At 40.2% G+C, this 57671-nt stretch carries 53 protein-coding genes (1 of these 53 running past the window's edge); 17 read left to right on the top strand and 36 right to left on the bottom strand.

The features are described 5' to 3' along the window. The 4 genes from PR809_RS13305 to PR809_RS13290 form a co-directional block, all read right to left on the bottom strand. Positions 1-1666 carry the 5' portion of a CS1-pili formation C-terminal domain-containing protein gene (locus PR809_RS13305; RefSeq protein ID WP_206277056.1) on the bottom strand. 830 nt of this gene lie to the left of the window's left edge, so 1666 of the gene's 2496 nt are visible here — the first part of the coding sequence; the start codon lies at positions 1664-1666; its stop codon lies beyond the left edge, outside the window. Positions 1667-1685: 19 nt separating this feature from the next. Next, complete coding sequence (locus PR809_RS13300) at positions 1686-2369, bottom strand: hypothetical protein (RefSeq protein WP_102139063.1); 684 nt, start codon at positions 2367-2369, stop codon at positions 1686-1688. A gap of 94 nt (positions 2370-2463) precedes the next feature. Beyond that, positions 2464-3072: a common pilus major fimbrillin subunit EcpA gene (gene ecpA / locus PR809_RS13295; RefSeq protein WP_004905392.1), complete on the bottom strand. Its 609-nt coding sequence runs from the start codon at positions 3070-3072 to the stop codon at positions 2464-2466. Positions 3073-3169: 97 nt separating this feature from the next. Continuing rightward, complete coding sequence (locus tag PR809_RS13290) at positions 3170-3475, bottom strand: helix-turn-helix domain-containing protein (RefSeq protein WP_102139064.1); 306 nt, start codon at positions 3473-3475, stop codon at positions 3170-3172. A 1534-nt stretch (positions 3476-5009) separates the two neighbouring features. Here PR809_RS13290 and tkt point away from each other — a divergent pair. From tkt to fbaA, 4 genes are all read left to right on the top strand, one after another. Further along, positions 5010-7004: a transketolase gene (gene tkt / locus PR809_RS13285; RefSeq protein ID WP_206277042.1), complete on the top strand. Its 1995-nt coding sequence runs from the start codon at positions 5010-5012 to the stop codon at positions 7002-7004. 315 nt (positions 7005-7319) lie between these two features. After that, positions 7320-8339 carry an erythrose-4-phosphate dehydrogenase gene (epd, locus tag PR809_RS13280; protein ID WP_102139531.1) on the top strand — a complete coding sequence of 340 codons (1020 nt, stop codon included), beginning with the start codon at positions 7320-7322 and terminating at the stop codon, positions 8337-8339. Between the two features lie 92 nt (positions 8340-8431). Then, complete coding sequence (gene pgk / locus PR809_RS13275) at positions 8432-9595, top strand: phosphoglycerate kinase (protein WP_102139530.1); 1164 nt, start codon at positions 8432-8434, stop codon at positions 9593-9595. A 59-nt stretch (positions 9596-9654) separates the two neighbouring features. Further along, positions 9655-10731 (top strand): class II fructose-bisphosphate aldolase, encoded by a 1077-nt coding sequence (fbaA, locus tag PR809_RS13270; RefSeq protein WP_102139529.1) that lies wholly within the window; start codon positions 9655-9657, stop codon positions 10729-10731. A 66-nt stretch (positions 10732-10797) separates the two neighbouring features. Here the strand turns inward: fbaA and PR809_RS13265 are convergent, their stop codons facing one another. Continuing rightward, positions 10798-11679 carry a LysR family transcriptional regulator gene (locus tag PR809_RS13265; protein ID WP_166266747.1) on the bottom strand — a complete coding sequence of 294 codons (882 nt, stop codon included), beginning with the start codon at positions 11677-11679 and terminating at the stop codon, positions 10798-10800. A gap of 281 nt (positions 11680-11960) precedes the next feature. Here PR809_RS13265 and PR809_RS13260 point away from each other — a divergent pair, with 281 nt between their 5' ends. Together PR809_RS13260 and PR809_RS13255 are read left to right on the top strand one after the other, a co-directional pair. Further along, complete coding sequence (locus PR809_RS13260) at positions 11961-13181, top strand: sodium/glutamate symporter (RefSeq protein ID WP_272524542.1); 1221 nt, start codon at positions 11961-11963, stop codon at positions 13179-13181. A 50-nt stretch (positions 13182-13231) separates the two neighbouring features. Further along, positions 13232-14197 carry an agmatinase gene (locus PR809_RS13255; protein ID WP_206276939.1) on the top strand — a complete coding sequence of 322 codons (966 nt, stop codon included), beginning with the start codon at positions 13232-13234 and terminating at the stop codon, positions 14195-14197. Between the two features lie 65 nt (positions 14198-14262). Here the strand turns inward: PR809_RS13255 and PR809_RS13250 are convergent, their stop codons facing one another. Further along, positions 14263-14613: a nuclear transport factor 2 family protein gene (locus PR809_RS13250; protein WP_165879170.1), complete on the bottom strand. Its 351-nt coding sequence runs from the start codon at positions 14611-14613 to the stop codon at positions 14263-14265. Continuing rightward, positions 14613-15470, bottom strand: a complete 858-nt coding sequence (locus PR809_RS13245; RefSeq protein WP_241098789.1) for a LysR substrate-binding domain-containing protein — start codon at positions 15468-15470, stop codon at positions 14613-14615. Before PR809_RS13245 ends, PR809_RS13250 begins: the two co-directional genes overlap by 1 nt. 84 nt (positions 15471-15554) lie before the next feature. Here PR809_RS13245 and PR809_RS13240 point away from each other — a divergent pair, with 84 nt between their 5' ends. The 8 genes from PR809_RS13240 (at position 15555) to PR809_RS13205 (ending at position 23989) form a co-directional block, all read left to right on the top strand. Beyond that, complete coding sequence (locus PR809_RS13240; protein WP_206276941.1) at positions 15555-16241, top strand: ankyrin repeat domain-containing protein; 687 nt, start codon at positions 15555-15557, stop codon at positions 16239-16241. Beyond that, entirely contained in the window at positions 16241-16708 is a 468-nt protein-coding gene (locus tag PR809_RS13235) for a nucleoside deaminase (RefSeq protein WP_206276942.1), read from the top strand. The genes PR809_RS13240 and PR809_RS13235 overlap by 1 nt, the downstream gene beginning before the upstream one ends. Then, complete coding sequence (locus PR809_RS13230) at positions 16705-17886, top strand: cyanate transporter (RefSeq protein WP_206276943.1); 1182 nt, start codon at positions 16705-16707, stop codon at positions 17884-17886. The genes PR809_RS13235 and PR809_RS13230 overlap by 4 nt, the downstream gene beginning before the upstream one ends. Positions 17887-17984: 98 nt before the next feature. Beyond that, positions 17985-18854, top strand: coding sequence for a helix-turn-helix transcriptional regulator (locus PR809_RS13225; RefSeq protein ID WP_102139521.1), 870 nt, complete (start codon positions 17985-17987; stop codon positions 18852-18854). A gap of 108 nt (positions 18855-18962) precedes the next feature. Beyond that, positions 18963-21101, top strand: a complete 2139-nt coding sequence (locus tag PR809_RS13220; protein ID WP_206276944.1) for a TonB-dependent siderophore receptor — start codon at positions 18963-18965, stop codon at positions 21099-21101. Continuing rightward, on the top strand, positions 21101-21352 hold the full coding sequence (locus PR809_RS13215) for a hypothetical protein (RefSeq protein WP_102139519.1): 252 nt from the start codon (positions 21101-21103) through the stop codon (positions 21350-21352). The genes PR809_RS13220 and PR809_RS13215 overlap by 1 nt, the downstream gene beginning before the upstream one ends. After that, entirely contained in the window at positions 21349-22788 is a 1440-nt protein-coding gene (locus PR809_RS13210) for a PepSY-associated TM helix domain-containing protein (RefSeq protein ID WP_206276945.1), read from the top strand. The genes PR809_RS13215 and PR809_RS13210 overlap by 4 nt, the downstream gene beginning before the upstream one ends. After that, a complete protein-coding gene (locus PR809_RS13205; protein WP_206276946.1) occupies positions 22766-23989 on the top strand; it encodes a RhtX/FptX family siderophore transporter in 1224 nt (407 codons plus the stop codon). The genes PR809_RS13210 and PR809_RS13205 overlap by 23 nt, the downstream gene beginning before the upstream one ends. Positions 23990-24006: 17 nt before the next feature. Here PR809_RS13205 and PR809_RS13200 read toward each other — a convergent pair whose 3' ends face one another. The 29 genes from PR809_RS13200 to PR809_RS13060 form a co-directional block, all read right to left on the bottom strand. Next, on the bottom strand, positions 24007-24399 hold the full coding sequence (locus tag PR809_RS13200) for a hypothetical protein (RefSeq protein WP_166266764.1): 393 nt from the start codon (positions 24397-24399) through the stop codon (positions 24007-24009). Next, complete coding sequence (locus PR809_RS13195) at positions 24393-24938, bottom strand: LemA family protein (protein ID WP_168222823.1); 546 nt, start codon at positions 24936-24938, stop codon at positions 24393-24395. The genes PR809_RS13200 and PR809_RS13195 overlap by 7 nt, the downstream gene beginning before the upstream one ends. A 1-nt stretch (position 24939) precedes the next feature. Further along, on the bottom strand, positions 24940-25980 hold the full coding sequence (locus PR809_RS13190) for a hypothetical protein (RefSeq protein WP_181490145.1): 1041 nt from the start codon (positions 25978-25980) through the stop codon (positions 24940-24942). 29 nt (positions 25981-26009) lie between these two features. Next, positions 26010-26621, bottom strand: coding sequence for a LemA family protein (locus PR809_RS13185; RefSeq protein WP_241098790.1), 612 nt, complete (start codon positions 26619-26621; stop codon positions 26010-26012). Positions 26622-26719: 98 nt separating this feature from the next. After that, positions 26720-26983 (bottom strand): helix-turn-helix domain-containing protein, encoded by a 264-nt coding sequence (locus PR809_RS13180; protein WP_195698235.1) that lies wholly within the window; start codon positions 26981-26983, stop codon positions 26720-26722. A 59-nt stretch (positions 26984-27042) separates the two neighbouring features. Then, positions 27043-28488, bottom strand: coding sequence for an O-antigen ligase domain-containing protein (locus tag PR809_RS13175; RefSeq protein WP_272524541.1), 1446 nt, complete (start codon positions 28486-28488; stop codon positions 27043-27045). Between the two features lie 18 nt (positions 28489-28506). Then, positions 28507-29559, bottom strand: a complete 1053-nt coding sequence (locus PR809_RS13170) for an adhesin (protein WP_206277007.1) — start codon at positions 29557-29559, stop codon at positions 28507-28509. A 15-nt stretch (positions 29560-29574) separates the two neighbouring features. After that, entirely contained in the window at positions 29575-30084 is a 510-nt protein-coding gene (locus tag PR809_RS13165) for a fimbrial protein (protein WP_004905345.1), read from the bottom strand. Positions 30085-30095: 11 nt separating this feature from the next. Beyond that, positions 30096-30623, bottom strand: coding sequence for a fimbrial protein (locus tag PR809_RS13160; RefSeq protein WP_206277008.1), 528 nt, complete (start codon positions 30621-30623; stop codon positions 30096-30098). After that, on the bottom strand, positions 30616-30966 hold the full coding sequence (locus tag PR809_RS13155) for a hypothetical protein (protein ID WP_206277009.1): 351 nt from the start codon (positions 30964-30966) through the stop codon (positions 30616-30618). Before PR809_RS13155 ends, PR809_RS13160 begins: the two co-directional genes overlap by 8 nt. A 28-nt stretch (positions 30967-30994) precedes the next feature. Beyond that, entirely contained in the window at positions 30995-31723 is a 729-nt protein-coding gene (locus tag PR809_RS13150; protein WP_102139509.1) for a fimbria/pilus periplasmic chaperone, read from the bottom strand. Between the two features lie 13 nt (positions 31724-31736). Beyond that, on the bottom strand, positions 31737-34226 hold the full coding sequence (locus PR809_RS13145) for a fimbria/pilus outer membrane usher protein (RefSeq protein ID WP_206277010.1): 2490 nt from the start codon (positions 34224-34226) through the stop codon (positions 31737-31739). A gap of 34 nt (positions 34227-34260) precedes the next feature. Further along, complete coding sequence (locus PR809_RS13140) at positions 34261-34830, bottom strand: fimbrial protein (protein ID WP_102139507.1); 570 nt, start codon at positions 34828-34830, stop codon at positions 34261-34263. A 42-nt stretch (positions 34831-34872) separates the two neighbouring features. Beyond that, entirely contained in the window at positions 34873-35424 is a 552-nt protein-coding gene (locus PR809_RS13135; protein ID WP_102139506.1) for a fimbrial protein, read from the bottom strand. 401 nt (positions 35425-35825) lie between these two features. Further along, the gene (locus PR809_RS13130; RefSeq protein WP_102139505.1) at positions 35826-36308 is read right to left on the bottom strand and encodes a FidL-like protein; all 483 of its coding nucleotides are present in this window, start codon (positions 36306-36308) and stop codon (positions 35826-35828) included. Beyond that, a complete protein-coding gene (locus PR809_RS13125) occupies positions 36298-37116 on the bottom strand; it encodes a winged helix-turn-helix domain-containing protein (RefSeq protein WP_206277011.1) in 819 nt (272 codons plus the stop codon). The genes PR809_RS13130 and PR809_RS13125 overlap by 11 nt, the downstream gene beginning before the upstream one ends. Positions 37117-37469: 353 nt before the next feature. Then, positions 37470-37988 carry a 4-hydroxyphenylacetate 3-monooxygenase, reductase component gene (gene hpaC / locus PR809_RS13120; RefSeq protein ID WP_102139503.1) on the bottom strand — a complete coding sequence of 173 codons (519 nt, stop codon included), beginning with the start codon at positions 37986-37988 and terminating at the stop codon, positions 37470-37472. A gap of 19 nt (positions 37989-38007) precedes the next feature. Continuing rightward, positions 38008-39570: a 4-hydroxyphenylacetate 3-monooxygenase, oxygenase component gene (hpaB, locus tag PR809_RS13115; RefSeq protein ID WP_004905326.1), complete on the bottom strand. Its 1563-nt coding sequence runs from the start codon at positions 39568-39570 to the stop codon at positions 38008-38010. Positions 39571-40092: 522 nt separating this feature from the next. Next, positions 40093-40983, bottom strand: coding sequence for a 4-hydroxyphenylacetate catabolism regulatory protein HpaA (hpaA, locus tag PR809_RS13110; protein ID WP_102139502.1), 891 nt, complete (start codon positions 40981-40983; stop codon positions 40093-40095). Positions 40984-41259: 276 nt separating this feature from the next. Continuing rightward, positions 41260-42627, bottom strand: coding sequence for a 4-hydroxyphenylacetate permease (gene hpaX, locus PR809_RS13105; RefSeq protein ID WP_102139501.1), 1368 nt, complete (start codon positions 42625-42627; stop codon positions 41260-41262). Positions 42628-42790: 163 nt separating this feature from the next. Then, a complete protein-coding gene (gene hpaI, locus PR809_RS13100) occupies positions 42791-43597 on the bottom strand; it encodes a 4-hydroxy-2-oxoheptanedioate aldolase (RefSeq protein ID WP_102139500.1) in 807 nt (268 codons plus the stop codon). Positions 43598-43607: 10 nt separating this feature from the next. Then, a complete protein-coding gene (gene hpaH, locus PR809_RS13095) occupies positions 43608-44411 on the bottom strand; it encodes a 2-oxo-hept-4-ene-1,7-dioate hydratase (protein WP_102139499.1) in 804 nt (267 codons plus the stop codon). Positions 44412-44531: 120 nt separating this feature from the next. Then, positions 44532-45995, bottom strand: coding sequence for an NAD-dependent succinate-semialdehyde dehydrogenase (locus PR809_RS13090; protein WP_102139498.1), 1464 nt, complete (start codon positions 45993-45995; stop codon positions 44532-44534). Further along, positions 45992-47218 carry a Bcr/CflA family multidrug efflux MFS transporter gene (locus tag PR809_RS13085; RefSeq protein ID WP_102139497.1) on the bottom strand — a complete coding sequence of 409 codons (1227 nt, stop codon included), beginning with the start codon at positions 47216-47218 and terminating at the stop codon, positions 45992-45994. Before PR809_RS13085 ends, PR809_RS13090 begins: the two co-directional genes overlap by 4 nt. A gap of 55 nt (positions 47219-47273) precedes the next feature. Continuing rightward, the gene (locus PR809_RS13080; protein ID WP_166266782.1) at positions 47274-47657 is read right to left on the bottom strand and encodes a 5-carboxymethyl-2-hydroxymuconate Delta-isomerase; all 384 of its coding nucleotides are present in this window, start codon (positions 47655-47657) and stop codon (positions 47274-47276) included. Positions 47658-47666: 9 nt separating this feature from the next. Continuing rightward, the gene (gene hpaD, locus PR809_RS13075; protein ID WP_102139495.1) at positions 47667-48548 is read right to left on the bottom strand and encodes a 3,4-dihydroxyphenylacetate 2,3-dioxygenase; all 882 of its coding nucleotides are present in this window, start codon (positions 48546-48548) and stop codon (positions 47667-47669) included. A 274-nt stretch (positions 48549-48822) separates the two neighbouring features. After that, complete coding sequence (hpaE, locus tag PR809_RS13070) at positions 48823-50289, bottom strand: 5-carboxymethyl-2-hydroxymuconate semialdehyde dehydrogenase (protein WP_206276751.1); 1467 nt, start codon at positions 50287-50289, stop codon at positions 48823-48825. Next, a complete protein-coding gene (locus tag PR809_RS13065; RefSeq protein WP_166266804.1) occupies positions 50289-51056 on the bottom strand; it encodes a fumarylacetoacetate hydrolase family protein in 768 nt (255 codons plus the stop codon). Before PR809_RS13065 ends, hpaE begins: the two co-directional genes overlap by 1 nt. 11 nt (positions 51057-51067) lie before the next feature. Continuing rightward, entirely contained in the window at positions 51068-51697 is a 630-nt protein-coding gene (locus PR809_RS13060; protein ID WP_206276752.1) for a fumarylacetoacetate hydrolase family protein, read from the bottom strand. Positions 51698-52127: 430 nt separating this feature from the next. On the opposite strand from PR809_RS13060, the gene hpaR reads away from it, so the two are divergent. From hpaR to PR809_RS13045, 3 genes are all read left to right on the top strand, one after another. Then, the gene (hpaR, locus tag PR809_RS13055) at positions 52128-52583 is read left to right on the top strand and encodes a homoprotocatechuate degradation operon regulator HpaR (protein ID WP_102139493.1); all 456 of its coding nucleotides are present in this window, start codon (positions 52128-52130) and stop codon (positions 52581-52583) included. A gap of 705 nt (positions 52584-53288) precedes the next feature. After that, on the top strand, positions 53289-54962 hold the full coding sequence (locus tag PR809_RS13050; RefSeq protein WP_272524540.1) for a ShlB/FhaC/HecB family hemolysin secretion/activation protein: 1674 nt from the start codon (positions 53289-53291) through the stop codon (positions 54960-54962). Positions 54963-54986: 24 nt separating this feature from the next. Continuing rightward, a partial coding sequence (locus PR809_RS13045) for a filamentous hemagglutinin N-terminal domain-containing protein (RefSeq protein WP_272524539.1) occupies positions 54987-57671 on the top strand: 2685 nt, incomplete at its 3' end.

Here is a 57671-nt window from a genome sequence, read left to right as displayed (position 1 = left end):
AATCGAGGTTAATATATTTCTCGTTGGTGCTATTTTGATTATCATAATGATAACGCTGTACACCCGCCCTTAACCCAACCGTTCCATAACGGCCAGAGAATAATGTATTCGCATATTCATAGTTAATTGAATCACTGCCAATACGGCGATCTTTAGTATTACTAATAGTCAGTGACCCTGTTCTATCAACTATTTTGTCAAAATTAATGGTCCCGCCATAAGAATAACTGTCAGCATCATAAAGTGGTAAGTCACCGCTCACTACAGTTTTTTCTTTAGATGCCCACAAAGAACCGTAACCTTCAGGTATATTGACCGAAAGAGTCGCAATGTTCCGATAACTACCATGGTTTTCTAGCATCCCTTGCCAGTTAACTGAGATATAGTTATTTAAAGCCGCATTGATACTTGTTTCTTGTACAACAAATTTATCAAATCCATAATTTGACATTTGAAAACGCACGCCAGACAACACTGGGAAGTTATAAGCGAAAGAGGCTCCGATTAAATGGCTTTTACCAGGAGTTTGACTCGTTGAGCCTTCATCTCTTACATAATGACGCTTATCAAAGTCAATATAACCACCATAAACTTCCCAATTGAGTTTACCAAAACCGCCTGTTATCGCACCGAAGGATTTATTAATTGTTTGGTGCTGTGTTGTGACAATTTTGCCATCGATAACCGTCTCAATAGTGACGTCGTAAATGCCATAGGGCAGTATACTTGTATCAATTTCAAAATTACCCATGGGAAAATTTTGAATATTTAATAATTTACCTTGTCGATAAATACGTACTTCACCAGGACTATTTAAAAAAGCATAAATCGGCGTGAGTGATTGCTGCTTATTTGTCACCATACTTGAGGAGTTGTTCCCTATTGATGCCGCATAAATTTTACTGCTGCTAAGGGCAGTTAAGCTGGCAATAGATTGCAAATTCCACGTACTCATTAGCCCAAGAGCAAAACGGAATCCGTTGAAGTCACGCTCATACATTGCACGATACAATTCAACATTAGAATTAGATTTTCCAATGCTATATGCTGATGCATTTACATTAAAGTGATGTTCCGCAGCTGCGAATAATGTATCTAAATTGAAATAGCTACTGGATGTATCTTTTGAATCTTTAACACGGCTCTGAAATACCCCTAAATCATAGTTAGCTACTGCTGAAAATGAATTAACTGAAGAATTTCCTAGTACAGATTGCCGCGCATGTTCTTTTGGCGAAAAAGCAGCTTTATCAACATCTAATGATAAATTAAATGAAGAAATATTTAATTGAAGGGTTGCATTATTATCAATAACAATGCCATTATTTTCATTAAAAATGGCATCCTTTTTTTCTTCAAGTTTATCGATTAGTAAATTATTTAGTTTCGCACCGTGCTCATTTTCAATGAGATGAATACTTGATAATTTAATATTACCATGATCGACTACAATAACTGCATCTGCAATTTTGCTTTCGCTCTGATTGGTTACCGTATCATCATTTAGTCGTAAAAAAACAGGTACAGACATTCCTTCTTCCAATGCACTAACAAATGCAGGAGGAATAATATATCCACCGATCTTAACGCTTTTCATTTCATTGGCATTAATCGTATTCGAAAAAATAATACTTAATATTGATAAAGCAATAGCACTTTTACGCATAATTTAAGTCCATTCTTAATTATTTGACAACAATGAACTCTCCTTTGTGCCAAATACCTACGCTTGATTTTTTATTTGTGACATCGACAAATTGTAATTTGACGGCTAAATTTGGCATGAGGTAATAACGCTCGCGGCAAATACCATCCACTCCGTGTTTTTGTTTTTCTGCTAAACAAGGGCCTGAAGCCACTACACGGAAGGTGCTGTTTCCAGTATTCGAAACTTGAGAACTAGTGTATTTATAATTAAATTTTTCAATTCTTGGTGCGACTACGAGAATTGTACTAATTGTTGCTGATGTTGTTGCTGATGCCGATTTTGCACTTTGTGTAACACCACTCTCGCCAATAGGATCATCTTTCCAATTTAATCTATAGTAACGTTCTTTATTATCTTTTGGGCCTTGATAAATTATCTTAAATATATCTTTTGCATTCCCTGGGAGAATTAAGTTGGCGGGCGTTGATAATATTTCATTAGGGTCATTAACTGGAATTACTTTTCCAGTATCAAGTGGTGAATCTATTTTTTCTATCGTTAAATTTACCAATCTTGCGGTATCTACTGTATTTTCAATTTCTTTAGAGAAGGTGTCTTCATTCGATGATATTATTTCAGTAATGTTTCCCACGTTGACAGCAAAACTGTTTTTTAATGGTAAGCATGATAATAAAATTAATGCTAATGTTATCTTTTTCATAATCGTAAATTTCAAAAATGAATGACGATAAAGATATTATTTCCCTATAGTATCTTTATCGTAATATTTAATTATCTAATAAGGAGATATTGAATTAAGGAGCTGGTGTGAAATCACCGTCCCAAGTTGCAGTAAATTGAACTTTCACATCACCATCCCATGTACCATCAGTCAGTGCTTTAAAGTCAGTCGCTGCACCATCAGCTTCAGCGCCAGCAATAACAAAGGTGAATTCACCGCGATCTGCTGCACGCTCAGAGCCATTATAGATACCATCAGCCGCTAAATTGTCTAAACCAGAAGTTAAACCGGTTGATGTATCAATTAATACTAAATCATTATTTTTAGTCAGATCTTCGCCATTCCATTTAACCCCAACAGTTAATTTAGAATCGTCAGTTGTTCTTGCTAATGTATTAGCAATAATTTTTGATGCTAATTTAAAATCTGTTGCACCAGCTTGGCCTTGAATAGCGATATCAAATGCTCCATTTTGTTGGTTAAAGCTTTTTTGGCCTTCGGCATAATTAAAAGTTAAACTTCTTAATGGAGTCACAACTAACATACTTGTCGTGTCTTTAATTGCAGTCGCTTGCCATGTTGCTGTTGCTTGAGCGGTGCGTGTATCTGCATTTGCAGCTGTAGCAAAAGAAGCTGCGATAATTGTTGATAACAATACAGAAGCCATTTTTTTATTTAACATACTAATCTCTCTTTTTATATTGATAGAAAACAATAGTAAAATTAGTTATTTAATTTTTACATATTGATATGGTTTTATTGAATTTAAAATGGAATATTTAAATATCTTTCATGCTGTTTATTAATATTTGGATTGTTTTTTTACTTAAAATTATATCGTTTCTTTTATTTTCTTCAGAGAAACAATCAATATAGTAAATCATTTCAATCCATCTTTTATCTAAAACGGTTAAGATTTCATTTAATTGGTCTAGCGATAATGAACTGCTACCAGTTTCATAGCGAGATACCTGTTGTTGGCTAATGTTAATTAATTCTGCCAACTGTTTTCCTGTCATGTTTTTTTCTTTGCGTGATTTTCGTAAATAATTTCCTACATGACTACTAATTATATTAGCTTTCATTTTTTCAGCCTCTAATATTAATAGATCTATTTATATGATATTCGTTAACTCACTCGCTTGCTTAATTGAGTGTTATAATAAATACATTAAAAAAAGAGTAAATGGCTGGATTTCTATTAAAAAGTTATTATTAATAGGTTTTTTCTATTGATATTGTTTTTTTTGGCATTATCTAATTGAAAAATACACTCCCACCAGTTTAATTGGTTAAAAATACACTTAATAGTGTTGAAATAAGGGGATTTAATAAAAAAATACACTAAATAAGTGTAAAATTATTATAATTGTTAACAAATGTATATTTAATTAAGAAGCATAAAGAATCCACATTGAAAGTTACAATTTATTACAATTAAAAGGGGGGATAATTTAGAATAAAGGCGGGATACTAATTATATTGGTAAAATTATAATTTTTGATGTGTTTTTAGCCCTATTATTTATTAATAACTCAACTAACTAGTTTAATGTGTATGATGTTAAAATTCCGCTTCGTTAACTAGATATATGATATAACATCAATGTTTAGTAGATTGATACTATAGTATCAACTTTTTCATATCTTGACCCTATTGTGATACATGGGGTTTAGGCCTAAGATTTCGCCTTACAGGCCAATTTATTTTCTATAACCTCATCAGGTTTTTACCAGTGAAAATAGAATCTGCGATAGGTTACTACGCTCTCTAGTGTCCCTTATTTTAATTTCAGCAATATCGATTATGATGTCTTTATCTGTGGATGCAGCGTGCTATAGAAATAATAATGGGTAAGGCTTTCTCTTTGTAATTAGGTCACTAAATGCATATAGGTTTTGCAGTGCCTAATACTATACACGTTTGTTCTAAAAGCAATTCTTCAGTTAGGGATTCACTAATTATTACTTAATAAGTTAGATATACGGATCCACCTAACCGCTAATTAAGATTGCACTGTTGTCTTTTGAAAGTCACTTTCATTCAAAACTATACATATAAGAACTGTGAACTGTATAGGAATTTCTGTTGTAAAAACGTTGGTTGTTAGAAGTGCACGCACTATCTATTTCTGATCATTAGAAGTGGTGGGTATTTCAGCATAAACAAAAATACTCGGGTATATTGAGTTTTTTTGCCTAAAACTTTGCCAATTATCACTAATGTGGCAGCTAAATGTGCTAGATACATAAATCATCTTGATCCCAGACACCGAACTCAGGTTTAATAAGGTTAGTCACTTGCGCAAAAATGTAAGCCTTAAGGGATATTTTGCGCAATAGAATGGATTCAGCTTTGCGGCAGTTCAATTTATTTGCGATCTGCTGCCATGAACATAGCAAATATTGCGGTATAGGTAGAATTGGGTTACTTTCAATCGCTCTATTCGTGAAATGCTCAGTTTGTTGGCGATGTGTTGTAGTTCCTTAGGGAAAGGAGCATATGGCGATACATCGGTAAATTGACATTTTCATGTTACAGCGAAATTAAAGTAGCACTATCTGTATTGCGTTGAAAAAATTGGTTTAAGTACGTTTTTATCCTACCTGGAGTATACTGATGACGACTCGTAAAACCCTTGCTAATGCTATCCGCTTTCTAAGTATGGATGCGGTTCAAAAAGCAAAATCAGGGCATCCTGGCGCGCCAATGGGCATGGCTGATATTGCTGAAGTACTGTGGCGTGACCATATGAATCATAACCCAGCAAACCCACACTGGGCAGATCGTGACCGTTTTGTTCTATCAAATGGCCATGGTTCTATGTTGATCTATAGCTTGCTGCATCTTGCAGGTTATGACTTACCTATCGAAGAGTTAAAAAACTTCCGCCAACTACACTCTAAAACACCAGGCCACCCAGAATATGGTTATACTCCAGGCGTTGAAACAACAACCGGTCCTTTAGGTCAAGGTATTGCAAACGCAGTGGGCTTTGCGGTTGCAGAACGCACATTAGCAGCGCAATTCAACCGTCCTGGTCATGATGTTGTAGACCACCACACTTATGTGTTCATGGGTGATGGTTGTATGATGGAAGGTATCTCGCATGAAGCGTGTTCTTTAGCGGGTACACTGAAATTAAATAAACTGATCGCATTCTATGATGACAACGGCATCTCTATTGATGGTGAAGTTGAAGGTTGGTTTACTGACGACACAGCAGCACGCTTTGAGTCTTATGGCTGGCATGTTATTCGTGATATCGGCGGCCATGATGCATCACAGATCAACGCAGCAATCAATGAAGCGAAGAAACAAGCTGATAAACCAACACTGATTATGTGTAAAACGATCATTGGTTTTGGTTCACCAAATAAAGCCGGTTCTGAATCTGTTCATGGTGCACCTTTAGGTGATGCTGAAATTGCAGCAACTCGTGAAGCTCTAGGTTGGAACTACGGTCCATTTGAAATTCCTAAAGATATCTACGAAGCTTGGGATGCTCGCACCGCAGGTAAAGAAAAAGAAAGCGCATGGGATAAAAAATTCGCCGCTTATGCAGCACAATTCCCTGAATTAGCTGCGGAGTTCACTCGTCGTATGAATGGTGAATTACCGGCTAGTTTTGACGCAGATGCGAAACAATTCGTTGAAAACTTGCAGCAAAACCCAGCGAATATTGCCAGCCGTAAAGCATCACAAAATGCATTAGAAGCGTTCGGTAAAGTTTTACCTGAATTTATGGGCGGTTCTGCAGACTTGGCGCCAAGTAACTTAACTATGTGGTCAGGCTCCAAAGCACTGAATGTTGACCCAGCGGGTAACTACATTCACTACGGTGTTCGCGAATTTGGTATGTCAGCTATCATGAACGGTATCGCGTTACATGGTGGTTTCATTCCTTACGGCGCGACATTCCTGATGTTCGTTGAGTACGCACGTAATGCGGTTCGTATGGCTGCACTGATGAAAGTGCGTAGCATCTTTGTTTATACCCACGATTCTATTGGTCTGGGTGAAGATGGCCCGACTCACCAACCAGTTGAGCAACTGGCGAGCCTGCGTGTGACACCAAATCTCAGCACATGGCGCCCTTGTGACCAAGTTGAATCTGCGGTGGCATGGAAATATGCTATTGAACGTAAAGATGGCCCAAGCGCTTTAATCTTCTCTCGTCAGAATTTAGAGCAACAACCTCGTACTGCTGAGCAATTAGCCAATATCGAGAAAGGGGCTTATGTCCTGAAAGATTGTGCAGGTACGCCTGAATTAATCTTTATTGCGACAGGTTCTGAAGTGGAGCTGGCAGTTAAAGCAGCTGACCAACTGACAGCGGAAGGCCGTAAAGTTCGCGTTGTATCAATGCCTTCTACTGATGCATTCGATAAACAAGATGCGGCATACCGTGAAGCAGTATTACCTGCCAATGTGACAGCGCGTGTTGCTATCGAAGCAGGTATTGCAGATTACTGGTTCAAGTACACTGGCTTAAACGGTGCCATCATCGGTATGCATACCTTTGGTGAATCTGCACCAGCGGAAGAACTGTATAAAGAGTTCGGCATCACTGCAGAAAAAGCAGTTGAAGCTGCGAAATCTCTTCTGAAATAAGTGATTGCATTTTGGGGTATCCATGTGCGGATGCCCCTCGTAATCATGTTTTGCTGAACAACGCCTAATGATAAGTTAGGCGTTGTTTTTTTGTGCACCGATTAACGATTTTCTATTGCGTTCTGTAAATATATCCCTTACTCTAACCTTAGATAAGCTGAACCGTTTCAGTTGTATGCTACTGAATGAAAATATTTTTTAAAAATGTCGGTTGAAGCACACTTTTGATGTTTGACAGCTAAAATGAGCAGTAGAGTTGGTGTGAGTCAGTTATCCTTAGCAACCGTGTGATTTTGCTCAGATACAAGGTGTAGAATGGCAATCAGGGTAGCAATAAACGGCTTTGGCCGCATTGGTCGAAGTGTTTTAAGAGCGTTGTATGAATCAGGCCGTCGGGCAGAGATTGTCGTGGTGGCGATTAATGAACTGGCTGAACCTGAAGGTATTGCGCATTTGCTGAAGTATGATTCCAGTCATGGGCGTTTTGCTTGGGATGTGCGGCTTAACGGTACACTTTTGCAAGTTGGTGATGACAATATTCGCTTGTTTCATCAGCCGGCTATTCATGAATTACCATGGAAAGAGTTAGGCATTGATGTTGTGTTGGATTGCAGTGGGGCCTATGGCTCAAGGGATGACGGTTTACAACATTTAGCCGCAGGTGCTAAAAAAGTGCTATTTTCTCATCCCGGAACTGATGATCTTGATGCGACGATTGTTTATGGGGTTAACCATGAGACTTTAACCGCTCAAGACAAAATTGTTTCCAATGCCTCTTGTACCACCAATTGTATTATTCCAATTATTAAATTACTTGATGAGGCATTTTCGATTGAGTCGGGAACGGTGACGACGATCCATGCGTCAATGAATGACCAGCCTGTTATCGATGCCTATCATAAAGATTTACGCAGAACTCGCGCGGCGAGTCAGTCTATCATTCCTGTTGATACCAAGTTAGCAGCAGGAATTACGCGAATTTTTCCGAAATTTAAAGACCATTTTGAAGCTATTTCTGTTCGTGTACCGACGACGAATGTGACAGCAATTGATTTGAGTGTTACCGTACATGACGATGTCTGTGTTGAAAAAGTCAATCAGCTACTGCGAGGCGCTGCACAAGGGTATTTTCGTGGTATAGTGGACTACACAGAATTACCGCTGGTCTCGATGGATTTCAATCATGATCCACACAGTGCTATTATTGATGGTACACAAACGCGAGTTAGTGGTAAGCATTTAATTAAAACCCTAGTTTGGTGTGATAACGAATGGGGGTTTGCTAACCGGATGCTAGATACAACATTAGCAATGGCAGCGACAGGTTTAAACTAATTGGCGACTGACAGACAGCAGGGCATGATAACATTATTGCTTTGCACAGTCGCTGATGGAAACTTTATAGAGAATCAACGAGAGGATTCACCATGTCTGTAATTAAGATGACCGATTTAGACTTAGCGGGTAAACGCGTATTCATCCGTTCTGACTTAAACGTTCCTGTAAAAGATGGCAAAGTTACTTCTGATGCACGTATCCGTGCTTCATTACCAACAATTGAAGCTGCTCTGAAACAAGGCGCTAAAGTCATGGTCACTTCTCACCTTGGTCGTCCGACCGAAGGCGAGTACAACGAAGAGTTTTCACTGCAACCTGTTGTTGACTATCTGGCCGACAAAATGGATTACCCAGTTCGTTTAGTGAAAGACTACTTGAATGGTGTTGAAATCAACGCTGGCGAGTTAGTTGTGCTAGAAAACGTTCGCTTTAATAAAGGCGAGAAAAAAGACGACGAAACGCTGTCAAAACAATATGCGGCATTATGTGATGTTTACGTCATGGACGCATTTGGTACGGCTCACCGTGCACAAGCGTCAACACATGGTGTTGCTAAATTCTCTCCAGTGGCTTGTGCTGGCCCACTACTGAGTGGTGAGTTAGAAGCATTAGGTAAAGCATTAGATAACCCAGCTCGCCCAATGGTTGCGATTGTTGGTGGTTCTAAAGTGTCAACTAAACTGACTGTATTAGATTCTCTATCTAAAATTGCAGACCAGTTAATTGTTGGTGGCGGTATTGCGAATACCTTTATCGCAGCAGAAGGCAATAATGTTGGTCGCTCATTATATGAAGCGGACTTAATCCCTGAAGCGAAAAAATTACTGGCTAACTGCCAAATTCCAGTACCAACCGATGTTCGTGTTGCTACCGAGTTCTCTGAAACTGCGCCAGCAACCTTGAAAGCAAGTACTGAAATTAAAGACGACGAACAAATTCTGGATTTAGGTGACGAATCTGCACAGCGTTTGGCTGAGATCCTGAAAAATGCCAAAACCATTCTTTGGAATGGCCCAGTAGGCGTGTTTGAGTTCCCTAACTTCCGTAAAGGTACTGAGATCGTTGCAAAAGCAATCGCAGACAGCGACGCATTCTCTATTGCTGGTGGTGGTGACACACTAGCAGCTATCGATTTATTCGATATTGCTGACAAAATTTCATATATCTCTACTGGTGGCGGTGCTTTCCTTGAGTTCGTTGAAGGCAAAAAGCTCCCTGCCGTTGTGATGCTAGAAGAACGTGCTAAAGCGTAATTAATTGTTCATACACAACAGGCAGCGTAGGCTGCCTGTTTACCACAGGACCTTTTCACATGTCTAAAATTTTTGATTTTGTTAAACCGGGTGTTCTTACTGGTGATGATGTACAGAAAGTTTTCGCAGTTGCTAAAGAAAATAACTTTGCATTGCCAGCAGTGAACTGTGTTGGTACGGATTCAATTAACGCCGTACTTGAAACGGCTGCTAAAGTGCGTGCGCCAGTTATTGTGCAGTTTTCTAATGGCGGAGCTGCATTTATCGCAGGTAAAGGCCTGAAAGCTGAAGGCCAACAAGCAGCAATTTTAGGTGCTATCTCTGGTGCCCATCATGTACACCAAATGGCTGAGCACTACGGTGTTCCTGTTATTCTGCATACCGACCACTGTGCGAAGAAATTACTGCCATGGATCGACGGTCTGTTAGATGCAGGTGAAAAGCACTACGCGAAAACAGGTAAACCACTGTTCTCTTCTCACATGATTGACCTGTCTGAAGAATCACTGGAAGAAAACATCGAAATCTGTGCTAAATATTTAGCGCGTATGGCTAAAATCGATATGACACTCGAAATCGAATTAGGCTGTACCGGTGGCGAAGAAGACGGTGTTGATAACACGGGTATGGACAGCTCTGAGCTGTACACTCAACCAGAAGACGTTGCATACGCATACGAAAAACTGAATGCAGTAAGCCCTCGTTTCACTATCGCGGCTTCTTTCGGTAACGTTCACGGTGTTTATAAACCAGGTAACGTCCAGCTAACGCCAAAAATTCTGCGTAATTCACAAGACTACGTTTCAGAAAAATATAACCTGCCACACAACAGCTTAGACTTCGTATTCCACGGTGGTTCTGGCTCAAGTGCTGCTGAAATCAAAGAAGCAGTGAGCTACGGTGTTATCAAAATGAACATCGATACTGATACCCAGTGGGCAACTTGGGATGGTATTTTACAGTACTACAAAAAGAACGAAGGCTATCTGCAAGGTCAGTTAGGTAACCCAGAAGGTGCGGATAAACCTAACAAAAAATACTATGACCCACGTGTATGGCTGCGTAAAGCACAAGAGTCAATGGTTGTTCGTTTAGAGCAAGCATTTAAAGAACTGAACTGTGTTGATGTACTGTAATTAACATTCGTTAAGTTTTTACTTTTAAAATCCCCCAGTGAGGTGACTTGCTGGGGGATTTTTTGATCATGTAGATACTGGTGCTTTACTTAATTGTGAAAGTAGTTTTAAAAACAGTGCTTCACTTTGTGTTAGCGGTTTACTAGCCTCGGTGATTGCACATATGCGGTTATGAAAGACAGGGGAGTCGCTCATTTCTATGAGTGAATGGCGGAAATTAATATGTGAGGCATAGTTTTCCGGTAAAATTCCCACATAGTGACCTGAAGCGATAAAGGTGGCTACGGCCTCAAGGCCAGCGGCTTCGGGGCCTCGGCTAAATTCACCCGATGCTAAAATACTTTCAGTGAATGGGTGTGGCCGATAAACCAATGCTAGATTATGTTTGTTGTTGGCCGTATTCGCAGAAACATAAAGCTTATGGTTTTCTATAAATAAGAATTGGTAATTAAAACGGCTATTTTCGTGATATTGCCCGCGAATACCGATTTGAATTGTTCTATCACTAAGCGCTTTATTTAATTGATTATGGTTGAGTATACTTAGCTCTAATTTAACATTAGGTGCCTCTTGGGTAAATTGAGCGATAGTGGCTGATAGATGGCAGAGTGGATCCGTTAATATATGTTCAATAACACCAATAACTAATGTTCCAGATAAAATCCCATGGCGTTCATCAACTTCAGTTTTGATATTATCTAATGCTTTCAAAGCGGTATTGGCTTTTTCGATAACAAATAAGCCTGACTCAGTTAGCTTAAAGCCAGAAGGACCCCTTTCACACAATTGGACCCCGAGTTTTTCTTCAATTTCACGGATATGGCGGCTTATTGACGCTTTTGACATATTTAGTTTTTTTTCTGCAATGGTAAAGCCACCAGCTTCTGCAACGGAAGTAAAAACACGTAATGATTTTAAGTCTTTTTCAGTTAATTTTTTATTATGCATATTTATACCTATTACGTGAAATCAATCACTAAATGCTAATCTATCTTATTTTTTATTGCGATACAAATAGCATAATTAATACTGCTTTATTTTAATTGTTAAAATTGTTTTTATTTATATAAAAGGTTTCATTTTATGAAACCATAGGATCAAAAATATCACTTTTATTCCTAGTGGATACGTATATCTTAAAGTTGTAGTTGTTAATAGATTATTACCAAAGTGGCGCCACAAAATAATAATTAATCCAAATATATATAAATACAAAAGGATTCTAATTTATGGTCACAGATGAATTGTTAACAATAAAATTAGATATGATTACATTTACAGCATTAGGGGCTTTGTTGTTAATCGCTAGCAATGTAATTATAAAGAAATTTCCATTTTTTATGAAATATTCAATTCCTAGTCCGGTTATCGGCGGGTTTATGTTTTCTATTGTAATGTGGATAGCTTATCAATTTAATATTGTAGAGCTTAATTTTGATAACACATTATATGATTTATCAATGTATATATTTTTCGTCACAATAGGTTTAATGACGGGTGTTAAATTATTAGTGAGTGGTGGAAAAATATTACTGATTTATATGGTGATTTGCTGGGGCTTGGCATTTATGCAAAACGGCGTCAGTATTGGTTTATCGTATGTTTTAGATATTGAGCCACTAGTTGCTATGATGGCAGGCCAAGCCTCGATGCAAGGTGGTCATGGTATGGCGGCATCTTTAGCACCGCTGATTGAGTCCTTTGGTCACAACCAAGCCCTGAATGTTGGGTTAGCGGCTTCGACCTTTGGTTTGATTGCAGGGTCAATTCTAGGTGGGCCTGTTGGGAACTGGTTAATCCAAAGAAATAAATTAAAGATTGAAACTGACCATGTTGATTTAGAAAATTTAGCGGAAAGTAACGATACTGAGGATAAAATTACAGCTCAACAATGTATTATTACAGGTGCAGTTATTTTAAGCGTACTCGCTATCGGAATGCCGACAGCAAAATGGATAAGCACAGTAACAGGGTTTACTATTCCTGGCCATATTTTTAGTTTGTTTATCGGCGTTATATTTCATTCAATTAATGAAAGAAAACCGATGATTAAAATATCTCGCAATACAGTTGTATTATTTTCCACTCTATCACTAGAAATGTTTTTAGTGATGGCAATGATGAAGCTAAAACTTTGGGAATTATATGAGTTAGCGTTACCTCTAACTATCATATTAATATCACAAGTCATTACAACAATATTAGTGGCTATATTTGTTGTTTACCGTGCATTAGGTAAAAACTATGATGCCGCTGTTATGTCAGCAGGTTTTATTGGGCATGGTTTAGGTGCAACACCAAATGGCTTAGTGGTAATGGATGCTATTTGTAATAAATACGGTTTATTCTCACGAAAGGTATTCATTATTATACCAATCGCTGGAACGGTATTAACAGATATTGTTGGTGTCCCTCTATTTGTATTCTTAGCTAACACATTTGGTGGCTAAGAAATAAAAAACAAAAGAAAGAAAACTAAATCTAAGAAGGAATAGTTTGTATGAAAAAATTAACGACACCCCCACATGTTGGCCATAAAACATTTTTATATTCAGAATTAGTGACTGAATTGACCAACATTGAAGCGGATATTGCCATACTAGGGATGCCATTTAGTTCAGCTTATAGTGCTCATGCATTTACCAACGATCAATCTCGTGCTCCACAATATTTACGTGATATGAGTGACCGAATTGTTAGGCATCCAGATCATTATGATTTTGATATTGATGGGCCACTACTACAAGGCCGGAAAGATATTAAATTTGTTGACTGTGGTGATGTTATTCCTGATTTATCAAAGCCTTTGGGGGAGCATCATCAGCGTGCAGCTGAGGCAATTCGACAGTTATTAAGAGCTAAAGCACTTCCTATTGTTTTAGGGGGCGACCATGGGATCACAACGCCTATTTTGCAGGGGTTTGATGAAGTAGGGCCGATTACACTTGTGCATATTGATGCACATTTAGATTGGCGTGAAGAGGTTAATGGGGTGGATACCGGCCTTTCAAGCCCGATCCGTCGCGCTTCTGAAATGAAGCATATAGGTGAAATTTTTCAAATTGGTTTACGTGCACAAGGTAGCGGACGCCCAGGGGATTACCAAGCAGCTAAAGACCATGGTGCGCATGTTATTCCGGCCTATGAACTACACGAGGTTGGCATGCAAGCCATTTTAGACCGCATTCCAGATAATTCGAACTATTATATTAGTATTGATGCGGATGGTATTGACCCGAGTATCATGCCTGGAGTTGATGGCCCGGCTCCTGGTGGGGTGACTTATTTGCAAGCTCGTAGCCTAATTCACGGTTTAGTGAAAAAAGGTCGCGTTGTTGGTATGGATATCGTTGAAATTACACCCGCAAAAGATATTCCCTCTAAGCTAACTGGGGTGACTGCAGGGCGTTTTGTTGTGAATTTAATTGGAGCATCCATTAGCGCAGGGTATTTTGATAAGAAATAACGCAGCCAATTAGCCAATTAATGTTGTGCTAACAATAAAGTGGGGGATTCATTTCCACTTTATTGTTAATTTGCGGGTGTCCCTTGATGAAACCTTAATTGCCATTGGTTTGCTGAATTTTTTAGCCAAATAGATGAGCGGTTAGTTAGCTTGGTTTTATCCCCATCTTGCTGTTCAAAACTGATATAAGTCATCAACACCGTATTATCACTCAATTGCGAACAGTGGAAATTTTCGGCGTAAATCGTTTTAGCTGTTTCATTAGCCAATGACGCTAGGGTATCGAGTTTATCGGTTGAAAAGCCAGAACGACCAAATTCAAAAAAATCCTCATGTAATATCTCGCGAAGAAAATCGCTATTCTGTCGGTTAGTACTGTTATGTAATTTTTTTTCTAATTCAATCAGTTTATTCATCACTCGCGTGCCCCCAATTGTTGTGCCAGTTTCTCAGCGAGTTGAGTCACTGTATCCGAAGTATTTGCTTGGAAATGCATCGCAATTTCCATTTCTTGAGCAGCAGGGAAACCTTCTTCTTCTGTTAAAATTCGATGTTGAGGAAGTTTTGCTCGTAAAGGTAATAAACTAATACCTAACCCGTCTGCGATAGCACTTTGAATACCTGCAAGGCTAGAACAAGTATAAGTTATGTGCCAAGGGCGTTGCTCATTGTCTAATAACTTAAACATGTCATTACGATAAAGGCCGTTTTCAGGAAAAACCACCAAAGGTACTGAATCATTATTGAAACGTTTATATTGGTTGCTCGTTAGCCAACACAAAGGCTCTGGCCAATGGTAATCACTTTTAAATTCACCTTTCTTCTGTTTCACAATAATTAAATCTAATTCACCATGTTGGTAGCGCTGATGGAGCTGGCGGCTTAGGCCACTCGTAACTTCTAGTCGCACATTGGGGTTAGCTTGCATAAATGCGGCCAGTGTCGGGGTGACTTGGCCAGAAGCGAGGTCTTCAGGAAAGCCGAGCCGAATAGTTTGAATGATGGCATTGCCAGTGATTTTCATAAAGAAGGTATCATTTAGCGCCAAAATATTTTTTGCATAGCTTAACAAAACTTCCCCAGTTTCGGTTAAGGTGAGTATGCGGTGCCCTCGGATAAATAAAGGCTGGCCGACTAAAGTTTCTAGTCGTTGGATCTGCTGACTCAATGTTGATTGCGTTGAATTTAAATGCTGTGAAGCTACGGTGAAATTCCCCGTCTCAGCGACAGTAACAAAGGTTTTCAACAAAACTAGATTGAGCAACGAATTCATTTTATAAATACCTATCATTTGGTTATTTAATTTTTAAATAGCATACTTTTTCAGTAGATTAAAGAGTCATAGGGGAGATTAATCATGAAAACATTCTTTTTACGTGCAAAATGGTTGGTTCACTTAGCTAGCATTCTTATGATTTCATTGATATTTATGGGGAAAGGCATGGCAAATTCACAAGCTAACTCTTTGGTATCATTGGCTGAACAAGGTAACTTACAAAGTGTTAAGTCCTTAGTTGAGCAGGGCGTGGACATTGAACAGCGAGATTCACGCCAACGTACTGCGTTGATGGCGGCAACCCATGAAAACCATCTTGAGGTTGCCCGTTTTTTGATTGAGCAAGGCGTGGACGTGAATGCACGGGATAATATGCAAGACTCCCCTTATTTGTACGCAGGGGCGCGTGGTTTGCAAGAGATACTTGTATTGACTCTGCAACATGGTGCTGATTTGAAAAGTACCAATCGCTACGGGGGAACTGCGTTGATCCCCGCAGCAGAGCGCGGCCATGTTGCCACGGTCAAAACCTTGATTGATGCGGGTGTTGATGTCAATCACGTTAATCGGTTGGGTTGGACTGCACTGATTGAAGCGATTATTTTGGGTGATGGTAGCGATAAGTACGCACAAATTGTCACTGAATTAATTAAAGGTGGCGCAGATGTCAACTTAGCGGATGGTTCGGGGATATCACCGTTGACGCTGGCGAAAAGTAAAGGTTACCGTAATTTAATCGAAATTCTTGAGCGTTCAGGAGCGAAATAATGTCGGATACGCAATTTTTACAACAAGCTATCAACTTAGCAATGGAGAACGTGCAAGCTGGCGGACGGCCTTTTGGTGCAATAGTTGTCCGTGATGGGCAAGTGGTTGCAAGTGGCGTTAACCAGATGCTTGAGCTCAATGACCCAACGGCCCATGCGGAGCTGATGGCATTGCGTCAAGCAGGGCAAAAATTAAGCCGTGTGAAATTGGATGACTGTGTGGTTTATGCAAGTGGGCAGCCTTGCCCGATGTGCTTGGCCGCGATGCGAATGGCGGGGATCTCTCGGGTCGTCTACGCCTATTCAAATGATGATGCCGCACCTTTTGGGCTCTCTACGGACGCCATAGCAAAAGCGCTGAGGGTCGCTCCTGAGAAGCAATCAGGTTTACGGTTTGAGCAATTAAAACCTAATGATGAAACGCGCAGTACCCTGTACCAACAGTGGTGGGAACGGCAATCTCAATGAGTAAAACAGCACCATCTTCGTTGTTATTGATATTGACCATTGTCTTAGTCGGGCTGAACTTACGACCCTTTATGACGGGACCTGGGCCTGTCATCGACAATATTATTCAAACGACAGGGATGAGTTATCAAAGTATTTCGCTTTTAACGCTGTTACCCATGTTATTGATGGGGGTTGGGGCATTGGTTGTACCTATGTTAAACCAACGTATAGGCGAACGTGCGGGTATCAGTACGGCAATGTTGTTACTGCTAGTCGGTTCACTCGCTCGTTACTTTGTTGCGGATGGTGCGGCTTTATTATTAACCGCTTTTTTATGTGGAGTGGGTGCGGCTTATATTCAGTCGGTCTTTCCTGGGCTCATTAAAGCGAATTTCCCCCAAAAAATGGCGATGATGACCGGGCTATATTCAGCCACATTGATGGCGGGAGGCGCTATCGGCGCACAGCTTACGCCTTTGGTTGAGGAAATGACAGGCCATTGGCAGAGTGCCTTAGCGTGGCTAGCTTTCCCTGCTTTGTTGGCGCTGTTGGCTATTTGGGCGAATGTACACACGGAGCGGGGCTCAAAAGCAGATCGGGTCTCAGTATTGGTGTTCTTACGCAAGCCGAGAGCATGGTTGTTGATGGCAGGCTTTGGGCTGATTAATGCAGGATATGGCACCGTGGTGACTTGGCTGGCACCTTTTTTCCAAGAGCAGGGAATGAGTGCTGCACAAAGTGGCTCATTTGTTGCCATATTAACGGTTTTTCAGGCGTTATCTGCGCTTATGATACCCGTATTTGCATCGCATAATATTGACCGTCGTTTTTGGTTGATTGTCACGCTCAGTTGCCAAGCTCTTGGTTTTTCTGGGTTGATGCTGTTTGCCAGCGATGCGCCACTTTTATGGGTTGCGTTATTAGGCATGGGGCTAGGTGGCTGCTTTGCATTAAGTATTATTACCGCTTTAGACCACCTACCTCACCCGGTTAGTGCAGGGGCATTGACTTCATTGATGCAGGCTGGGGGATTCATCATTGCAGCTTTTGGGCCACTATGTGCTGCGTGGATACAGCAATTGAGCCAGAGTTTTACATGGGTATGGGCAATGTATGTGGTCTTTGTATTAGTAACATTGATTCTTTATTTGCGTTTGAACCCTAAAAGCTACAGTCAAATCTTCAATTTAAACTGATTAATCTCCTCTTTATTTATTGCGAATGATAATTATTGTTATCTTAGCGTTTTTTTGTCACTATCACTGTTTATTTATTCGTCTAGGTAAGAGCCTTTATGCAGCAGCGCATCGAAGATAAATTCACTCAAGCGCATTCAGCCCGAGAAGAACACTCTGTTGGTGAGTTTATTCGGATCCGTCGCGGTGAGTTTCTGATTAACCGTGATTTAGGTATTGAAGAAGAGCAAGCCGCTGGGCTAAAAATTGTGGCTATCCATCAAGGTGCAATGGGCTGCCGTAGTAGTGCGGGACAAAATGTTGAAGTGAATTCGCCTTCTTTGATTTTATCGGGCAGCCAGAAAAATTATCTATTGAATAATCAATTTTATGGCCAACAGACCATGAAATATACCATGATAGATATTTCCCCTGAATGGTTGGATGCGCAGCAATTAAGTTTACCAGATACGTGTTATCACCCAAATTCCCCAAAACTATTACAGTTGGTTATTCCTCCCAATATATTAGCAATCACGCATCAACTATTTGCTTGCCCAACCCATTCATCATTACGCCAGCTATATTTAAGCGCTAAAGTGTCTGAAATTACGGCATTATGCTTACATCATTCGTTATCTAGTGCGAATTCGGCGGTTATGGGCACATTACGGCAGCGAGATATTGATAGTCTGCATATGGCAAAAACGATATTGATTCAGGAAATAGAATCTCCGCCCAGTTTAGATGAACTGGCTAAGCGGTTAGGGATCAATACCCGTAAACTTACACAAGGTTTCCGTCAATTATTCGGTAACAGTATTTATGGCTGGTTGCAGGAGTACCGTTTAGAAACGGCTTTTCAACTGCTGAGTATGAATGATGCAAATATCTCAACCGTAGCTTACCAAGTCGGTTATACCCCCGCTCATTTCTCCGTTGCATTTCGCAAGCGCTTTGGTATCTCCCCGAATCAACTCAAAAAATAACAATCGACGTGCCGGATAACGATAGACAAATTCCGGCAGTCGAAAGTAACCCATCACATTAATTGCTAAATTGATAACAATTATCATTTAACTTTTTTAGGGTGGGAAATGCTGTCCGTTTATAACATTAAGTCACGCGGAATATTCCGCTTAACACCTTGCGCCCTTTTGTGTGCAACAGTGAGTTGGTCTGTACAAGCAAACACAGAGTTAGTACAACCGAAACAGGATGTTATACAAGTGACAGCATCCTCAGAGGTTGATGATGACTATGTTGCACCCGGTGTAACAACGCTTGGGAAAATTGCCCTTAAGCCGCGAGAAGTGGCGCAATCTGTTAGCGTGATTGATAGAGAGCAAATTGAAAAACAAAACCTACAAACCCTTGATGATGTAATGCAACGTGCAACAGGGGTAACCAGCGCGCCTTATGTGAAGTTAACAACCGCTTATTATGTCCGTGGTTTCCAGATTGACTCATTTGAAATTGATGGCGTGCCCGCGTTACTAGGGAATATGGCGAGCTCACCTCAAGATATGGCGGTATACGAGCGGGTCGAAATTCTGCGGGGCTCGAACGGACTATTGCATGGTATGGGAAACCCAGCGGCAACTGTCAATATGGTGCGAAAACATGCACCAAAAGAAAACATGGCCAAGTTGAGTTTAAGTGCGGGAAGTTGGGATCGTTATCGCGGCGAAGTGGATGTTGGCGGGCTACTGAATGGATCTGGCTCTGTTCGTGGGCGATTTGTTATGGCGTGGGAAGATAAAGATTATTTTTATGATGTTTCTGATCAACAAACCCGTTTGATGTACGGTACGGTCGATATCGATATTACCCCTGACACCTTGCTGCGTATGGGCGCGCAATTCCAAACCATTGATTCTGTCACCAATATGGCAGGGGTGCCTTTTGGTAAAGATGGCAGTGATTTACATCTACCGCGTAAAACCTATTTAGATGTGGATTGGGATCGCTTCAAGTGGGATACATCCCGCTCATTTGCGGGTATTGAACATAAAATCAACGATGATTGGCAATATAAGCTTAACGCAGAATATCAACATGTGAATGCTCGATTACTGTATGCAGGCGCATGGGGAAATATCGACCCAGTTACGGGTGATGGTGCGATGCTGATGGGGGGCGCCTATAAATTTCGTAACGAACAAACCAGCTTAGATACCAGTTTAAACGGCAAAGTGGACGCGTGGGGGTTAACCCATGATGTGGTTGTCGGTGCAAGTTACTCACATGCCAGTGAAAAACAATATAGCGCAGATTTAGACCCCGCCTTAAATGTGCCTGTGAATGTGTATCGTTGGAACCCTCACAGCGTGCCAAAACCGAGTATTGGCGCTTATAGTTCAGCTGGGCCAACCAAAACAACGCAAAAAGGCTTATATGGGATGGGGCGCATCAAAGTGATCGAACCTGTCACGGTTATTGCAGGTGTACGCGATAGCTGGTGGGATGTCAAAACGCCAACAGCAAACTTCACGGAAAATGGCCGTCTTACCCCCTATGGTGGCGTAATTTGGGATTTTACCCCCCAATGGTCATGGTATAGCAGCTATTCAACGGTCTATCAGCCGCAAACAGGAAAAACGTGGAGCGGAAAAATGCTCAAGCCTGTTGAAGGGCAAACTCTTGAAACGGGTGTCAAAGGTGCGCTATTCAATGGCGGATTAAACTTATCCGGTGCTATTTACCAAATCGATATCAAAAATAATCCACAAATTGACCCTGCGCACCCAACGGGGGGCTTTAATAACTATTTCATTAGTGGTGGTAAAGTCCGTAGCCAAGGCTTTGAACTTGAAGGCATTGGTTATCTGACCCCATTTTGGGATGTCTCTGTGGGTTATACCTATACGGATACGAAATACCGTGATGACAGCCAGCGCGAAGGTGAGTCTTACAACACCTTAACTCCGCGACATATGCTGCGTGTCTGGTCTAACTATGACTTACCTTGGGATGAGCGCAAATGGAGTTTGGGCGGTGGCATGCAAGCCCAGAGTGCATACAGTACAAGTAACGGCAATGTGACTTTACGCCAAGGCGGTTATGCCATTTTCAATGCTCGTTTAGGTTATCAAATCGATGAAACATGGACGGCAGCGGTTAACGTGAATAACTTATTTGACCGTCGTTATTACTCAGGGTTGTTCTCTCCTCAATGGAATAACCGCTATGGTGACCCACGTAATGTGATGTTTACATTGAAGGCTGATTTCTAATGAAATTAGTGAGTTGCCTAGCAGTTATTGGCACCTTGTTCAGTGGGATCGTGCTATCGATGTTGATAGCACGTTTTTATCCATCAACAGATCCGCTCGAACGCTTATATGGTGCGATATTTCTGAGTGTTATCACCTCAATGGGGTTATTGGTTTATAACCTCAGTGCATCAAATTGGCGGCAAATATTAGTACGCAGCTATAGTTGGTGGCCATTGCCGCTATTTTTAATGATAGGTGGGTGGATATGAAGCATAAACAGCCTCTTTCCCTCACCCGTCGTTTAGACCAATTACATCGCAGTGCGGGGGCGCTATTTGGTGTTTTTCTATTTGTGATCTTTTTCACCGGGTGCTGGAGCTTAGGCAGTGATGCATTGAGGTTGTGGGGTAACAATGTGCCACTTTCAGGTAAGTTATTACCACTCGAACAGCTCCTTGCGTTGCAACCAAATGCAACCATGATCCAATTGCCAGAACAGCACAACCCAGTGATCACTTTTTGCCAAAGCATGGGGAAATGCGAACTCAGCTATAGCGCGATTAACGGTGAATTGGTTGTATTAGATAGCCCGACAATGTGGCTAGTGACATTACATAAAAACTTATTTATGGGTTTTCCTGGACGTATTTTTATCAGTTTATTTGGTTTTGCATTAGTTGTCTTATTAATCACAGGGCTAGTGATACAACGTCGCAGAATAGCCACAATGTTGCACTTGCCACGCACCACACACTTAAAAGTATTGCTTCACGATTTACATAGCTGGCTTGGCTTATGGTGTTATCCGTGGCTGGTTTTATTTGCGTTTACCGGCGCATTATCGGGGTTAGGTGCGCTCGGAACCGTCTCCCTTGGGGAAAGGGCGGCACCGGATAATCCACACATTATCATGAAAACCTTGATGGGGGAGTTTGAGCCACTAAAAACACCCGTTTCTGTGGCTGAAAGCTCGATTACTGCGGCAGTCAGCGCATTACAGCAAACGGTCCCTAGCTTTATACCTCAAACCTTGTTCAAACAAGGTGATACGTGGGTGATTGGCGGAGTGCGTGATGGGCAGTTATCCACTTCTAATTTCGAACAATATCAATTTGATAGTAAAAAACGCCAGTTAGTTGCAGTGCGAGATTCTGCACAGCAAGGCTTTTGGACACGTGCTTTTATTGCCATCCAACCCTTGCATTATGGGCAATATCAATGGCTGCCTAAAGTAAGTAATACATTGAGTTACCTGCATTTTATCGCAGGGTTGAGTGGGTTGATATTGGTTTCTGTTGGCCTCGCCATGTGGTGTTGGAAAAGAATGCATAGCCTAGCCGCAAGGTTCATCGTGGGCTGTTGCGGTGGGTTGCTGTTGTCCGCATGTGTGCTGCTAGCCGTAATGCCATGGTTCACTGCTTTGCTGCCAATACACTTTTTTATGGTTTGGGGGATAGCATGTATCGCGAGTTTACTCTGTAAAAATGCCCAGTTTAGCTTGATGGTATCCCTTTTTCTCTCTGCTATTTTGTTGCTACTCGCATTTATCGCCTCTTATTTGTTTGGCTCGTTGCCTTTTTCTCGTATCAATCTTGTTTTGCTATGTGGCGGAATAGGGCTGTTACTTATTTTATTCGGTTGTCGAAAATTGTCATGCACAGCAAAACGTGCACGGAGTGGGTATGAAAGATCTATTACAGAATAAACAGTTAGTAGTGACGTTGGGGCTACTTTATCTTGCACAAGGGATACCGATGGGGATCGCAATGGATGCGTTGCCTACTTTTTTACGCCATGATGGTGGGGAACTGAAAGCATTGGCTTTTTTGCCATTAGTCGGCTTGCCGTGGGTGGTAAAGTTTTTATGGGCTTCGTTTGTTGATAACCATTGGGGGAAACATTTAGGCCGTCGTAAAAGCTGGATTATTCCAATGCAAATCATTGTGACGGTAACGATGTTTGCGTTAAGTACCATCGGGCTGTCAGTTGCGAATGCTTTACCCTGCATTGTTTTGTTGTTTGTCGCTTCACTTGCCAGTGCCACCCAAGATATTGCAACAGATGGTATGGCTGCGGAGCAGGTCAGTGGCACAATGTTATCAAAGATTAATGCGGTGCAGATAGCTGGGGTGATGGCGGGCTTTTTTGTTGGTGGCGCAGGGTTGATGATCATGAGTGAAAGTTTAGGCCAGCACCTTGCCTTGGGGGTTTTAGCTTGTGTGCCATTACTCAGTTTAGTGTTTATTAGTCTCTGTCCATTAAAAGCACCATCAATCACACAGGAAATGAACGAGAAAGCGAGTCTATTAAAAACGGTTAAACGCCGTGGTGCTCCGCGTTTACTGTTATTAACTTTGCTTTCTGCGGTGACGGCTGTTTCCGGTTTTGGTTTAGCCAAATTATTCTTAAATGATGCAGGTTGGTCATTAGCGCAAATTGGTAAAATGGGCATGGCTGGTGGAATGGTCACATTAGTACTAGGTTGTGGCGGTGGGGCGTGGTTAATCGGTAAAATCGGTGTGTGGCGCGCTTTCTCATTTGGTCTGTTATTTGCTTTACTCTCTTCACTATTGTGGTTGCTACAATCTTTCAGTGGCGTGTCAATGAGCTTAGTTGCACTGTGTATTACATTTGGTTCATTATCTGCGGGGATCACCTCGGTCGCGATAATGACAGCAGGGATGCAATTTGCATCACGTTATCAGCAAGCGGGTACTGACATGACCGCGGTACAAAGCACACGGGACATTGGGGAGTTAGTCAGTTCAATGATGCTTGTTGGTTTAACGGCAGCGGTAGGCTATTCAGGTGGGTTTATATTAGGAGCATTAATTGCTTTTATAGCGTTGCTAGTGACATTTTCACATTACCGTTATGTGCAAAGATTAGAAGCAGAGCAAGTTTAATATAAATAGAGTAAGTGCTATTTTTTACGTTTCTTATTTTGTTTTTTGACTTCTTTATCCGCTTTCTTTTTAATGGAATTGAAGTAGATATCTAAATAATGTCGGTTGCTTAAAAATGAAATTAAGCAACTGGCAACAATCACTACCCAAACAAGTTGCAACTTAATTGAGTTTTCAATACTGAAAAGTAGTAGCAGTGGGATCATGACCATCATGCTTATGAAAATGGAGCACAATAACGCGCCAGCAATATAGAGCGAGTACTTTTTAAACCCGAATATATTGAGGATGGTAAGCACGACAAAAGTTAACAGTAGCGTACCAAATGTCGCAAACATAATGATAAGCCCTGCCTCTTGTTCAATGAGCCAATCCGTGAAACCAAACCAAGAGAAAGGGATACTTACCATGATGAACGCTCCTGTTGGCTAAATAGCAGGGGGATATTTTTAAAACCAAATAACCGGGCAAAAATAAGATTGGGGAAAACATGAATATCCGTATTGTAGAGTGTGACGGTTTGGTTGAAAAACTCACGTCGGTCTGCAATTTGGTCTTCAATATGTTTTACTTGGGTTTGTAATTCCATTAACACCGCTTTACTGATTAGTGTTGGATATTTTTCAGCGACAGCAATCAGTGGCTTTATTTTTGATGGGTACTGGTTTGCGGTATCGACTTTGGTTTCAATCGCGGTGCTCGATAAATAGCGCTGGCGGCTTGCCATTAATTCACTAAATAGCTGCTTTTCATGTGCCATCGCTTTATCTGCAACTTGGGTTAATACAGGAACTAATTCAACTTGCTTCTTTAATAACACATCAATATTCGCGAATGCCTTATGGCAATTATTATTCAAGAATACAATATTATTATAAATATTAATAAAATAGCGTATAAAAACATAGCCAATAACAGCGATAATGATGAAAAAAATAAGCTTTTCCATGTTAGTCATCACCAAATAATGCAATCTGGTCGAAATACATATTGAGCTGCCCATTTTTGTAATCCATCGGGGTAACCAAAATCACACCAATCAGAAAAAGTGCAATCATGGCGGTAATAGCTAAATTTCGACGCAATGGACCCGTTTTGTTCCAACGGACGACATAGTTAGAAGGTGAGACGCCTAATAACATATGAGGTGCCTTACGTATAATAACGGGCTCCCCTTTTTCATTGGCATCTGCAGTGCCAATTAATAAATAGCTACTGTTTGGTTCAAGTAAATATTCTTTGTAACGGCGATTACCGCTTTCAATATCCATATGCGGTTCTAAGCCAGGGTAAATAAAATAATCAGGGTCACATTCTACTTTAACAGAGCCCGTATCATCCGTTATGGTAAAGCTGTGCATGTTGTATTTGCTATTTTGTAAGGTATAACTCTTTTTACCATCTTTATCTTTTGATATGGAATATTCAAAATAAAAGGAGCCATAGCAGGATTTATTGCCTAGCTGGCTTTTTATAACTGTCCCGGCAGTAATTTTTCCTTCAATTTCCACAAGCCCCATCGCCATTGAGCGTATCTTTGAAGTGGCTAAGTTTTTCTGAAATTTTAAGAAGCGCTTGGTTGGTGTATTTTCAATCGCTTTAAATACGAAGGCTAAGACAAATGCGATAAAAAATACCCGCATGTCGATAAAGAACCCAGCAAATAGGCAAGTTGCTAGTAGCATTCCCACAAGGACTTTAAGAAACGCACTAAACTTTGATGAGCCTTCATTTTGTAAGCGTTGATAACGTTGATAGCCAGCTTTGCTAGCTCTGACGACATTGCGGGTAATAAAAAAGGTGATGACGAGTACAATGACGTAATAAATGATACTGCCATAGTCGCCTATAGAAGGAGAGAGTGAGTACCACATTCCACAAGCAACACTGATAAAAGGAATAATTCCCCAGTTTACTTTTTTATTCATCGAAAATTTATTATCAATAAATAAAATTAAAGCGCCAATGGCTGCACCAAGTAAAAAATACATATTCACGCATTGATACCTTTACGCTGACATTATTTAAACTGGACGCCGTGATATTTTTTTTCATCTTCAGAAATATCAAGTAATGGCAGTGCTGTAAAACGAAAGGCATTCGCAATCAGGCTATCTGGAAACATTTGTATTGCGGTATTGTATTCTGTTGTTGCATCATTAAAGCCTTCACGTCGCTGCGCGATTTTATTTTCAACCTCACTTAAGGCAATTTGTAACTGCGTGAATTGCTCACCAGAAATGAGAGTCGGGTAGTTTTCTGCAATGGCAACAAGACTGCTGAGTGCGCGGTTCATTTCATTTGATGCCGCAATTTTTTCATGCATATTTTGGGCATTAAAGTAGCGTTGGCGTGCATCACTTAATGAAGTAAATAATGTTTTTTCATGTTCCATCGCTTTTTCTGTGATGGTAACAAGTTGCGGGATTTGGTCTGCACGTTGTTTTAAAATAACATCAATATTGGCAAATTGATTGCTGACTTGATTACGAGCGTTGATCAGGCGGTTATAAATAGAGATCCCCCAGCCTACGGCCAATAATAGTAAAATAAATACAACGATAAGTGTGATAGTCATATTGATGCGTTTTAACCCGAGATAAGTGATTTGGGTTAAATGTATAAAAGCCATGCAGCTTATGCAATCAGAAAAGAATGAAATTGAGGTTAGAATAAAGAAAATCTGATCTTATTTTATAACAAAATCAGATTTTACTGTTTAAACAGTGCTTAAAGATTTATATCGACAAGAGAAAGGTTCTCATAGATATTTTGTTCAAGAAAATAATCTAGGTCACACTGCAGTACATTAGCAAATATACATAGTCGATGAATGGTAAAATTCTGAGTACCGCGTTCATAACGGGAAATTTGCTGTTGGCTTAGGCCTGATTTTTTGCCTAAAGTATGTGCGGTCCAGCCCATTTGTAAGCGGCGTTTACGAAGTTGTAGTCCTATATAGTTGTTTGAAATTTCAGTTTGATATATTCTCATAATACTGTCCTGATTAATACAACACTACTTGAGTGAAAATAAGGTTTATTTATGTTTTCTTATACGTTATTTTTCTCTAAGCTAATTGAACTCGATACTCGAATTTCTATGCTTTCGTTATCATAACTACCCAGTGCATAAAAAGATTTTTCTCCATTAAATAGAAATAACCCAATAATAAATACGCCCAATCCAATAATAAATATAATAAAGCTAAATAAATAAGATAGTTGCTTGTTAATATAAAGTAGGGATTGTTTTTCTAATGCGAAAGCGGCATCTGAGAATGATAGAAATAATATGACGATCCCCCAGTGTAATACAGAAAGTAAAAAAGGGTATTCAACATGATTATGTATAATAATAGGGGTTATTGATAGAATGATTGCCAATGGGTAACCATTTCCGTTAATTTTATATTTTATAAAAGATTGAAATACGACATAGATACCTCCGGTTAATAATAAAGATAAAAATATCAAATTAGTGAGTCCTCCAGTCATCAGCCAGAGTAATATTTCATTATGTGGATGAGGAACAATATACATTTTAGGGCTGAAAAAAGGAATTGCTGTTCTTTCATAACTATTTTCAAATAAAAAAGGCTGCTCCCATGCATCATAAGGATTCTCTAAGAATAAAGTAATAGAAAAACGCAGCATTTGTTTTAAATGGAATTGATTCATAATGTCAGTTGCAATGTATTGAGGGCATAGCCTTATTAGATAAATTCCAATAAAAATTGCTACAGCAATAATAAAATAACTAGAACTAACACGTAGAGGGTTTTTCTTGTAAAAAAGGCAAATAAAAATAAATGTACAAACAGTAAAACTTAGCCAAGCAATAACAGACTGCAGAACGACTAAAGTTAATGTGAAAAATAAAATACAAGTTCCTAGTAATACAACCCTGATTTTTTCATAGCGTTCAGATAACAACGAAAATTGTGATAATACAAGAGTCATTAGAGATAATAAGCATGCAGCCGCCATGTTAACTGATAATATATTAACTTGTTGTGATAATCCATTTGACCTCATGCCAGAGGCAAGATAAAAAATATCTGCTTCAAATGTATATTGATATGCAGTGATAAAGGTTTGAGCTACACTAATAGTGATATAACAGTAAATACAAAATGATTGTATTAACCATTTTTTTCTCACTTGTAACCCTGCAATATAGAGTAATACGCCAACAGTAATACCAGAACAATACCAAAAATCAATGCTATTATTTTCTCCCTGATGAGATATTAATCCCATCATTAGAATGGCTAAGGAAAAACAGTAGCAAATAGCAGGTAATGTAATGATTATTTTAATTTTTCGATAGAAAACAGTAAATGCAATAATAGATATTGTCAAGGAAATAGATAACCAACTAATAATGTTTTGTGGTAATGATTGTCTTAGGCTTCCTAGGCTATCGATATAAATAAGACTAGCAAGGTGCCAAACAATAAAGATACCAAAAAATAGTCCTCGGGATATTATTATCATAGTACACTTACCGCTGAATTAAATAAATGTGGCGATTAACCAAGCATTACCTTTGTAGTCTCCAGGTTCGGCGTCATAACCTGAAACTTTACTTTCAATCATAATGTTTTTTACTTTATCTATTGTTGTTTCAAATGTTTTTCCACTTTGATTATTTTGTTCATCATAAAGTGTAAGCTCAGAATAAATAGTGTTATTTCCTGATGTTAAAGGGAGTCGTTTTTGTGGATCACTGTCTGTGGCATAGTCTAAAGTTAATTTTACTTTAACTGGCTGCACTCTATCGCATGTATAGGTAACAGTACGAGTTTCTTTACTATTAAATTCATAAGCATCCAATGTTTTGTGATCAATATTTAAATTATCAATACTAGAACGGCAATTTGACGGATAATTGATAACCGACGTAGTGAGGTCTAATTTAACGGTGGCTTTATCAATAGGTACATAAATATCTGGTGTTCCATAGTCTTGGAATAATCGTGTATAACCTGCGATCATTGCGTTTGGAATAACGATTTTTCCATCAACAGGAATATCTTTGACATAAACTCTAACGGTAAAAGGAAAATGAACAGTAAAATATGATGTTGCTAATGGCCCCATTGCTTCATTAGAACATCCTCTCCCTGAAATATTTCGCCAGCCACTGGTTATTCCATTCTCAGAATAAAGAGTAAAAAATGTATTGTTGTTTATTTTATATGCGGTCAGCCCACCAATAGTAAAGCCTGCCTCTGGCATATAGGCAAAGACACGGTGGTAGGCGTAGCTCCAATGAAGACCAGCGGAATAATTACCTTGTAAGAAGTTCACAGTACAATATACAGAGCCATAAGGCTGAGATGTACTTTCATTAATAACAATACCGGAGCTATTTGCTGGAGCGATTAAAAAATATTTATTGTTATCACTTCCAATTGCTGGGGTGTTAGAAACAACGGAGTTGTTAGATACTAAGCTCATTTTATAACCACCACCACTTCCTGAATAGCGGGTCGCACTATAGGAATTTAAGCTAATTAAGAGTAGTAACAAAAGTAATGGTGAATATATTTTTATATTTTTCATAAAGACTTCCCAATATTACAGATAATCAACCATCACTGATAAAGCGGCACTAAATGGCCCTGCAGTGAGATTTTCAATAGCTTGATTAGTGACTAATTGTGATTGAATAACAACTTTCCCTGTATCACCACTTACGGATGGAGCAATCCTTTCCCATTTATTAAGGTTGAGCGCATTACTTTTATTTTCTTCTGAAAAACGAATACCCAATCCATTAATAGAGGTCGCAAGCACGGTTTCATTGTTTATTGTTAAAGTACTTCCTTCTCTAGGAGATAGGTAAACTTGTAAATTTTTTCGAAGTTCACATTGTTTAATGAGAATACCAAAGGACTGTTTTTCTTCAGTTAGTCTGTCTAGCGCCACCTCTCGAAAATTAATGACTAATTCTTTTTCGCCATTTTCTGCTGTAAGTACACATGGCGGTCTAACCAATTTAGCAGAAAGAGAAATTAGCACATCCGCTTGAGTACCTAAGGAAACTAATAAGCTAATTAAAGGGAATGAAAAACAAATGAATTTCATTTCAATTCTCCTTATTGATAATCAAGGTTAAAAGTAACAGTTGAGGAAAACCCCCCTGTTTTTAAACGAGTACTAAAGGGTTTTTGAGCATAAACACCAAATAAAAGTGTATTAATGGATCCTTTCCCTGATTCAGTAACTGTGCTGACATCAATTGTTGTATTAAGCTCGAGTTCTTTACCTCGACTATCAGTCAGAGCTAATAAAACATTAGATTCACCTGTGGTTTTTAAATAATTAATACCATTATGTGTTTCAATATTTTGGGTATTTAACGTTATTTTGATCGTTTTATTCAAAGCCATTGCAGAACAGTCCATGATATCCAATTTAAATGGCTGCATATCTGAACGTCCTAATGTTTCGATTGAAGAAAACCGTAGCCCAGAAAGATATATTTTTTTTTGTGTATCATCATCACTCAGTCGACAACCAAGCGGCACTAGCACACCCTCAAAGTAAACGGTTAGGCTATTGGCAAAGCTGGTATTCCACGTTAGGAATAAAAAGCTAAATAATAATGTTGAGTATCTAATCATAATTTATCTCCACACGTTGCATCTTATTACTAGCAGGAATAGAGAATAAAATGGTGTTATTGCGTTGTGGTTGTGTTAGCGCATATTGGTTATTGCCTAATTTCAGTGTAAACGGTACCCAAGCTTGCTTTTGTATTGGTTTGCTACAATGAGAAAAATGCATTTCTACGCTATAGGTTGCTGCAATTAAAGTACTTTCATTTAATTTTAATGAGATATTAGGTAGACAAGGAGCAGTAACAATACGCGCATTGACATATATTGAGCCTGTTGTCACAGGCACAGCAGATTCAGCAAAAATAGGTATAGCAAAAGCCCATAATGCTAGGTAATTCAATTTCATTGTTCTGCTCCTATCTATTTTTTACTCATTATTCCGTCACACTGCACTTTGAAGCTTGGCATTTGAAAGCAAGTGAAGGCTTTCCACCATAATCATTGATATATGTCAGGTAAGGTGTTGAATATTTGGATGATTTAATCAGTTGATTAGATTTCGGCGGTACCATAACCGCGTCAAAATCACTTTCTTCGGATTGTTTTTGGCTGTTCCCTAAACCAATTACAGTTAAATAAAATGGTGTTGGATTATTTAATGTATAACCCGATGATGTTGTTGTTAATGTTATATGTTTCGTCCAATCTGTTTTGCTTTGTGCAACAATGTTTTCAGGGCGATAAAATAGTTTTACACGGCTTTGTAATGCAATTTGCAACACACCCGCTTCTGATGATTTAGGCGGGATTTCACGCAGGTTGTAATAAAACAGGGATTCCCTGTCTTGCGGTAACTTTGCAATGTCAGGTGCGGTGCTTAGGCGAACTAGGCTAGTTGATTTGGGCTCCATGCGCTGAATCGGCGGAGTGGCAATAATAGGGCCTGTTTCCAATTTTTGTTCTAACGCATTTTCCAACCACGACTGGGCTAAATAAGGTAGCTCCGGGTTATCATTACGGATCGTAATATTAATAGACGACTGATTTCCATCGAAAATTATACGAGTGCGATCAAGTGTAACCGCGGCATTCGTAACAGAAATTACACTCATAGTCAGCGTGAATACGCTAGTAAGTAATAAAAAAGGGGAATTCAATTTCATCTTAGTTCTCTTATTAACGGCAAATAATAGTTGGGTAAATCTCCTGAGGATTAATCACGTCAGGCACATGGGCACTACACTGGTGTTTATTTCCCCAATAGAGGTTGAGTAAGTCTTTAGGTTGGATACCAACAATCCACGTAATACCTTGTTCACCAACAATTCCGAGTTCAATATTGTTGCTATTACGTACGCTAGCGCCAAAAGGTGGATAAGTGTCATTAGCCAACTTTAAGCGAGCAAACGTTTTTTCACCTTGAATAACGTTGAGGCGACGATATCCGATTGCCCCACGAGTCAAAGTCGCATCGGTGACAGTCTCCAATGCCTCAACATCTTTTGGTAATTTACTGGTATTAATTGATGCGCTGGTTTTCCGATAACTACTCACATTTGGCAATACAGCGAGTCCAAACTGATTAGTTTGATAAACGCCACCACTCAGAGGAACGTTAGCTGCTCCAGGTGTTTCTACAACGAGTCGAGTACCACCATAAGCGGCTTGGTGCATGGCAATACCTTCTTTAATTAAGGTAATTCCACCATTAATTGATCCCCCAACACTGTGATATTCGTTCGGGACATAACTTGCGTTTCCTGAAATTGAGGCATAAGGAAGATTTTGGTTTAAATAACCACTAAAGCTGGTTTGGTCATCTTGATGACTTCCTGTTTGATAACCGACATTTAAGTTATAATTGCGCTGCTCACTATATCCGCTATAGCCGATATTATGTGTTGAGCTGTGTTGGCCATTTTGGTTTCGGGTATAACCTTCAGAAAAGCTGACGCTACTCCCTTGACTTAAAGGAATAGTGAAATATAAGCTGAGCGCATCATCTTGATATCCCGCTCTTTTTGAACGAGTTGCAGACGCTGTCAGGTTAATATTTTTGAGCCCAATAGTCGCCCAATTTAAAAGAGTACTTAGGTATAAGCTGTATTGTTCTTCTGTTTCACTATTCCAATAAGTATTATATTGATAGTTTCCACCCAATGAGAAATCATCAAAATATTTATTAATATTAACTTGATAGCTTTCTTTTTGAGCTTGACTTTCATTACCTGTACGTCGTTCATCCAACGTTTGTTGCAAAGAGCGATAGGTTTCATCAGAGAAACGATACCCTGCGAATGTAATGTCGGTTCTGGCTTCATCAAATGATTTTGAATAACTAAGTCGATAACTTCGGCCAGTTAATGTTTTATCAAGTAATTGAGCATGTGACTGAGTCGCATCGAACGAAAGGCTACCGAATGAAAATAGGTCACGGCCAAAGCCAGCTGAAAATGCCTGATAATTTTTTGATAAAACGGATCCCCCATAGATAGACCAAAGGTTATTTAACCCGTAAGAGAGTTCTCCCGACGCAGTTAAATCACCTTCGAGCTGGCGGCCATTAAAACGTGGTTTACCCGCTGCAAATTTATAGCGGATTTGCCCTGGTCTCGTTAAATAGGGTAATGCTGCAGTGGTAATGCTAAATTGTTGCTCTTCACCATTTTCTTCTCGCACCGTCACATCTAATGTTCCACGAATGGAACTATCTAGTGTCTGGATACGAAAGGGGCCAGCAGGTACGGTTGTTTCTAAAACTATACGGTTATGGCTTTTGACAATGACTGTGGCATTAGTTTGAGCAATACCAATAATCTCTGGGGCATAACCCGTTAATTTAGGGGGCATCATATTTTCATCGGTTTCAAGAGATACCCCGGTGTACTGCCAAGAATCAAAAATAGCAGAATAAAAGTAGTTCTCACCTAACGTTAAAATAGACGCAATAGATTTTATTGAGCGATATGCAAATAATCGGCTAAATGTGGCATCACTATATTGGTTTTCGAAACTTCCTGTCGATTTTCGGTAGTTTGCTTGGTAATCACCGCGTAAACGCCATGCACCGAAATTAAGCCCTGTTGTTCCGTTAGCAGAAAGGTATGATTCTCGTGAACCTGAATCTCGACGCGTTAAAGAACCTGTTAGGTTGTAATCTAATAAAAATCCATTTACACCTTCTTCCCAACGTGAAGGAGGAACCCAACTTGGATCAGTATATTCTAAATAGCTTTGTGGAATTAAAATAGATAGCGTTAATGTCGATAAATCTACATTTAATGAAGCACCTTCAAGCGGAGATAAATCAAGGCATTTATCCTCATCACGATATTTAATTAATTTAATTGCGTCTGGAGTAAGCCCTAAACGATCAAGAATATTAAAAGGAACACAAACGGTATCGAATAAATTACTGTTTTGGGATTGTGGCGCTATCACAGTGATATCTTGCGCACTACCCATACTCTCATTATTGACTTTGAGGGTTAAATGATAAATACCAGGCATAATAAATCCAGCCTGAGAAAATTGGCTAAAGTCAATATTTTGAGTGTCTTCCGTATCTAACATATCGGTATTAAATTCGACAGCATAGGCTAACGAAGAGATTGAAGATACAAAAGAAGTCACAATGATGTAAGAGTAAATATTAAATTTAACCATGATTTTTTCATCAAATTAATTATGAGTTTATTTACTAGTCGTAAGTAACGTTGAATTTAATTGTGGTAAAGTAATCACCAGGTGTAATTTCGTTATTACTTGCACCCAATTCTGTTTCATATTTTAAAAAGCTCTCTTTACTTTTTTTATCAAAATAAATGTAGTTATTAGAAATGGAATAGAGCTTATTTGGGATTAATAAATTATTGTTAATATCGTATATATATAGAACAACCCCAGGCTTCGGGCCTGATAGTTTTATTGCATTAGAATACGTATCTTGTGGTGCAAAAAAACGAATTTTAATACCTTTATGATTACTGCTGTCATACTCACTAATACAGTTATTTAATTTTATATAGAAAGGTTTTCGCATTAACTTTTCATCTTCTATATTATTTATACTATAATTAGAAATATAATCGTAATTTATATATTGATATTGACTATCAGTTTCAATTGAACAAGGTGCCGCAACGATATAACCCTGCATTACTGTTTCGCCTCGAAGACCATCTTGAATATGTCCAAGGTTAGAGCTAGTCGCATTAGAGTTAATCGAGTTAAATAATAAGGCAATCCATAGATAAGTATTTTTTTTCATAATGAGCCTTTTATGGGGAGAGAATTCTCTCCCCTAAAAAAATTACTCGTATGTGATTTTAAAATCAGCAATAGAACTAAATTCACCTTCGGTAACGGGTGTTGTGCCATCAACACGTTTAGCTAATGCAGTAAATTCTAAAACGTTTTCACCTTGTTTATTACGAATTTGATTCATAACAGATTTGGCTTCATCAAATTTGAAATCTTTGATTTGAATACCGATGTTTGAAGCTGTACCAGTAGTACCTAAGAATTCTTTATTAGTACCGACATAGTTTTTACCACCAAAGGTAATTTTAATATCTTTAACAGCAATCCACTTACCTTCAGTGTCTTTGCTAAATTCATCAAAGTTACATTCTTTTAATTTAATTGCGATATCTTTTTCTGCTGCATTACCCGCTTCTAAAGATGCACGAGAAAGTTGACCGAATGGAACTTCTTGTTTTGTACTTTCTGATTCAATATTACATGGCGCATTAACAACTTGGCCGCTGAAATGTAATTCACCACTATTACCACTAGCAAAGATAGAGGTTGAAATGGCTGAAGTAGCGAATAAAACAGCAATAGAAAGTTTATTTAATTTCATATCTTACATCCTTAAAAATAAGTAAATATTTGATCCCTAGTGAGCCTTTATATAAGTACTGGCATAGGAATAAAGTTCAGTATCCATCAATGGATTTTCAAATGTCCTAATCACAGAACGCTTAACATAATCGTTTTTAGCGTGGGTCATTTCGACGGAGGAAACTTTATCCCTCCTAGGTGTAAAATGGAATGAAATTCTTTTATTTTAATTAAATTAAAAATTATAATTTGTTTGTTGGCTTTTTTTAATGCTTATTAATATTTTTATGCTAATTTGATGGTCTGTAAAATGTTTAATGCTTGTTCCTTTAAGATGTTTTAAGGTTGAAGGTGTTTAGAAATAAAAAAAATGCATCAAAATATCAATATTTGATGCATTTTTTATGGTTTTTTTTAAATTTACAGAGTGCAAATAAAAAGTGGAGAGAAATTTTCTTCAAAAATATAACTTGTATCGGTTAATTTTTTTATTTTTAAAAAATAAAGTTGATTCATTTCAGGGACTCCCCGAATATTGATTTTCTCTTGAGCTTGATCACCTGGGTCTATAAATATATTGTCAACACGTAAAAAAAAATGGTCGCCTAAGTATTCATGTTTCATCAGAAATTTTCGTGAAATAGTATAGTTTTTACCATTGTCATTAATGCTTCCATTCATAATGAATGTGTGCTGATCAGGTTTGTTTTCATTAGGTATAACACTTAGCAAGTAAAATCCTTTTAAGGTGGAACGATGGTCAGAGATATTTATTTTTAAGGTTGTCTGACAATTGGGAATAACAGGGGTATTAATTATGTGATGAACATATAAGCTAATAAAAACCAGAATTGTAGAGATAATGGACAAAGAAAACACTCTTGCGGATAATTTATTTGACATAAAAATTCTCACAACTCACAGTTGCGCTCTCTTTCGGTACCGTTGGGCAATAGGACAAAAATAGGAAATTGTCATATAAATTTTTATCATTCGCGACGATACCAACATTATAATAAAAAACAGTTGCTGGCTTTTTACAATCAAGGTTTAATTTCGTGAGTTCATTTTGAATTGTCGCAAAGCTGATGGTTGTTGTATCGGGTTTATGGTAACTATTAATGTAGCGGATACTGCATTGATCAATACGACCAACTTCAGGATATTCTGTTCGGCTTGCAAAGAAATAACTTTTAAATAGGTATAATAAGCAAAAAATAATGATAGCTATAAGTGAAATTTCAACATACCGGTTATTCAGCATGTAATTTTTTTTATTTTCGCTTGCTTGGGGGGAAACTACTTCAGGTACCTTTGATGAAGAGCCTAGTTCAACCCCAGTAGTGAGCAATTCTTTGTCATTATTATCCTTTATTTCCTCACGCCCATTTTCAATTTTCAGGTCAGCAGAAAATTTAATCCCAACTTTAGGAATAGTTGTAATAATTTCACCATCAGAAAAAGAAGACAGGTGACGACGTAGTACAGATACACTGCTATTAAGGTTATTATCAGAGACGACTTGGTTATGTTCCTCCCAAACCCTACGTAATATTGTTTCTCGGTCAACGATGTCATGATTATTTTGCACTAAGACTAGCAACAAACGGTTTAAAGTTGTTGTTAGTTTTAAGGCGTTATTAATATCGTCGGTATATAACAGCCCCTGATGACTATCATAAGTAATATGATCATTAATCAAATAGTTCATTTTAAAATTTTTTATTTATCGTTAAAATATTTGTATTATTTTAGTGTATACCTGTTATTTATAATATGTCAATTAAGCATAATTCGAGTTAAATTAAAATTTGTTTTAAATCAATTGGTTGTGTTTTTGTTTACACTTGTTATGTTTAAAATTCGGTTTTTTGATGTTATTTCTATAATCGTTCAAAACTAGCTAGTTACTTAGAAAATAAGAAGAAAGGAAACATTAATCTGTCAGTATTAAAAAATTTTAATGTTAAACGAAGTATTAAGATGTGGTTTTATCTAAGAAAAAGTATGGATAAAAAAATAGCCTCTTAAAGTCGAGGCTATTTAATCGATATCTGTGAGTCATTAAGCGGTTGGCTCAAGGATTTGGTGCATAATAGGGTGGAATCTACGTTTGAAATAGACTAAGCCATGCCCTTCATCACGGACAATGATTTGTTTCATTTCAACCATATAGACAGAGTGCGTACCCATGTCCTGCACTTGAGTGATTTCGCCTTCAAGGTTGGCAAGGGCATTTTTTAGTAAAGGTTGCTGTAAAATACCGTTATCCCACACATTCCAGCTAAAACGTTCTTCCATCGTGGAACCTTTCATTCCAGCAAAATGGCACGCTAACTCTTCTTGGTCATGACTCAGCACGTTCACGCACAGGCGGCCATTCTTTTGAAATACCGCATTCATAGCGCTATTGCGGTTAACACAGACCATCAAAGTGGGTGGCGTATCTGTAACTGAACAGACTGCGGTGGCTGTAATTCCACAGCGACCCTCAGTCCCATCCGTGGTGACGATATTGACTGCTGCACCAAGACTTGCCATCGCATCTCTGAAACGCAGGCGATGTTCATTTTCTAAAGACATTTTGACCTCCTGCTGCCGATTATTTCAGCAGCGAATCTAACTGATTAATATCATTGTTGTTATGCAGGTGTGGACGTTTCCATCCGTGTTGATCGTAGTCTGATAAACAGCGATCAACCATATCTGTCATGGCTTTCATATTGCCAGAACCGTATGCATGACGCAGACATTGCAGACGAATTTCATCTTGGCTTCCTGCGTAGTTAATTTCATACAGTTCGTGGCGGCCACCAAATTCACTACCGATTGCATCCCACATGAGTTTAAGGATCTTAATACGTTCAACGTGATCCATACCATTAGAGCCGCGAACATATTTAGCTAAATACTTATCAATTTCTGGATTATTCATATCACGAACGCTTGATGGTAGGTAAATCAGGCCACTTGTCACGTTACTTTCAATGATATTCTTGATTTTGGTGTAAGCCATTGGTGCCATAACACGGTAAGTTTGGATGGCTTGAGTATCTGGTAGATAAGCACCGCCTTCCCATGCTTGCGCTTCAGAGGTCATTGCATCGGTTAATGACCAGAACAGATTACGCCATGCGACCACTTCACCGAGATCGGCTTGTACACCACGGAAATCAATAACACCTGTACATTCTAAACTTTTTTGTAACAATCCGGTAATGAAGTCTAATTTAACCGCTAAGCGGACACAAGCTTGTAATGGGAATAAACGCGCAAACCCACCTTGTACGGCCCAATTACGAGCGCGGTCAAAGTCACGGTAGATCAGGACGTTTTCCCATGGAATTAACACATGATCCATCACCAAGATGGCATCATTTTCATCGAAACGGCTTGAAAGCGGGTAATCAAATGGTGCGCCTGTTGCGCCAGCCACTAATTCATAAGATGCACGTGAGATTAATTTCACACCGTCGGCATCCATTGGTGCAACAAACATCAGTGCAAAATCTGGGTTATCACCCATCACTTGTGCAGAACCAAAACCGATAAAGTTATAGTGTGTTAATGCGGAGTTGGTCGCAACGACTTTTGCACCACTGACGATAATACCCGCATCCGTTTCTTTTTCGAGTTTGATATAAACATCTTTGACTTCATCAGCTGGCTTATGGCGGTCGATTGGCGGGTTAACAATCGCATGGTTAAAGTAAAGGCCGCTCTCTTGAATGCGTTTATACCAGTGACGCGCGTTGTCTGCAAATTGACCATAGTATTCTGGGTTAGCACCTAAACAGCTGGCGAATGCCGCCTTATAGTCTGGAGTGCGTCCCATCCATCCGTAGCTCTGGCGTGACCAATCTGCGATAGCGTCACGTTGTTGGCGCAGTTCATCGGCACTTTTAGCGAAGCGGAAGAATTTGTGAGTGTATCCACCGTTGCCTGTGTCGGTGTTCCAGCAAAGTTGGTCATGAGTCGTTTTATCATGAAGCGCATCATATAATTGTCCTATAGAAGCGGCTGAATTACGAAAAGCAGGGTGAGTGGTGACGTCTTTTACGCGCTCGCCATAAATATAGATTTCGCGGCCATCTTGTAAGCTTTTTAAATATTCTTGGCCATTAAAAGGGCGTTTAGCATCGGAACGAAAATCTTCTGGTTTCATGTCTACCTCGTTATCTCACAATGAGGGCTTGCATTGATAGGGCACAAAGGCTGCAAGCTAAATATGTTAATTTTATGTTTGTTTTGTGTTTCTTAATTGAATCGCTTTACGAGGGAGTTTTAAAGAGACATTCTAAAGGTTTACTGGTACTTTTCGTTGAAAGTTGTTTTTTGTGAAAGAAATGTGATCATCTCGATGTTTTGATATTAACGTAATGCTTTTGTTGTATCGTAATCTATTGATTATCATTTAATAATTAACTTATTTTTATATTAATGTTAATTATTATTCTAGTATATTATTGTTCTTTTTTTAATCTCCTTGTTCACTTTTAGTTAAGCGTTATCGGCATTTTTACAAAGTTAAAACAAAATTTATAAAACATCAAAATGTTTTTAAAATGTAAAATAATTTGAAGGTGTAATAGTTTGTAGAGATAAGGGAGAAGATGGTTTGATATGCAGATAGAGAAGCTTAATGATTTTTACCTAAAAAATAAGGATAAAATCACTAAGCCTCTCTTTAATGAATGTTTTGTTCTCTCCATAGGCTAGGAGAGCATCCTACTAACCGGTTAAAAAAACGCGCAAAATAGGCGGGGTCTTTGAAACCGAGCTGGTAGGCAATCTCAGAAACGGGGCTATCGGAAAATAACAACATTCGTTTAGCTTCACGCAATATTCTGTCAAAAATTAACCTTTTCGGTGGCCGGTTAGCGAACCGCCGGCACATATCCTTAAGGCGTGATTCTGTGACATCAAGTTTCTTGGCATATTCAGGCACTGCAAGGTGTTCATGATAATGCAAGTCAATGAGCTGATTAAACCGCTGGAATAGACGATGTTCGCCTCTAACCCCTGTTGTTGGGTGTTCATCAAGTGGAATCGAGCGCAGCAGAAACGTAAATAATGCTTGGGCTAAAGAAGCGAGGGCTTGGTCTTTACCTATATAGTTATTAGCCGATTCACGCGCCATCAATGCCCAGTAATGGTTAAAGGTATCGATATCATCAGGTTTATCAGCAACAGATAAACATATAGCCGGAATATCCACTAAATCAGGATTTGCTGGGTATAACGACCCCAGTAATGGCGTAATTAAATCCTGTCGTACGGTGAGTACGTGGCCGTCAGTGTCTTCTTGAGTGAAAAATGCATGCGCAACCGAAGGGGGCGTAAGAATAAATAATGGGGCTTGAACGGAATAGCGGGACTCATCGAGCTGCAAAGTAATATGGCCCGTAACCAAATAGTGCAACTGGAAGAAACCGTCATGGCGATGCGCTTGCATATCGCGACCAAAGAAGGCAGCCATGTTGCCAAAGGTTTGGTAGTGGACGTCGTCAGTGCCTTGGGTTTCGTCGTAGTCTGTACTGATGTCAATATTCGTAATTAAAGTTGAGTTACCCTTCATTCTTCGGCTCGCAGCGTTGTTGGCCTCACAAGCCAACCCTAGTCACATATTTCAGTATGCTCCTAGGGATTAGCTTGCTTGCCGCTTAGCTGCAACTCGAATTGCTCTTCATTCTTTGGCCCGCAGCGTTGTTGGCTTCACACGCTAACCCTAGTCACATACTCGTGTATGCTCCTAGGGATTAGCTTGCTTGCCGCCTAGCTGCAAGCCAAATTATTTTGAGCAATATCCATGGTTATTGAGTTACAGCACTCTAATTTATTAAACCTTACATTTTTAAGGTGTTGCCCTTGGTCTTGAGTTTTTCATTGGAATAACCATGACTAACAGCGCACCGACCACCAGCAGGCCTGCCACAAAATAGAGGCCGGAGTTAAAGCTACCGGTTTGGTCTTTTAACCAACCAATCAACAGTGGGCTGACGGCAGAACCTATATTACCCGTTGCGTTAATAACAGCAATACCGATGGCGCGAGCACGTAAACTGATTGATTGGTCTGGGGTTGTCCAGAACACGGCCATCGCAGTAAATGAACCTGTTGATGCCATGATAATACCAATTAATTGGATGACGGGATGGCTCGTCATCGCAGCGAGGATCCAGCCCGCTGCCGCAAATAAGTAGGGAAGTGCAGTGTGCATTTTCCGTTCTTGTAATCTATCAGAGCGACGACTCCAATAGATCATCCCTAGAATAGTACAAAACTGTGGGATAGCGGTTAATAGCCCAATCATGGCATTACTACTGCCTTCATTGAAGCTTTGCATGATCTGTGGTGTCCAAATATTAATCGCACTTAACGTATTGGTTAAGCAAAAATAAGCGACGGTATACATTAAGATCACAGGGGTAAAAATTTCTTTCCATAAACTTTTGTTCTGTAATGCGGTATGGCTTTTTGACCCCTGTGGCTGGACAAGCTCTAGTTGGTCTTGGTCCATCATTTCTTGTAATGTATCTTTGTCTTCTTGGGTCAACCATTTTGCTTTCTTTGGTGAATCATCAAGGTAGAACCAAACCAACACACCGAGGATCACCGATGGGAAACCTTCTAACAGGAACAGCCATTGCCAGCCTTTTAGGTTTAAAATGCCATCCATGCCTAAAATATAGCCCGATGCCAGGGAACCGAATGCCATGGTGACTGGCATCGCAATCATAAATAAGGCATTAGCACGAGCGCGGAAATAGGCCGGGAACCAGTAAGTCAGATAAACTAAAATCCCAGGTAAGAAGCCCGCCTCAGCGATACCCACTAACATCCGTAGGACGTATAAGCTCGTAGGCCCTGTGGCAAACATGGTGGCTGTAGAAGCGATACCCCAAAGCACCATGATGGTGGCTATCCAGCGGCGAGCCCCAACAATCCCCAACATGATGTTACTTGGAATACCAAAAATCACGTAAGTGGCATAGAACAAGGTAGCCGCTAGGCCAAACATGGTGGACGTTAGGCCGATGTCTTTCCCCATGGTTAAGCCCGCAAAGCCAATATTAATACGGTCTAAGAAGGAAAAAACAAATAGCACAAATAAAAATACAATCAGACGTTTAAATAATTTATTAATCACCCGCTGCTGCGGTTCGGTTAAATTTTTATGTTGTTCAGCAGGGTTAGTGCTTGCAAGTTGTTGATTACTCATATTGTAGGGCCCTCAATTCTTTCTTTTGCAGATTATTATAGGTACAAGGGACGAGTAGGCAGCCATGGTGCTGTCTGCCCAATGTTGCGATATTGATTTCTTATTTATCTAATTAAGTTATTTGTCTGTAGGGTTAAAATTAACTTATTTAGAGATAGTTTAATTAATAAACGCTTGGTGTACTTGAAGTCACCTCAGAGACGGTTTTACCAAATTTTGCTGCTAGCGCTTCTGCGGTACGAGCCAGTAGCGTGGTATCAACCCCGACGGCAACAAATAGTGCGCCGAGTTTCAGATAATGTTCAGCAACATCTGGGGCTGCCATCAAAATACCGGGTGCCAAGCCGGCTTCACGAATTTGTACAATCGCTTTTTCTATCGCGGCTTTGACTTCAGGGTGGTTAGGGTTCCCTGAAAAGCCCATATCCGCACTAAGATCCGCAGGGCCGATAAATACACCATCGACGCCTTCAACCTTTAAGATCTCAGGAAGATTATTCATGGCTTCTCGGGTTTCAACCTGCACTATCACGCACATTTCATCATTGGCACGGGTTAAATAATTAGGTACTCGGTTCCAACGAGAAGCACGAGCTAAAGCACTGCCGACACCACGGATCCCGGCTGGCGGGTAACGCGTTGCACGTACTGCTTGTTTGGCTTGCTCTGCATTTTGTACCATCGGTAGCAAAAGGGTTTGTGCACCAATATCCAGTAATTGCTTAATGATCACCGGATCATTCCACGGTGGGCGTACCACGGGCTGTGACGGATAAGGGGCGATAGCTTGTAATTGAGATAATGTCGTTTGCACATTATTTGGTGCATGTTCACCATCAATTAATAACCAGTCAAAGCCTGCACCAGCAAGTAATTCAGCACTATATGGGCTGCATAAGCCAAGCCATAAACCAATTTGCGGCTGCCCACTTTTTAGCGCTTTTTTAAATTTATTTTCTAAAATATCCATACCATTTTCCTTACACGAAGCGGCAGCTAATTGAACCCATATTGCCGTAATCAACGTGGAACACATCACCTTTACGAGCAGGAACAGGGCGTGTAAATGAGCCACCTAAGATAATTTGGCCTGGCTCAAGTTGTACATTATGCGGTGCTAATTTATTTGCTAACCATGCTACGCCATTCGCTGGGTGATTGAGCACAGCAGCGGCTACGCCCGATTCTTCAATGACGCCATTACGATAGAGTAGGGCGCTAATCCAACGCATATCCAAATCGCGAGGTTTAATTGGGCGACCACCTAAGATTACCGCGCCATTTGCTGCGTTATCTGAAATGGTATCGAACACTTTACGTGGGCGATTGGTTTCAGGGTCAACGTTGTGGCAACGCGCATCGATCAATTCAAGGGCTGGGATCACATAGTCAGTTGCGTTATAGACATCAAAGATGGTGCAGTTTGGCCCACTTAATGGCTTTGCGAGTACGAAGGCTAATTCAACTTCAATACGTGGCACAATAAAGCGGTCTGTTGGAATATCACAGCCATCATCAAAAAACATATCGTCAAGAAGCGCACCGTAATCAGGTTCATCAATTTGTGAACTTGCCTGCATGGCTTTGGATGTTAGCCCAATTTTATGGCCTTTTAGCACACGTCCTTCAGCAATTTTCACGCCAACCCACTCTTTTTGGATAGCGTAAGCATCGTCGATCGTCATTTCTGGGTGATCGAGTGAGATCTGACGGATTTGCTCACGTGATTTTTCAGCCTGATTTAGGCGTTGCGCGATTTGCGAGATTACATCTTTTTGTAACATGCTGTTAATACTCCTATTCACCTATTCTATTTCGAGAGCAGCGCTGCACTAAAGCGCTTTGCTGCCACTCGAACTATTCAAGGTGTAAATTGAATGCGTACCCAGCGGTACTCAATTTAACTAATTAGAAAGACCACCAAAGCAGAGGTATTTCACTTCCAAGTAATCTTCGATTCCGTAGCGTGAACCTTCACGCCCCAGACCAGACTGCTTAATGCCACCAAATGGGGCCACTTCATTTGAGATAATGCCTTCGTTAATACCGACCATGCCGCTTTCTAGAGCTTCTGCGACGCGGTAGATACGACCGATATCTTTTGAATAGAAATAGGATGCCAAGCCAAATTCAGTGTCATTGGCAAGATCAATTGCTTCTTGCTCATCACGGAATTTAAATAATGGCGCGAGTGGGCCGAATGTTTCTTCTTTGGCCACTTTCATAGCCTCAGTGACGCCAGTGATAACGGTCGGTTCAAAGAACAAGCCGCCTAAGTGCGCAGGTTTACCACCTGCAATCACTTTTGCACCATGGGATACAGCATCAGCAATATGTTCAGTGACTTTATCCACTGCAGCTTGGTTAATCAGAGGGCCTTGCTGGGAGTCTGCTTGTGTGGCAGGGCCGATTTTCAGTTCATTCACGGCTTTTGCTAAACGAGCCGCAAATTCATCGTAAACGCCTTCTTGGACTAAGATACGGTTAGCACACACACAGGTTTGCCCACTATTGCGGAATTTAGCCGTTAACGCACCTTGTACAGCGGCATCTAAATCGGCATCATCAAACACGATAAATGGCGCGTTACCACCGAGTTCCAGAGACATCTTTTTCACTGTATTGGCGCACTGTTCCATCAGCAACTTACCGACTCGAGTTGAACCCGTAAAGGTGAGTTTGCGTACCACAGGGCTGGAGGTCATTACGCCACCAATGGCCTGTGCATCTGTACCCGGAACGATATTGAACACACCCGCAGGAATACCCGCTTCTTCTCCTAACACTGCTAATGCTAATGCGGATAATGGTGTCTCTGCTGCGGGTTTTAACACCATGGTACAGCCGGCAGCAAGGGCTGGGCCGACTTTGCGCGTGATCATGGCATTTGGAAAGTTCCATGGCGTGATAGCCGCAACCACACCGACAGGTTGTTTAATGGTGACAAGGCGACGTCCCGGCAGAGGTGATGGGATGGTTTCCCCATATATACGTTTACCTTCTTCAGCAAACCACTCAATAAAGCTGGCACCGTAGGCAATTTCGCCCATCGATTCAGTGATCGACTTACCTTGTTCAGCACTGAGTAACTCAGCCAATTCTTTTTGGTTGTCCATCATTAAACGGAACCACTTGTTTAAAATTTGGCTGCGCTCTTTGGCGGTTTTAGCACGCCATGCTGGGAGCGCTTTTTCTGCGGCCTCAATAGCTTGTTGAGTTTCTAACGCACCAACGTTGCTGACGTTAGCGATAACCTCGTTATTTGCTGGGTTAGTGACCTCAAACACACTTTTATTTTGGGCATCAACCCATTGGCCGTTGATATAAGCTTGTTGGCGAAATAATGTAGAATTGGTATTTATGCTCATTTTTCGTTGTTCTCCGAAGACACTGATTGGACTTGTGGACGGATATTTTTAGCTGATAGCTGTTGGCTAGCAAAACTTAACCCGGCACAAAGCGCCATAACAAGTGCCATAGCGAATGGGGATTCATCTTGTAATACAGAAACTGCAACGCTGGCGATAGCCGCTAAGGCAAACTGAATAGAAATCGCAAGTGCACTGGCACTTCCTGCAATTTTCCCGCGATGTTGCAGTAATAGTGACAAACTGTTGGTGCCGATAGCATTGACCATCGATAAGAACAGCACGACTAGAATAACAATTATGGGCAAACTTTGTTGGTAAAATATGAGTAACAGCAGACCAAATGCCAATTGAAACCCACTTTGCATAGTCAGTATGCGCGTTAAACTATAGGTTTTTAGCAGTTTAACGTTCAACAACAGCATGACGATCATCCCCAAGATGTTACAACCGAACAGCAAACCATAATGTTGTTCAGAAACACCGAAATAATTGATATACACAAACGGTGAACCACTGATAAAGGCAAACATACCGGCAAAAGAGAATGCCATGGTGCCAATAATACTCAGTGCTTCTCGGTCTGTGAGCACCTGCGCATAATTCTTGAAGGCGACACAAAGGATATTTTCAGAACCACGCTGGTGGGTTAGCGTTTCAGGGAGCAAGAAAAAAATCGCACACACCGAAGCTAAGCCAATCAACGCTAATAAGTAAAAAATCACTTGCCACTGAAAATGAACAAGTAAAAAACCACCTAAAAGTGGTGCCAGTAGCGGGGCTATCATGGTCACAAGTGTCATTAATGACAGTACTTTAGGTAGTTCATGGGCAGGATAAACATCCCTTGCAATTGCCCTAGCCATAACAATGGCAGCACCACTCCCAAATGCTTGCAATGCTCTAAAAATAATTAAGGTATTTGCATCAGTGGCTTGAGCGCATAGCAGGCTTGCCACCGTAAAGATGACTAGGCCACTTAGCAGCATTTTACGACGGCCGAGTAAATCGCTTAATGGCCCGTAAAATAGCATTCCCACACAGAAACCGGCAAAAAAAGCGCCAAGGGTGTACTGCATTTGCCCTTGAGTGGCGTGTAATGCAGTTCCCATTTGAGGAAGGGCAGGAAGGTACATATCGATAGACAATGGACCGAATGCCACTAATGACCCTAGTAATGGGATCAAGTAGTGCGGTATGTGTTTATCGAAATTTTTAACCATCTTGCCCTCTCAATAAAACGTTAAATAAAGATTTAAACTATTAACCTTTAAACTATTAACCTTTAAACAAGGCATGAACATTGTTTTGCTTATAATTTAATACGGGATCAAGCTCTTCCATGGTAAAAGACAGCGCCAGATAGCGTTTTGCCATTAAATCGGCAAAGTGGGCTTTGATCAGGTCGAAGATCATCTCCCCCGTTTTTTGCCTATCTTCAAGAGAGCGTCCGGCACCAATTTTTAGCGTCATATGCACAAATGCATAATCGTGTTTGCCATCAGCCATTTGCCAAGTATCTAGCCAAATAGCACGGCTACGAATACCGCCTAATGGAAAAATACCAGTAGCAGCAAGGGATTCATTCACTTGTGCAAACAGCTCTGGAAGTTTCGCTTCTTCACGGATATTCTCTGTACATTCTGCATAAAAATGAGGCATAACAGTTCCTTATGCGTTGGCAGCTTGTTTATCAGTGATATAGTTTGGAAGTGGGAACACGGCATTAATTTGCCCTGTGCCTGAGCTGGCAAACAAGTCAGTTAAAACTTCCACTTTCTCAGCGTATTTATCCCAACCTAACATGCCTAACAACATCACTGTGTCGTGCATATGGCCTTCGCCATAGCAGTAGTCGGCATATTCAGGTAGCATTTTGCAGAACTCTTCAAAGCGGCCTTCACGCCAAAGTTTGACGACGCGTTTATCCATCTGCTCATCAAATTCACGTGTGTAGCTATTCATACCGTCTTCGGCTTTTTGGTCATCAATAAAGCGGTGTGATAATGAACCACTCGCTAATACAGCGACTGTGCCATCGTATTTTTCAATCGCAGTCAGTACGGCTTCGCCTAATTTGCGGCTGTCTTCAAAACTGTGAGACGTACAGAATGCTGAAATTGAGATAACTTTAAAGTGACGGTCGCTATTCATATAGCGCATAGGGACTAACGTGGCGTATTCGAGGGTTAAGCTTGGAATTTCATGGGCTTGAGCACGAACGCCTAATTTACGTGCTTCTTCACCAATCATTTGGCCTAATACGGAGTTCCCATCATATTCATATTCCATATCACGAATAAAATGTGGGAGTTCATTACTGGTGTAAATACCTTTGAAGTGGTCAGCACAATTAATGTGATAAGCACTATTAACTAACCAGTGTGTATCAAAAACAATAATGGTATCAACGCCTAATTCACGGCAACGACGACTGATTTCTTTGTGTCCATCGATAGCGGCTTGGCGACATCCATGGTTTTTACCTGGTAGTTCTGATAGGTACATGGATGGGACGTGTGTTATTTTTGCAGCGAGTGCCAACTTACCCATATTTATATCCTTACCCGTCATTCTTCAAGCTGTAGCGTTGTTGACTGCTCGCGCTAACCCTAGTCACATACTCATGTATGCTCCTAGGGATTAGCTTGTTTGTCGCCTAGCTACAACTCGAATTATTTAGGGTAAGACAGCGAGTTTACCTAAGTTGTAGCTCTTCTAACGACTTGAAGTGACTTGGTTTATCAGTTTTAACGATGCTGAGTATCAATATAATTCAGCGGAAAGTGCTGGAATATAAGGTTTCCAGCACAGAGTGTTGTAAAGCTTACACACCCCAACGAGGGATGTTGTGGTCTCCGTAGGAGATACACACGTTTTTCATTTCTGCAAACACTTCGAAGCTGTATTCACCACCTTCACGGCCAACACCCGAAGCTTTCACGCCACCGAATGGTTGACGTAGGTCACGCACGTTTTGGGTGTTAACAAACACCATTCCTGCTTCGATACTGCGAGAAAGGCGTAAGACCTTGCTGACATCTTGCGTCCAAATATACGAAGCAAGACCGTATTCAATATCATTTGCCATGCGTAAACCGTCTTCTTCAGATTTAAACGGAATTAAACAAGCTACAGGCCCAAAGATCTCTTCTTGGGCGACACGCATACGGTTATCGACATCAGCCAGTACTGTAGGGCGTAAGAAATTACCACCTTTCAGGTGATCAGGTAGATCGGTCGGTTTGTCTGGCCCACCCGCTAACAAGGTTGCGCCTTCTTCCATACCTAAGCGAATGTAACCCGAAACTTTGTTCCAGTGCTGTTGGCTGATCAATGCACCCACTTGGGTTTTTGGATCGTTCGGGTCACCGACGATCAAGCGGTTTGCACGTTCCGCAAAGCGTTTAACAAACTCAGGGTAAATGCTTTCTTGAATGAAAATACGTGAGCCCGCAGTACAGCGTTCGCCATTAATGGAGAAAATAGTGAACAGAGCGGCATCGAGTGCACGTTCAATGTCCGCATCTTCAAAGACTAATACAGGTGATTTACCCCCTAATTCCATGGAGTATTTTTTCAAGCCTGCATTTTGCATAATGGTGCGGCCAGTGGCCGTGCCCCCAGTAAAGGAAACCGCACGGACATCATGGTGTTTGACTAAAGCATCCCCAGCAGTGCTACCATAGCCTTGAACCACGTTCAAAACGCCCGCAGGAATACCCGCTTCCAGCGCCAGTTCACCAAGGCGGTTCGCTGATAATGGAGATAATTCAGACATTTTCAGAACCGCAGTATTACCCAGTGCTAAACAAGGGGCGGTTTTCCATGTGGCGGTCATAAATGGCACGTTCCATGGTGAAATCAGCGCACAGACACCCACAGGTTGAACCAAGGTGTAGTTCATCATCTTGTCATCAACAGGGTATGTACGGCCGTTCATTTGCTGGCAAATCTCGGCGAAGAATTCAAAGTTATGTGAAGCACGTGGGATCAACACGTTTTTAGTTTGGTGAATAGGCAAACCGGTGTCTTTGGTTTCCATTTCTGCAATTTGCGGGACATTTTCGTCGATCAATTCACCAAGGCGACGCATTAAGCGAGCACGCTCTTTCATTGGGGTATTGGCCCACTTTGGAAATGCGTCCTTTGCTGCGGCAACAGCTTGGTTGATTTCGTCTTGTCCACCCGCTGCGACTTCAGCTAATACTTCGCCAGTTGCAGGGTTGGTGGTTTCAAAATAGTCTTTGCTAGCAACGTTTTTACCGTTGATCCAATGATTAATCTTAGTCATTACACACGTTCCTCATACTCTTTTTCGCTGATAATGGTGTTGACCAATCTGCCAACGCCTTCAACTTCAACAATGACTTCGTCACCCGGTACGACATCAGACAACCCTTTTGGTGTCCCTGTCGCAATCATGTCTCCCGGTTGCAGTGTCATAAAGTCACTGAGGTAAGCAATTAAAAATGGAATATCAAAAATGAGATCGGCAGTGGTGCCTTTTTGACGTAATTCACCATTAACATAGGTGTATAAAGCCAAATTATGGGGATCTTTAACGGCGTCTTTATCGATAATCCAAGGGCCAATCGGTGTTAAGGTATCGCGGCTCTTAACTCGTAAATTTGGGCGATAATAGTTCTCTAAATAGTCACGGATCGCATAGTCATTACACACGGTGTAGCCTGCGACATAATCCATGGCATCTTCTCTTGAGACCTTATGAGCCGTTTTTCCAATCACCACCACTAATTCAGACTCATAATGCATATATTCAACATTATCAGGGCGAACAGAAACTTGGCGGTGACCCGTTAAGCTGCTTTCCGCTTTTAAGAAAATCAGCGGTTCTTCAGGTGGCTTAAATTCTAACTCTGCGGCGTGGTCGGCATAGTTCAAACCAAGGGCAAATAACGTCCCTTGAGCAGGAGGCAGCCATGTAACATCAGGAGAATCACCCGCGATCACATCCCCATTAGGTAATGTAATGGCTTCGTTATCACCAACAGTGACGGAATATTCAGTGCCTTTAAAAAGGATTTTGGCGCGTTTTATTATCGTAGACATTATTTTCCTCCTGCTGCCACAACGGTATTTTTCAGGCTAGGAAAGCCTTCCGCTTGGATAACCACTTCATCACCGGGTTTGATGGTGACACGTTGCTGTGGTGTGCCGAGTAGGATCACATCCCCTTGCTTTAAGGTGGCAAAGTCACTTAATGCAGCCACTAACTCGCTAGCATCGCGGATCAGATCTTTTGTTGACCAGCGATCCGCTTCTTTGCCATTCACTAGAGTGATGATATCAACAGGAGTACTCAGTGAAGTTGCTACCATTTCACCGATTGGGCAGAAAGTATCACGGCATTTGGCTTTAATCGCAGGACGATAAAATGTGTCTTCTGGCAAGCTCACTTCATTTGCCAATGCAAACCCAGCAATAAATTGATGTGCATCTTCTTTGCTGACTTTACGTGCATTTTTGCCGATTACCAAAGCAAGCGTAGCGCCACTTTGCACTTCTTCACCTGCGGGATGCAAAATTTGCTCGCCTGAATTGATACGCGTATTACGCGGCTTAATAAACCACACTGGGGTTTTCGGCGGGGTTTTATAAGGGGCTTGCTGGAATGCCTCGAGCCAATGGCTAAGCTGGCTTTGATGATTGAGGGCAACGGCAAATACAGTGCCTTTCATTGACAACTCCTTAATGAAAAGAATTCAACTTTCGAGTAATTATTAACATATTAATAAAGTATATTTTTTAAATTAGCAATAGGTTTATGGAAATGTTAATTTTAATTGTGATCTCATTAACACAATTAAGTTATCTTTCTGTAAGATGCTGTTATAAAAGAATTTATTATTTTTTCAATTTTTTTTGATTTACAAAAAATTAACTTTAAAGTTGGATTTTAAATTATTTACTCATTAATATTTTAGGGTTTTTCTTTGAGATTGTTATTTGGGCGTGCTACTCTTAATTAAGGCAAATTGGTGATGTGGAAATTCATGGTGATAACCAAAGGTTTCACTAAAGCATTGGGCCAATAAAGCAATGTGGCAGCCGCCATAAAATACCTAAATTGGGCTAAATAACGTTAATTAAGTGGTGAGTTTTAAGCTTATGCATGAATCATTGACAATTGCATTATTGCAGGCAAGAGAAACCGCAATGGGTTTTTTCCGGCCGATATTAAAGTCGTATAATTTGACTGAACAGCAATGGCGTATCATTCGCGTTTTAGCTGATAAGCGTTCAATTGATTTTCATGAATTATCAGTCCAAACCTGTATTCTGCGCCCAAGTTTAACGGGGATCTTAACCCGTATGGAGCGCGAAGGTTTAATTTTCCGCTTAAAACCGTTGAATGATCAGCGAAAATTATATGTCTCTTTGACACCTGCGGGGCAAGAGTTGTATGACAAAGCACGGCAGGAAGTGGAAGAAGGTTATCAAAAAATCGAGCAGGCTTTTTCGCCAGAGAAAATGCAGCAATTGACCGCACTGTTGGATGAGTTAATCGCTTTAGAGAGCCCAGATTATAGTAATATCGCTGCTGATAAGAGAAAGAGCGCCTAAATTTTCGTCATATTTCGAGCTCTAGTTGTGTTGGCTTCTTTCGGCTATTTGGGTCACATACTTGTGTATGCTCCCCAAACTATCCTCAATTGCTGCCTTGCTAGAGTTCGAGCTATTTAGAAATTTAATTATTGGTCATATTTCGGTTATTTGGGTCACATACTGATGTATGCTCCCCAAACTATCCTCAATTGCCGCCTTGCTAGAGTTCGAGCTATTTAGAAATTTAATTATTGGTCATATTTCGGTTATTTGGATTACATACGACTGTATGCTCATCTGGCTATCTTCAATTGCCACCTTCCTACAATTCGAATTATTTTAAATATAGTTATTACTTAAATAATTCACTTTTCCGTTTAGATTCACTGAAGTTGAACTTCACTTATATTTATTGGTTGAGTAGTCAATCCCTCACTGTCATATCTTATTTGTAATTGTGAAATTATTTATAGGTTGCTTGTGACAAATTCTTCAGAAAAATCATTCCCAATAAAATCAAATGATTGATTTTCAGTGCATAGAGCCAATGATTGTTATCAATTGCAGTTTTGTCGAATTAATAAACTTAAAAAATACAAAAAAACACATTAAAAATGAAAGTATTAATTTTTAGTCATGGTGGATTTTTTTTATCTAAAAACAGTTAATGAGAATAAGTTACATTACGGTAAATTTACTGTTCGTAACGAAAATTTAGATAACATGACAAAATATCAAATTATGTGGCGTTTATTATACTTATCGTTGTTTATGATTTCGCCCTATGGCTACACAGAAAATCAACTACTCCCCTCTGCACAGGAAAGTGTTCAATTTGAACAGAAACAACGGTTAGAGTCAGAGTTAATCCAACGTAATCGATTGGAAAAACAAAGCACTATTTCCATTGAAGATGCATTGCCATCTCCTTCCCAAAATGAAATATGTTTCCTTATCAGTGAGATCCAATTTGTCGGTGCCACACAGCTTACGACTAAAACTCAAACTCAGTTAACCTCATCTTATTTAAAACGCTGCCTCACACTGAGTGAAATACAAAAGCTCACCAAGCATGTAACTAATTACTATATGGAACAGGGGTTTATTACCTCTCAAGCCATCATTCCTGAGCAAGATTTATCCTCACATCAATTGTTATTACAAGTGATTGAAGGGCATGTTGAAACTATCGAGATTGAAAATTCCCCTGAGCGTTTAGTTCATCAAATATTTCCTTATCAACAAGGCAAAATATTAAATCTACGGCATATTGAACAAGGGTTGGAGCAACTCAACCGGTTATCGTCCGCTGAGTACACTATCGATATCCAACCAGGAAGCCAAAATGGCTACTCTCGGGTTATTATTCATCAACAAGGGAAAAAATGGCCTATCACGAGCCAGTTGAATCTCGATAACTCGGGTATGGAGGCAACGGGAAAACAGCTGCTTACCGGCGGTTTAACGGTAGATTCCCCATTAGGGTTTGGTGAGCAGTGGTCAGTCTCGGGCAATACCGATATGGATGGAAGTGTATCCCACCATAACCGTTATATCGTTGCGAATGTGAATGTCCCTTATGGTTATTGGTCATACCGTTACCAATTTTACCGTAACAGTACGTTACAACCGTTTTATGCATCGGGGCAGCAATATCGTTATGAAGGCAAAAATACCAATCAGCAGCTTGATATCAGCCGCTTAATTTATCGCGATGGGAAGCAACGGCTTACACTGCAAAGTAGCTTAAAACATAAAAATGCCAACACCCAGTTAGCTTCCCAAACCTTGAGTATCAGCAGCCCAACTTTAACCTCACTTTCGTTTACCCCACAATACAGCACCACGCTTGGACAAGGTTACTTCACGTTTAACCCTGCCGCTGAATGGGGAATATCCGCCTTTGGCGCCTCACCGGATACCCTCGCGAAAGATTCACCGCGCAGCCATTACCGCAAATTCAGTCTAAGCAGCAGTTATCAGTATTTTTTCTCTAATGGTTTGACCTATTTAACCTCATTTTACGGCCAATATTCGCCCGATAATTTATACGGTATTGAACGCATCAGTATTGGAGGCCAGTACTCTGTCCGTGGCTACCACGAGCAGTCTTTAAGTGGTAACCGAGGCGGATATTGGCGTAATGAAATTAATAAAGACATCGCCAATACGGCAATTGGGCAACTGCGTTTTATCGGGGCTTTAGATTACGGGTTTATTGCCTCAGATAAATACCACGTTGAACATGACACCCTAGCGGGGGGAGCCGTTGGTCTCTCTTTTACCGGCAATAGCCTAATTTATTCTCAGTTTCTACTCAGTAAACCTTTGCATTATCCCTCACAACTTAAACCAGACAATTGGTCGGCTTATTGGTCGGTCTCATTTTCTCTGTAGCTTTACGTTTTTAAAGGATTATTTATGCTAAATGAACAATTACCTTCTCGCTCAAAGCGGATATTAAGTTACACCATTATTTTCTTAACCGCAGTCTACCCCTTACATCCCGCTTGGGGAGCCGCCATGACGGCAGCAGATAAAAACACCCAAATCAGCCAACAAAATAATGTCCCGATTATTAATATCGCCACACCGAATGGGGCGGGAATATCCCACAATAAATTTCAACAATTTAATGTTGATAAACAAGGTGCGGTACTCAACAACGCCACCACTAATGTGAATTCCCAAATTGCAGGGCAAATCAAAGCCAATGCGAATTTAAAGGGAAATGCCGCTAATCTGATTATCAACGAAGTTACCGGCAGTAGCCGCTCAGAATTACAAGGTAAGTTGGAAGTAGCAGGCAAAGGGGCGAATATCTTAATTGCTAACCCGAATGGGATTACCTGCAATGGCTGTAGCTTTGTGAATACCCCAGCGATTACCTTGACCACGGGAAAACCCATTCTGGATAACAAGGGGGCATTGTCTGCGGTTGAGGTGAAAAAAGGCAGTGTGGTTATTGGCGCCAATGGCCTGAATGCCGAAGCACAAACCTATGCCGATATTATCAGCCGCGCCACCGAACTAAATGGGCAAATCAAAACCAAAAACTTGACCTTGATGCAAGGCACCAACCGTGTCGATTTTCAAAAAGGCACCGTAACACCGATTGCGGGTGAAGGGGCAAAACCCAGTATTTCGGTAGATACCAAAGCACTGGGTGGGATGTATGCCAATCAAGTGAAATTGGTGAGTACTGAATCAGGGGTGGGGATTAACCTCAGCAATGTGCAAGCCAACCAACATGACCTGACGTTAACCGTCGATGGAAAAATTACTCTTGCGGGTAATATCCAAGGGAAAAAAGACATTAATGTCAGCACCAAAAACCTGCAAATTAACGCCAATGCCAACGTGAATGCCGCCAAAGACATCACATTAGCCACCAACACCCTCACCAATAACGGGAAAGTTATCGCTGGTAAGGACATGCGAGTCTTTGCTGATAACGTCAGTAACACAGGAAATAGCGCACTTATTCAGGCACAAGATAATCTGTGGATACAAAAAAATGCCAAGGGGGATTTGAGTACGCTGATTGAGAATAAGTCAGGGACGATAAAGACCAATGCGGGGGACTTGGTTGTTCGGACAAAAAAACTGACAAATACGGCGAATGCATCTCCAATAGAAATTTCCAATATCAATGCGACTACCAGTGATAAAAATGGCACTTATGTATCTTCTTTTTTTGGTACTAGGCAAGGAGTTGTATCAATTATTTCACTCTACCCTCGATTAGAAAATTTTCCCTATAAAAAATGGTTTGGGGAGATGGATTTGATCAGCAATGACAGCATTAATGTTGAAAGAAAACAGTATTTGAATCTGGGAAATATTGGGACTATCGCATCAGGAAAGAATGCCTATATTAATGCAAATGATTTAGTTAGTGATTTTGGAAAAATTGCAGCAAAAAACAATGTGATATTGACAGGACAAAATGCATCAATATCCTCTTTTAACTCAGGCAAGTTAGATCTTTGGTATAAATATGATACATCTAATGTAGATTTAGGAAAATTTGCAGATGAAAGTGATGATGATGGAACTTATGATATTTTTTATGTTGGTGAGCCGGTAGACTTTAAATTAATCGATAAACTTTATTCTTGGGCTCCCGAAGCCTTAAATTATAAAACGGTATCTGCTGGAAATAATGTTGTTCTTGATTTTAAAAACGACATTAATCTTGAAAGTAAACTTCCTAATACTGAAAAACCCATAGCAAAAATAGTACAAGTAGGTAATCCATCTTTTGCCATTACTGCAAAAAACATTGTCTTAAATTCCAATAATATAAATATTTCTACCAACTTACAGTCTGAAAATGATCTGTCTATTATCGCTGGTCAAAATATCAATATTCATGATGCACAGCTGATTGCAAAACAATCACAGAGCCTAATTGCCAACAACGACCTTAATCTCAAACAAGTCAATTTAACGGCTAAAGACAGTACCTTGATTGCGAAAAATGGCGATCTTCAATATAGCTTAAATCCTGTCTCTGCGTTTAAGGATAATGTCTTATCTCCTCCGGTTATCAACGCCGCAAACTCGTTACATATCCAAGCGGGTAAAAATATCACTTTTGATAATGCGCAGTTAGCCAAAACGAATAAACTTACCCTTAGTGCTAATGACAATATTTTTATTCGTCGTGATGAATCTAATTTAATGAAACTCGCGGCTTCAGAGCCTGTCGCCAATATCAATGCGTTACTCACAAAAACAGGAAATTGGGCAAGTTCAGGGGAAATAAACCTCACCGCTGGTAAAAATATTGAAGCGCATGGCATTGCCTTCAACAGTGGAAAATCACTGACGTTCAATGCAGGCGAAGATATTTTGTTAGACTCAAAAGCGATTAAAGATGTCGATAATGTATTCAAGACCAATCGCTACCCAGAGCTACGCTCACAACTCATCGCGGATGGTAATATTACGTTAAATGCAGCCCGTGATATTGACTTGCAGTCGGCTAACCTTCAGTCCAAAGACAAAATTATTGCACTTTCTGGCCGTGATCTTAAATTAACCGCTACCGCTTACTCTGCCATTCCCAACCCCAACGAAGATAACCAAGATGTACGTTAT

This window comes from Providencia sp. PROV201 (genome assembly GCF_028479545.1).
Classification (GTDB): domain Bacteria; phylum Pseudomonadota; class Gammaproteobacteria; order Enterobacterales; family Enterobacteriaceae; genus Providencia; species Providencia huaxiensis.
This window is presented reverse-complemented; position numbering and strand designations above follow the sequence as displayed.

What these genes read in the sequence shown, in the direction of transcription:
- PR809_RS13300 (WP_102139063.1), bottom strand. Translation starts at nt 2,369, where the DNA reads ATGAAAAAGATAACATTAGCATTAATTTTATTATCATGCTTACCATTA.
- ecpA (WP_004905392.1), bottom strand. Translation starts at nt 3,072, where the DNA reads ATGTTAAATAAAAAAATGGCTTCTGTATTGTTATCAACAATTATCGCA.
- PR809_RS13290 (WP_102139064.1), bottom strand. Translation starts at nt 3,475, where the DNA reads ATGAAAGCTAATATAATTAGTAGTCATGTAGGAAATTATTTACGAAAA.
- tkt (WP_206277042.1), top strand. Translation starts at nt 5,010, where the DNA reads ATGACGACTCGTAAAACCCTTGCTAATGCTATCCGCTTTCTAAGTATG.
- epd (WP_102139531.1), top strand. Translation starts at nt 7,320, where the DNA reads ATGGCAATCAGGGTAGCAATAAACGGCTTTGGCCGCATTGGTCGAAGT.
- pgk (WP_102139530.1), top strand. Translation starts at nt 8,432, where the DNA reads ATGTCTGTAATTAAGATGACCGATTTAGACTTAGCGGGTAAACGCGTA.
- fbaA (WP_102139529.1), top strand. Translation starts at nt 9,655, where the DNA reads ATGTCTAAAATTTTTGATTTTGTTAAACCGGGTGTTCTTACTGGTGAT.
- PR809_RS13265 (WP_166266747.1), bottom strand. Translation starts at nt 11,679, where the DNA reads ATGCATAATAAAAAATTAACTGAAAAAGACTTAAAATCATTACGTGTT.
- PR809_RS13260 (WP_272524542.1), top strand. Translation starts at nt 11,961, where the DNA reads ATGGTCACAGATGAATTGTTAACAATAAAATTAGATATGATTACATTT.
- PR809_RS13255 (WP_206276939.1), top strand. Translation starts at nt 13,232, where the DNA reads ATGAAAAAATTAACGACACCCCCACATGTTGGCCATAAAACATTTTTA.
- PR809_RS13250 (WP_165879170.1), bottom strand. Translation starts at nt 14,613, where the DNA reads ATGAATAAACTGATTGAATTAGAAAAAAAATTACATAACAGTACTAAC.
- PR809_RS13245 (WP_241098789.1), bottom strand. Translation starts at nt 15,470, where the DNA reads ATGAATTCGTTGCTCAATCTAGTTTTGTTGAAAACCTTTGTTACTGTC.
- PR809_RS13240 (WP_206276941.1), top strand. Translation starts at nt 15,555, where the DNA reads ATGAAAACATTCTTTTTACGTGCAAAATGGTTGGTTCACTTAGCTAGC.
- PR809_RS13235 (WP_206276942.1), top strand. Translation starts at nt 16,241, where the DNA reads ATGTCGGATACGCAATTTTTACAACAAGCTATCAACTTAGCAATGGAG.
- PR809_RS13230 (WP_206276943.1), top strand. Translation starts at nt 16,705, where the DNA reads ATGAGTAAAACAGCACCATCTTCGTTGTTATTGATATTGACCATTGTC.
- PR809_RS13225 (WP_102139521.1), top strand. Translation starts at nt 17,985, where the DNA reads ATGCAGCAGCGCATCGAAGATAAATTCACTCAAGCGCATTCAGCCCGA.
- PR809_RS13220 (WP_206276944.1), top strand. Translation starts at nt 18,963, where the DNA reads ATGCTGTCCGTTTATAACATTAAGTCACGCGGAATATTCCGCTTAACA.
- PR809_RS13215 (WP_102139519.1), top strand. Translation starts at nt 21,101, where the DNA reads ATGAAATTAGTGAGTTGCCTAGCAGTTATTGGCACCTTGTTCAGTGGG.
- PR809_RS13210 (WP_206276945.1), top strand. Translation starts at nt 21,349, where the DNA reads ATGAAGCATAAACAGCCTCTTTCCCTCACCCGTCGTTTAGACCAATTA.
- PR809_RS13205 (WP_206276946.1), top strand. Translation starts at nt 22,766, where the DNA reads ATGAAAGATCTATTACAGAATAAACAGTTAGTAGTGACGTTGGGGCTA.
- PR809_RS13200 (WP_166266764.1), bottom strand. Translation starts at nt 24,399, where the DNA reads ATGGTAAGTATCCCTTTCTCTTGGTTTGGTTTCACGGATTGGCTCATT.
- PR809_RS13195 (WP_168222823.1), bottom strand. Translation starts at nt 24,938, where the DNA reads ATGGAAAAGCTTATTTTTTTCATCATTATCGCTGTTATTGGCTATGTT.
- PR809_RS13190 (WP_181490145.1), bottom strand. Translation starts at nt 25,980, where the DNA reads ATGTATTTTTTACTTGGTGCAGCCATTGGCGCTTTAATTTTATTTATT.
- PR809_RS13185 (WP_241098790.1), bottom strand. Translation starts at nt 26,621, where the DNA reads ATGGCTTTTATACATTTAACCCAAATCACTTATCTCGGGTTAAAACGC.
- PR809_RS13180 (WP_195698235.1), bottom strand. Translation starts at nt 26,983, where the DNA reads ATGAGAATATATCAAACTGAAATTTCAAACAACTATATAGGACTACAA.
- PR809_RS13175 (WP_272524541.1), bottom strand. Translation starts at nt 28,488, where the DNA reads ATGATAATAATATCCCGAGGACTATTTTTTGGTATCTTTATTGTTTGG.
- PR809_RS13170 (WP_206277007.1), bottom strand. Translation starts at nt 29,559, where the DNA reads ATGAAAAATATAAAAATATATTCACCATTACTTTTGTTACTACTCTTA.
- PR809_RS13165 (WP_004905345.1), bottom strand. Translation starts at nt 30,084, where the DNA reads ATGAAATTCATTTGTTTTTCATTCCCTTTAATTAGCTTATTAGTTTCC.
- PR809_RS13160 (WP_206277008.1), bottom strand. Translation starts at nt 30,623, where the DNA reads ATGATTAGATACTCAACATTATTATTTAGCTTTTTATTCCTAACGTGG.
- PR809_RS13155 (WP_206277009.1), bottom strand. Translation starts at nt 30,966, where the DNA reads ATGAAATTGAATTACCTAGCATTATGGGCTTTTGCTATACCTATTTTT.
- PR809_RS13150 (WP_102139509.1), bottom strand. Translation starts at nt 31,723, where the DNA reads ATGAAATTGAATTCCCCTTTTTTATTACTTACTAGCGTATTCACGCTG.
- PR809_RS13145 (WP_206277010.1), bottom strand. Translation starts at nt 34,226, where the DNA reads ATGGTTAAATTTAATATTTACTCTTACATCATTGTGACTTCTTTTGTA.
- PR809_RS13140 (WP_102139507.1), bottom strand. Translation starts at nt 34,830, where the DNA reads ATGAAAAAAAATACTTATCTATGGATTGCCTTATTATTTAACTCGATT.
- PR809_RS13135 (WP_102139506.1), bottom strand. Translation starts at nt 35,424, where the DNA reads ATGAAATTAAATAAACTTTCTATTGCTGTTTTATTCGCTACTTCAGCC.
- PR809_RS13130 (WP_102139505.1), bottom strand. Translation starts at nt 36,308, where the DNA reads ATGTCAAATAAATTATCCGCAAGAGTGTTTTCTTTGTCCATTATCTCT.
- PR809_RS13125 (WP_206277011.1), bottom strand. Translation starts at nt 37,116, where the DNA reads ATGAACTATTTGATTAATGATCATATTACTTATGATAGTCATCAGGGG.
- hpaC (WP_102139503.1), bottom strand. Translation starts at nt 37,988, where the DNA reads ATGTCTTTAGAAAATGAACATCGCCTGCGTTTCAGAGATGCGATGGCA.
- hpaB (WP_004905326.1), bottom strand. Translation starts at nt 39,570, where the DNA reads ATGAAACCAGAAGATTTTCGTTCCGATGCTAAACGCCCTTTTAATGGC.
- hpaA (WP_102139502.1), bottom strand. Translation starts at nt 40,983, where the DNA reads ATGAAGGGTAACTCAACTTTAATTACGAATATTGACATCAGTACAGAC.
- hpaX (WP_102139501.1), bottom strand. Translation starts at nt 42,627, where the DNA reads ATGAGTAATCAACAACTTGCAAGCACTAACCCTGCTGAACAACATAAA.
- hpaI (WP_102139500.1), bottom strand. Translation starts at nt 43,597, where the DNA reads ATGGATATTTTAGAAAATAAATTTAAAAAAGCGCTAAAAAGTGGGCAG.
- hpaH (WP_102139499.1), bottom strand. Translation starts at nt 44,411, where the DNA reads ATGTTACAAAAAGATGTAATCTCGCAAATCGCGCAACGCCTAAATCAG.
- PR809_RS13090 (WP_102139498.1), bottom strand. Translation starts at nt 45,995, where the DNA reads ATGAGCATAAATACCAATTCTACATTATTTCGCCAACAAGCTTATATC.
- PR809_RS13085 (WP_102139497.1), bottom strand. Translation starts at nt 47,218, where the DNA reads ATGGTTAAAAATTTCGATAAACACATACCGCACTACTTGATCCCATTA.
- PR809_RS13080 (WP_166266782.1), bottom strand. Translation starts at nt 47,657, where the DNA reads ATGCCTCATTTTTATGCAGAATGTACAGAGAATATCCGTGAAGAAGCG.
- hpaD (WP_102139495.1), bottom strand. Translation starts at nt 48,548, where the DNA reads ATGGGTAAGTTGGCACTCGCTGCAAAAATAACACACGTCCCATCCATG.
- hpaE (WP_206276751.1), bottom strand. Translation starts at nt 50,289, where the DNA reads ATGACTAAGATTAATCATTGGATCAACGGTAAAAACGTTGCTAGCAAA.
- PR809_RS13060 (WP_206276752.1), bottom strand. Translation starts at nt 51,697, where the DNA reads ATGAAAGGCACTGTATTTGCCGTTGCCCTCAATCATCAAAGCCAGCTT.
- hpaR (WP_102139493.1), top strand. Translation starts at nt 52,128, where the DNA reads ATGCATGAATCATTGACAATTGCATTATTGCAGGCAAGAGAAACCGCA.
- PR809_RS13050 (WP_272524540.1), top strand. Translation starts at nt 53,289, where the DNA reads ATGACAAAATATCAAATTATGTGGCGTTTATTATACTTATCGTTGTTT.